Annotated in this window: 54 protein-coding genes, 4 tRNA genes and 1 pseudogene (1 of these 59 cut by a window edge); 30 read left to right on the top strand and 29 right to left on the bottom strand. The window is 68.1% G+C overall.

Annotation, left to right across the window (positions count from 1 at the left end):
• The 4 genes from ACWDKQ_RS00375 to ACWDKQ_RS00360 form a co-directional block, all read right to left on the bottom strand.
• Nucleotides 1-353, bottom strand: the 5' portion of a protein-coding gene (locus ACWDKQ_RS00375) for a GtrA family protein (RefSeq protein WP_450136596.1). The gene continues 55 nt to the left of window position 1, outside the view; 353 of the gene's 408 nt are visible here — the first part of the coding sequence; its start codon is at nt 351-353; its stop codon lies off the left edge, out of view.
• Nucleotides 340-1350 carry a glycosyltransferase gene (locus tag ACWDKQ_RS00370; RefSeq protein WP_450136595.1) on the bottom strand — a complete coding sequence of 337 codons (1011 nt, stop codon included), beginning with the start codon at nt 1348-1350 and terminating at the stop codon, nt 340-342. Before ACWDKQ_RS00370 ends, ACWDKQ_RS00375 begins: the two co-directional genes overlap by 14 nt.
• 2 nt (nt 1351-1352) lie before the next feature.
• Complete coding sequence (locus ACWDKQ_RS00365; protein ID WP_450136594.1) at nt 1353-2150, bottom strand: hypothetical protein; 798 nt, start codon at nt 2148-2150, stop codon at nt 1353-1355.
• A gap of 231 nt (nt 2151-2381) precedes the next feature.
• The gene (locus tag ACWDKQ_RS00360; RefSeq protein ID WP_450136593.1) at nt 2382-5549 is read right to left on the bottom strand and encodes an arabinosyltransferase domain-containing protein; all 3168 of its coding nucleotides are present in this window, start codon (nt 5547-5549) and stop codon (nt 2382-2384) included.
• A gap of 183 nt (nt 5550-5732) precedes the next feature.
• On the opposite strand from ACWDKQ_RS00360, the gene ACWDKQ_RS00355 reads away from it, so the two are divergent.
• Nucleotides 5733-7214, top strand: coding sequence for a hypothetical protein (locus ACWDKQ_RS00355; protein WP_450136592.1), 1482 nt, complete (start codon nt 5733-5735; stop codon nt 7212-7214).
• Nucleotides 7215-8112: 898 nt separating this feature from the next.
• Here the strand turns inward: ACWDKQ_RS00355 and ACWDKQ_RS00350 are convergent.
• Genes ACWDKQ_RS00350 through ACWDKQ_RS00340 form a run of 3 tightly spaced genes read right to left on the bottom strand, consistent with a single transcriptional unit; the run spans nt 8113 to nt 11599 of the window.
• A complete protein-coding gene (locus tag ACWDKQ_RS00350; protein ID WP_450136591.1) occupies nt 8113-8874 on the bottom strand; it encodes a decaprenylphospho-beta-D-erythro-pentofuranosid-2-ulose 2-reductase in 762 nt (253 codons plus the stop codon).
• On the bottom strand, nt 8871-10235 hold the full coding sequence (locus tag ACWDKQ_RS00345; RefSeq protein ID WP_450136590.1) for an FAD-binding protein: 1365 nt from the start codon (nt 10233-10235) through the stop codon (nt 8871-8873). The genes ACWDKQ_RS00350 and ACWDKQ_RS00345 overlap by 4 nt, the downstream gene beginning before the upstream one ends.
• Nucleotides 10235-11599 carry an FAD-binding protein gene (locus tag ACWDKQ_RS00340; protein WP_450136589.1) on the bottom strand — a complete coding sequence of 455 codons (1365 nt, stop codon included), beginning with the start codon at nt 11597-11599 and terminating at the stop codon, nt 10235-10237. The genes ACWDKQ_RS00345 and ACWDKQ_RS00340 overlap by 1 nt, the downstream gene beginning before the upstream one ends.
• Before the next feature lie 184 nt (nt 11600-11783).
• Between ACWDKQ_RS00340 and ACWDKQ_RS00335 the strand changes: the two genes are divergently transcribed.
• Nucleotides 11784-12224, top strand: coding sequence for a GtrA family protein (locus ACWDKQ_RS00335; RefSeq protein WP_450136588.1), 441 nt, complete (start codon nt 11784-11786; stop codon nt 12222-12224).
• A gap of 66 nt (nt 12225-12290) precedes the next feature.
• On the opposite strand, the gene ACWDKQ_RS00330 is transcribed toward ACWDKQ_RS00335, so the two are convergent.
• The 6 genes from ACWDKQ_RS00330 to ACWDKQ_RS00305 form a co-directional block, all read right to left on the bottom strand.
• On the bottom strand, nt 12291-12557 hold the full coding sequence (locus ACWDKQ_RS00330) for a hypothetical protein (RefSeq protein WP_450136587.1): 267 nt from the start codon (nt 12555-12557) through the stop codon (nt 12291-12293).
• Between the two features lie 201 nt (nt 12558-12758).
• A complete protein-coding gene (locus ACWDKQ_RS00325; protein ID WP_450136586.1) occupies nt 12759-16061 on the bottom strand; it encodes an arabinosyltransferase domain-containing protein in 3303 nt (1100 codons plus the stop codon).
• A 356-nt stretch (nt 16062-16417) separates the two neighbouring features.
• Nucleotides 16418-17332, bottom strand: coding sequence for a galactofuranosyltransferase GlfT1 (gene glfT1, locus ACWDKQ_RS00320; protein WP_450136585.1), 915 nt, complete (start codon nt 17330-17332; stop codon nt 16418-16420).
• Nucleotides 17329-18147: a galactan export ABC transporter ATP-binding subunit Wzt/RfbE gene (gene wzt / locus ACWDKQ_RS00315; protein ID WP_450136584.1), complete on the bottom strand. Its 819-nt coding sequence runs from the start codon at nt 18145-18147 to the stop codon at nt 17329-17331. The genes glfT1 and wzt overlap by 4 nt, the downstream gene beginning before the upstream one ends.
• Before the next feature lie 16 nt (nt 18148-18163).
• Nucleotides 18164-19027, bottom strand: a complete 864-nt coding sequence (gene wzm, locus ACWDKQ_RS00310; RefSeq protein ID WP_450136583.1) for a galactan export ABC transporter permease subunit Wzm/RfbD — start codon at nt 19025-19027, stop codon at nt 18164-18166.
• A 100-nt stretch (nt 19028-19127) separates the two neighbouring features.
• On the bottom strand, nt 19128-19658 hold the full coding sequence (locus ACWDKQ_RS00305) for a bacterial proteasome activator family protein (protein WP_450136582.1): 531 nt from the start codon (nt 19656-19658) through the stop codon (nt 19128-19130).
• Nucleotides 19659-19895: 237 nt separating this feature from the next.
• Here ACWDKQ_RS00305 and ACWDKQ_RS00300 point away from each other — a divergent pair, with 237 nt between their 5' ends.
• Nucleotides 19896-21095 (top strand): cysteine desulfurase-like protein, encoded by a 1200-nt coding sequence (locus tag ACWDKQ_RS00300; RefSeq protein WP_450136581.1) that lies wholly within the window; start codon nt 19896-19898, stop codon nt 21093-21095.
• A 184-nt stretch (nt 21096-21279) separates the two neighbouring features.
• Here ACWDKQ_RS00300 and ACWDKQ_RS00295 read toward each other — a convergent pair whose 3' ends face one another.
• Nucleotides 21280-22257: an NAD(P)H-quinone oxidoreductase gene (locus tag ACWDKQ_RS00295; RefSeq protein ID WP_450136580.1), complete on the bottom strand. Its 978-nt coding sequence runs from the start codon at nt 22255-22257 to the stop codon at nt 21280-21282.
• 187 nt (nt 22258-22444) lie between these two features.
• Here ACWDKQ_RS00295 and ACWDKQ_RS00290 point away from each other — a divergent pair, with 187 nt between their 5' ends.
• The 3 genes and pseudogenes from ACWDKQ_RS00290 (at nt 22445) to ACWDKQ_RS00280 (ending at nt 26248) form a co-directional block, all read left to right on the top strand.
• The gene (locus ACWDKQ_RS00290; RefSeq protein ID WP_450136579.1) at nt 22445-23965 is read left to right on the top strand and encodes a M28 family peptidase; all 1521 of its coding nucleotides are present in this window, start codon (nt 22445-22447) and stop codon (nt 23963-23965) included.
• 117 nt (nt 23966-24082) lie between these two features.
• A pseudogene (locus ACWDKQ_RS00285) lies at nt 24083-24916 on the top strand (endonuclease/exonuclease/phosphatase family protein); the annotation flags it as partial.
• Between the two features lie 237 nt (nt 24917-25153).
• A complete protein-coding gene (locus ACWDKQ_RS00280; protein ID WP_450136578.1) occupies nt 25154-26248 on the top strand; it encodes an excalibur calcium-binding domain-containing protein in 1095 nt (364 codons plus the stop codon).
• A gap of 90 nt (nt 26249-26338) precedes the next feature.
• Here ACWDKQ_RS00280 and ACWDKQ_RS00275 read toward each other — a convergent pair whose 3' ends face one another.
• Nucleotides 26339-26599: a hypothetical protein gene (locus ACWDKQ_RS00275; protein WP_450136577.1), complete on the bottom strand. Its 261-nt coding sequence runs from the start codon at nt 26597-26599 to the stop codon at nt 26339-26341.
• Here ACWDKQ_RS00275 and ACWDKQ_RS00270 point away from each other — a divergent pair.
• Nucleotides 26589-26711 (top strand): hypothetical protein, encoded by a 123-nt coding sequence (locus ACWDKQ_RS00270; RefSeq protein WP_450136576.1) that lies wholly within the window; start codon nt 26589-26591, stop codon nt 26709-26711. The two genes, ACWDKQ_RS00275 and ACWDKQ_RS00270, sit on opposite strands and share 11 nt — an antisense overlap.
• A 246-nt stretch (nt 26712-26957) precedes the next feature.
• Here the strand turns inward: ACWDKQ_RS00270 and ACWDKQ_RS00265 are convergent.
• Both ACWDKQ_RS00265 and ACWDKQ_RS00260 read right to left on the bottom strand, forming a co-directional pair.
• Nucleotides 26958-27045, bottom strand: a tRNA-Ser gene (locus ACWDKQ_RS00265).
• Between the two features lie 48 nt (nt 27046-27093).
• The gene (locus tag ACWDKQ_RS00260) at nt 27094-27570 is read right to left on the bottom strand and encodes a MarR family winged helix-turn-helix transcriptional regulator (RefSeq protein WP_450136770.1); all 477 of its coding nucleotides are present in this window, start codon (nt 27568-27570) and stop codon (nt 27094-27096) included.
• A 107-nt stretch (nt 27571-27677) separates the two neighbouring features.
• Between ACWDKQ_RS00260 and ACWDKQ_RS00255 the strand changes: the two genes are divergently transcribed.
• The 7 genes from ACWDKQ_RS00255 to ACWDKQ_RS00225 all read left to right on the top strand — a co-directional run bounded on the left by ACWDKQ_RS00255 (nt 27678) and on the right by ACWDKQ_RS00225 (nt 33334).
• Nucleotides 27678-28151 carry a MarR family winged helix-turn-helix transcriptional regulator gene (locus ACWDKQ_RS00255; protein WP_450136575.1) on the top strand — a complete coding sequence of 158 codons (474 nt, stop codon included), beginning with the start codon at nt 27678-27680 and terminating at the stop codon, nt 28149-28151.
• Nucleotides 28135-29118 carry an ABC transporter ATP-binding protein gene (locus tag ACWDKQ_RS00250; RefSeq protein WP_450136574.1) on the top strand — a complete coding sequence of 328 codons (984 nt, stop codon included), beginning with the start codon at nt 28135-28137 and terminating at the stop codon, nt 29116-29118. Before ACWDKQ_RS00255 ends, ACWDKQ_RS00250 begins: the two co-directional genes overlap by 17 nt.
• Nucleotides 29115-29885, top strand: coding sequence for an ABC transporter permease (locus tag ACWDKQ_RS00245; protein WP_450136573.1), 771 nt, complete (start codon nt 29115-29117; stop codon nt 29883-29885). Before ACWDKQ_RS00250 ends, ACWDKQ_RS00245 begins: the two co-directional genes overlap by 4 nt.
• A 277-nt stretch (nt 29886-30162) precedes the next feature.
• Complete coding sequence (locus ACWDKQ_RS00240) at nt 30163-30861, top strand: N-acetyltransferase family protein (RefSeq protein ID WP_450136572.1); 699 nt, start codon at nt 30163-30165, stop codon at nt 30859-30861.
• Between the two features lie 170 nt (nt 30862-31031).
• Nucleotides 31032-31589: a DUF4352 domain-containing protein gene (locus tag ACWDKQ_RS00235; protein ID WP_450136571.1), complete on the top strand. Its 558-nt coding sequence runs from the start codon at nt 31032-31034 to the stop codon at nt 31587-31589.
• 330 nt (nt 31590-31919) lie between these two features.
• Nucleotides 31920-32732: a L,D-transpeptidase gene (locus ACWDKQ_RS00230; protein ID WP_450136570.1), complete on the top strand. Its 813-nt coding sequence runs from the start codon at nt 31920-31922 to the stop codon at nt 32730-32732.
• A gap of 50 nt (nt 32733-32782) precedes the next feature.
• A complete protein-coding gene (locus ACWDKQ_RS00225; RefSeq protein WP_450136569.1) occupies nt 32783-33334 on the top strand; it encodes a hypothetical protein in 552 nt (183 codons plus the stop codon).
• Nucleotides 33335-33537: 203 nt separating this feature from the next.
• Here the strand turns inward: ACWDKQ_RS00225 and ACWDKQ_RS00220 are convergent, their stop codons facing one another.
• The 3 genes from ACWDKQ_RS00220 to hisC all read right to left on the bottom strand — a co-directional run bounded on the left by ACWDKQ_RS00220 (nt 33538) and on the right by hisC (nt 35359).
• Complete coding sequence (locus ACWDKQ_RS00220; protein WP_450136568.1) at nt 33538-33702, bottom strand: hypothetical protein; 165 nt, start codon at nt 33700-33702, stop codon at nt 33538-33540.
• 61 nt (nt 33703-33763) lie between these two features.
• On the bottom strand, nt 33764-34132 hold the full coding sequence (locus ACWDKQ_RS00215; RefSeq protein WP_450136567.1) for a hypothetical protein: 369 nt from the start codon (nt 34130-34132) through the stop codon (nt 33764-33766).
• 165 nt (nt 34133-34297) lie between these two features.
• The gene (gene hisC / locus ACWDKQ_RS00210) at nt 34298-35359 is read right to left on the bottom strand and encodes a histidinol-phosphate transaminase (RefSeq protein WP_450136566.1); all 1062 of its coding nucleotides are present in this window, start codon (nt 35357-35359) and stop codon (nt 34298-34300) included.
• A gap of 256 nt (nt 35360-35615) precedes the next feature.
• Here hisC and ACWDKQ_RS00205 point away from each other — a divergent pair, with 256 nt between their 5' ends.
• The 6 genes from ACWDKQ_RS00205 to ACWDKQ_RS00180 all read left to right on the top strand — a co-directional run bounded on the left by ACWDKQ_RS00205 (nt 35616) and on the right by ACWDKQ_RS00180 (nt 41241).
• Nucleotides 35616-36317 (top strand): dienelactone hydrolase family protein, encoded by a 702-nt coding sequence (locus tag ACWDKQ_RS00205; RefSeq protein ID WP_450136565.1) that lies wholly within the window; start codon nt 35616-35618, stop codon nt 36315-36317.
• Between the two features lie 81 nt (nt 36318-36398).
• The gene (locus tag ACWDKQ_RS00200; protein WP_450136564.1) at nt 36399-38393 is read left to right on the top strand and encodes an acetoacetate--CoA ligase; all 1995 of its coding nucleotides are present in this window, start codon (nt 36399-36401) and stop codon (nt 38391-38393) included.
• Between the two features lie 112 nt (nt 38394-38505).
• Nucleotides 38506-38595: transfer RNA gene (locus ACWDKQ_RS00195), tRNA-Ser, on the top strand.
• A 42-nt stretch (nt 38596-38637) separates the two neighbouring features.
• Nucleotides 38638-38710, top strand: a tRNA-Arg gene (locus tag ACWDKQ_RS00190).
• A gap of 1461 nt (nt 38711-40171) precedes the next feature.
• Complete coding sequence (locus tag ACWDKQ_RS00185) at nt 40172-40825, top strand: YeeE/YedE family protein (protein WP_450136563.1); 654 nt, start codon at nt 40172-40174, stop codon at nt 40823-40825.
• The gene (locus tag ACWDKQ_RS00180; protein ID WP_450136562.1) at nt 40825-41241 is read left to right on the top strand and encodes a YeeE/YedE thiosulfate transporter family protein; all 417 of its coding nucleotides are present in this window, start codon (nt 40825-40827) and stop codon (nt 41239-41241) included. The genes ACWDKQ_RS00185 and ACWDKQ_RS00180 overlap by 1 nt, the downstream gene beginning before the upstream one ends.
• Before the next feature lie 239 nt (nt 41242-41480).
• Here ACWDKQ_RS00180 and ACWDKQ_RS00175 read toward each other — a convergent pair whose 3' ends face one another.
• Nucleotides 41481-41720: a hypothetical protein gene (locus tag ACWDKQ_RS00175; RefSeq protein ID WP_450136561.1), complete on the bottom strand. Its 240-nt coding sequence runs from the start codon at nt 41718-41720 to the stop codon at nt 41481-41483.
• 65 nt (nt 41721-41785) lie between these two features.
• Nucleotides 41786-42382, bottom strand: coding sequence for a DUF1707 SHOCT-like domain-containing protein (locus ACWDKQ_RS00170; RefSeq protein WP_450136560.1), 597 nt, complete (start codon nt 42380-42382; stop codon nt 41786-41788).
• 115 nt (nt 42383-42497) lie between these two features.
• On the opposite strand from ACWDKQ_RS00170, the gene ACWDKQ_RS00165 reads away from it, so the two are divergent.
• From ACWDKQ_RS00165 to ACWDKQ_RS00150, 4 genes are all read left to right on the top strand, one after another.
• Nucleotides 42498-42698 (top strand): hypothetical protein, encoded by a 201-nt coding sequence (locus ACWDKQ_RS00165; RefSeq protein WP_450136559.1) that lies wholly within the window; start codon nt 42498-42500, stop codon nt 42696-42698.
• A gap of 107 nt (nt 42699-42805) precedes the next feature.
• Nucleotides 42806-43435: an ATPase gene (locus ACWDKQ_RS00160; protein WP_450136558.1), complete on the top strand. Its 630-nt coding sequence runs from the start codon at nt 42806-42808 to the stop codon at nt 43433-43435.
• Nucleotides 43436-44109: 674 nt separating this feature from the next.
• Nucleotides 44110-44820 carry an O-methyltransferase gene (locus tag ACWDKQ_RS00155; protein ID WP_450136557.1) on the top strand — a complete coding sequence of 237 codons (711 nt, stop codon included), beginning with the start codon at nt 44110-44112 and terminating at the stop codon, nt 44818-44820.
• 22 nt (nt 44821-44842) lie between these two features.
• Nucleotides 44843-45628, top strand: a complete 786-nt coding sequence (locus ACWDKQ_RS00150; protein ID WP_450136556.1) for an SDR family NAD(P)-dependent oxidoreductase — start codon at nt 44843-44845, stop codon at nt 45626-45628.
• A gap of 130 nt (nt 45629-45758) precedes the next feature.
• Here the strand turns inward: ACWDKQ_RS00150 and ACWDKQ_RS00145 are convergent, their stop codons facing one another.
• From ACWDKQ_RS00145 to ACWDKQ_RS00135, 3 genes are all read right to left on the bottom strand, one after another.
• The gene (locus tag ACWDKQ_RS00145; RefSeq protein WP_450136555.1) at nt 45759-46229 is read right to left on the bottom strand and encodes a YbaK/EbsC family protein; all 471 of its coding nucleotides are present in this window, start codon (nt 46227-46229) and stop codon (nt 45759-45761) included.
• A 334-nt stretch (nt 46230-46563) separates the two neighbouring features.
• A complete protein-coding gene (locus ACWDKQ_RS00140) occupies nt 46564-47742 on the bottom strand; it encodes a cytochrome P450 (RefSeq protein ID WP_450136554.1) in 1179 nt (392 codons plus the stop codon).
• Nucleotides 47743-47775: 33 nt separating this feature from the next.
• Entirely contained in the window at nt 47776-48468 is a 693-nt protein-coding gene (locus tag ACWDKQ_RS00135) for a TetR/AcrR family transcriptional regulator (protein ID WP_450136553.1), read from the bottom strand.
• Nucleotides 48469-48675: 207 nt separating this feature from the next.
• Between ACWDKQ_RS00135 and ACWDKQ_RS00130 the strand changes: the two genes are divergently transcribed.
• Nucleotides 48676-48954 carry an antitoxin gene (locus ACWDKQ_RS00130; protein ID WP_450136769.1) on the top strand — a complete coding sequence of 93 codons (279 nt, stop codon included), beginning with the start codon at nt 48676-48678 and terminating at the stop codon, nt 48952-48954.
• Nucleotides 48955-49162: 208 nt separating this feature from the next.
• Here the strand turns inward: ACWDKQ_RS00130 and ACWDKQ_RS00125 are convergent, their stop codons facing one another.
• A complete protein-coding gene (locus ACWDKQ_RS00125; RefSeq protein WP_450136552.1) occupies nt 49163-50131 on the bottom strand; it encodes a prephenate dehydrogenase in 969 nt (322 codons plus the stop codon).
• A 122-nt stretch (nt 50132-50253) separates the two neighbouring features.
• Here ACWDKQ_RS00125 and ACWDKQ_RS00120 point away from each other — a divergent pair, with 122 nt between their 5' ends.
• Both ACWDKQ_RS00120 and ACWDKQ_RS00115 read left to right on the top strand, forming a co-directional pair.
• On the top strand, nt 50254-50742 hold the full coding sequence (locus ACWDKQ_RS00120) for a tRNA adenosine deaminase-associated protein (protein ID WP_450136551.1): 489 nt from the start codon (nt 50254-50256) through the stop codon (nt 50740-50742).
• Nucleotides 50739-51215: a nucleoside deaminase gene (locus ACWDKQ_RS00115; RefSeq protein ID WP_450136550.1), complete on the top strand. Its 477-nt coding sequence runs from the start codon at nt 50739-50741 to the stop codon at nt 51213-51215. The genes ACWDKQ_RS00120 and ACWDKQ_RS00115 overlap by 4 nt, the downstream gene beginning before the upstream one ends.
• A gap of 9 nt (nt 51216-51224) precedes the next feature.
• Here ACWDKQ_RS00115 and ACWDKQ_RS00110 read toward each other — a convergent pair whose 3' ends face one another.
• Entirely contained in the window at nt 51225-51416 is a 192-nt protein-coding gene (locus ACWDKQ_RS00110; protein WP_450136549.1) for a hypothetical protein, read from the bottom strand.
• A gap of 539 nt (nt 51417-51955) precedes the next feature.
• Entirely contained in the window at nt 51956-52126 is a 171-nt protein-coding gene (locus tag ACWDKQ_RS00105; RefSeq protein ID WP_450136548.1) for a hypothetical protein, read from the bottom strand.
• Between the two features lie 228 nt (nt 52127-52354).
• On the opposite strand from ACWDKQ_RS00105, the gene ACWDKQ_RS00100 reads away from it, so the two are divergent.
• A complete protein-coding gene (locus tag ACWDKQ_RS00100) occupies nt 52355-52915 on the top strand; it encodes an RNA polymerase sigma factor (RefSeq protein WP_450136547.1) in 561 nt (186 codons plus the stop codon).
• Nucleotides 52916-52963: 48 nt separating this feature from the next.
• Nucleotides 52964-53049, top strand: a tRNA-Ser gene (locus ACWDKQ_RS00095).
• Nucleotides 53050-53249: 200 nt separating this feature from the next.
• On the opposite strand, the gene ACWDKQ_RS00090 is transcribed toward ACWDKQ_RS00095, so the two are convergent.
• Nucleotides 53250-53780, bottom strand: a complete 531-nt coding sequence (locus tag ACWDKQ_RS00090) for a hypothetical protein (protein ID WP_450136546.1) — start codon at nt 53778-53780, stop codon at nt 53250-53252.
• Between the two features lie 384 nt (nt 53781-54164).
• Between ACWDKQ_RS00090 and ACWDKQ_RS00085 the strand changes: the two genes are divergently transcribed.
• Nucleotides 54165-55904: an endonuclease/exonuclease/phosphatase family protein gene (locus tag ACWDKQ_RS00085; RefSeq protein WP_450136768.1), complete on the top strand. Its 1740-nt coding sequence runs from the start codon at nt 54165-54167 to the stop codon at nt 55902-55904.
• Nucleotides 55905-56170 lie beyond the last annotated feature (266 nt).

Raw genomic sequence — 56170 nt, 5'->3', positions numbered from 1 at the left:
AGCGAACCCGCCTTGACTAGGTTCGGGTCGATGCCCAGCCAGCCGGAGAACACCTGCAGCGCCACGTTCGCCCACGCGATTCCGGCCACACCGATGGCGTAGAACCGCAGGAACCGCAACAGGATCCGGTCCCGCTTGCGGAAGTTGAACAGCGTGTTGAGCACGAAGTTGTTGGTGATCCCGGCCGTCGTGCTGATCGCGTTCGCGAGCTGCTCGTGCAGCCCGACCGCGTTGAACAGCAGCAGGAACAGCAGGTAGTCCAGCAGCACGCCGCTGGCGCCGATCACCGCGTAGCGCAGCAGCGACCGGCTGAGCAGCCGCTCGCTGCCGCCGATCGGTTCAGTCTTGGTCATGCGAGATCACGTTCCGCACTATGTAGAGGGGGCGCTGCTGCACCTCGTGGTAGATCCGGCCGACGTAGCTGCCGATGACCCCCAGCGACAGCATCTGCAGCCCGCCGAGGAACAGCATCGCGACCATCAGCATGGTCCACCCGGAGACCGTGATCGAGGGGAAGAACAGCCGCAGCGTCACCGCATAGATGATGCCGAGCATCGCCAGGCCCAACGTGATGAACCCGATCCGGGTGATCAGCTTCAGCGGCACGGTGGAGAAGCTGGTGACCCCGTCGGCGGCCAGTCGCATCATCTTTCGCAGCGGGTACTTGGTCTCGCCGGCCATCCGCTCGTCGCGGTCGAAGAGCACCTCGCGCTGCTCGAACCCCATCGAGGCGACCATGCCCCGGATGAACCGGCTGCGTTCCCGGAATCCCCGCAGTTCCTCGGCGGCGCGCCGGTCGAGCAGTCGGAAGTCGCCGGTGTCCACCGGGATGTCCACCTCGGCGCAGCGCCGCAGGACCCGGTAGTAGGTGTGCGCGGTGGCGCGCTTGAACGGGGTGTCGCGGCGGGTGCGCCGCCGAGCGGACACGATCTCCGCACCGGAGAGCCAAGTGTCGATCAGCTCCAGGCTGACCCGCGGCGGATCCTGCAGGTCGGTGTCCATCACGATCACCGCGTCGCCCTGCGCGTGGTCAAGGCCGGCGGTGATGGCGATCTGGTGGCCGAAGTTGCGGGCGAAGTCCACCACCCGCACGCGCGGGTCGTTGTTGGCCAGGTCCTGCAGGACGTTCAGCGATCCGTCCGCGGAGCCGTCGTTGACGTAGATGAACTCGTAGTCGAATTCGGGGCGGGTAGCCGTGGTCTCGACGAGCTCCTCGTGGAATCGGCGGATGCCCGCCACCTCGTTGTAGACCGGCAGCACGTAGGAGATCACCGGCGGCGCGCCCTCGCGGGTGGCCTGCTGTTGACGCGGCACCGGAATCCGGACCTGTCGGCGGATCGTGTCGGCCATGGTCACTCCCCTCGCCATCCCCACCGTGGAACAGGAACGCTCCGCACGCCCCAGCCGTTGCCCGGCATCGGGTAATCCACCACGATCAGGTGGCGCCGCTCGGTGTAGTCGGGGGTTTTCCCGGCCCCCACCAGTCGCGTGGATATCGCCTCCCAAGTGCCGGTCTCGCGTGCTCCGCCGATGCTCGGCTCGTAGGCGGCGGTCCCGCCGAATCCAAGGCCCGCAGGCGGGTTGACCAGATATGTGGGCGGTTCCGCCAGGTATCTGGTCGTCGGCGACGTAACAGGGGTGTTGACCACGTGGTCGGCGATGCCGCAGCTGCCGTCTTCGGCGGCGGCGAGGTTCTGAGCTCCGATGGAGTAGCCGCCAACCTGCCGGATCGGCGCGGCGGTGAGCGAGGAGAGCAAGATCGCCACCGTCACCCCCACTGCTGTTTCGCTGATCGCGGCCGGCAGCCGGACGAGCAGCCGCCGCAGGCGATTCCGTCGGAGCGTCCAGGAAGGACGGGCGCGACCAGGGCACCCCACCGCCAACCACCACGCAGGGTTGTTCAGCGGCCACACCGGCTGCTCTCCCCGAGGCGCCCGTACTGCGAGTGCAGGAATTGTGCTTTCCAGCGAAGGTCTGCACGCTGCGAACACGGCCAGCGCGGTGCACAGCAATCCGACCACCACGGTCCGGTCGGAGGCTGGCCGGCGTGCACGGACAGCGATCAACACCACACCCGCAGTCAGGGTAGCGGCTCCGGCCCCGATCAGTGCGCCGAATTTGTGCGTCCATTCGGAGGGTGTCGCGATCACCAGGGTGCTCCGCCGGCGCGCTGGGCATCCGCATGGCGAGCGGGTTGTGTTCCATCCGACGACCCGGGCAGGCATCCCCGGCTAGGACTTGCCGTTGCCTGGTAAATGTTCTTGAGCGCTTTGAGGCCCTTTAAAGCCCTTTAGAAGCTGATCGTCCGAAGCGCGGTAGGACGGGCTTTTGTCTTTGAAGCGGCGAAAGCCGCTTAGCCCACCCCCAGGTGAAACCTGCGGTCAGTGCTCCTCGAACGGGTAGGCGGGGTCGCCGTCGGCGCCGCCGATGCGCTCGCGGTGCCGCGCCGTCGCGTAGGCGTCGCGTTCGATCGGGTAGCGGACGTAGTAGAGGTGGCCCCAGGTGTTGCCGGGGGCGTGGCGCAGGCGGGTGGGGAGCTCGAGCCGCTGGGACAGCATCGGCACCCCGGCGAACACGCCGCCCATGTCGGGCCCGAACGCCATCGAGCCCTCGCCGGCGGGCGGTGTGATCAGCATCCGGGGGCTGGTCGCGACGCCGTGCGACACCTGCGGGTAGTTGAAGAGGCAGGGAAAGACGAAGCTCATCGGCCAGTCGATCAGCGCCGGTTCCCGCTCTTCGAGCGCCTGCCGCAGCGGCACCACGTCCCGCACGGCTGGGCCGCTGACGGTCAGCCACCCCTGGTCGTCGCTGGTGCGATCCTCGGCACGCACCCGTACCCGCTCGGCCCCGGCCGGGATCTCGTCGGGCTCGACCGTGAGCAGCCGCCAACCGCGGAAATTCCGCCAGTCGATCGGTCGGCCGTGACGCGGGTCGTCGAACGGCAGATCCGTCGGGGGTGGATCGCGCAGCTCGCGCGTCGCCACCTGCCCTCCGCCGGCCGTGCCGAACTCCAGCGCCAGCGAATTGCCCTGCTCGGGCCGACCCGAGACCCACAGCGACAGCGTCTGGTCGTCGGCGAGGCCGGGCAGCCCGAACCAGGCGGAAGTCAGCGAGCCGGTCGTCTGCGGTCCGCCCGTCGTGCTGGTCCAGGCGAACTGGCTCGCCGACGTCGACGCCACCTCGCCCTCGGGTGCCTTCGGGTCGTCGGGTTTCTTCGCCTGCAAAGGCTCGCCCGAGCGCTCTTCGCGCAGGTCGGGCTCCTGCGGCGGCGCGTCGCCCGCGGTGAAGCCGTCGAGTTCGGCGGTCCCGGCCACCGGCTTCAGCCGCTCGGCGATCGGCAGCGCCTCGATCTCGCTCTCCAACCCGCAGCTGTTGGCCCGGATGCTCTGCCAGTTCATCCGGGCGATGGAGAAGCGGTCGCCCATCATTTGCGGCGCGGCGATGAAAGAACCGATCAGCACCGCCACCGACGCCAGCGCCGCCAACCCCAGCACCGACGACGGCATGACCGTCCACACGAGACCGCCGGGGCCGGGCTTGTTCGACAGCTTCGCGCGGACCCGGACGAAGCCGAAGGTGAGCACGCCGACCGCCGCACCCGTCGCGAGCCACAGCGCCGGGTTGTCCAGCGGCAGGTCGGGCCGGACGGGCGTGTCGGACCACGGCATCGCCAGGTTCGACTGCGACGGCCACGCGTTCGGTCCCGTGAACGCCAGGCCCGCCGCCACCGACGCGGCGATCCCACCGAACACGCTGACCAGCCGCGTTTCCCGCTTGGCGCGGTCGAGCCGGCCGACCCGCCCCAGCAGCACGACCGTCACCGCGAGCAGCGCGGAGCCGACCCCGGCAAGCGACCCGAAGTGGTGCGTCCACTTCGACGGCGTCAACCACATCGCCACCAAGACAGCGGCTACGGCACCGAGCAGCATCGGCAGGTCAGTCAGCCCGGTCCACCGGTGCACCTGCCGCATCGCGCACGCCGCGGCGATCAGCACGGCCGTCACGACGAGGAACACCACCATCCGCTTGCCGGAGGCGCCCCACATGCCCGTGCCAAGCAGGTTCGCGTACCGGTCGAACTCCTGGTACCAGCCGAGGCTGGGCCCGAACTCGTCGTGGATCGCGGTCGCCTGCCGGACCCCGCCCAGCGTCGAGTCGGCGAACATCGCCACCACGCCGACCGATCCCACGCAGCCGAGCAGCACGACGCGCATGGGCACGCTGATCCAACGCGGCAGCGCGCCGCGCTCCACCAGCACCCGGCCGATTCGCGGCGCGAACACGATCACGGTGATCAGCACGCTGACGCCGGTCGGCGTGACCGCCACCGTCAGCCCGGCGATCAGCGCGGCGATGCCGAGCCAGAACTGCGATGCCCGCGTCCGAGACATCTTCAGCAGAGCCGCGACCAGCGCGGACGTGCCGAGCGCGACGAACGGCTCCGGTCGGATGCCCAACCCGAACGGCAGCCAGCAGGCCAGGAAGAACACCGCCGCGAGCAGGTGCAGCGGCAGGCGCCGGGTGCCCCGGCACGCCGGCGCGACGATGCCGCGGCTGACGATGATCCAGGTCAGCAGCCCGGCGATCGTGCTGGGCACGCGCAGCCAGGCGGGCGCGAGGCTGTCCGCCGAAACCCATCGCATCAGGTGCTGGACCAGTGTGAACGGGGTTTCGGACGCGTTGAACCAGCGGTAGTAGTTGCCGACGTCGCCAGCCTCGTCGTAGTTGCGGACGGTCATCATCGCGAAGCCGTCGTCGTCCGTGAGCGGCCCAATGACCAGCCATCCCGCCAGCACCGCGGCGACCACGGCATCGACCGGCAGGAGCAGCGGCCGCAGGCGGATCGCGCCGAATGCCGGTGGGGCGTGGATGAACAGCAGGACCAGCGCCACGAGCGCGAGCACCAGCGCGGTCGTGATCAGGTTGCTCTTGATGTCGGTCGGCGAGGTGTCGAACCAGGAGAAGGTGCGGGCGGTCACCGACATTCCGGCCAGCTGCGCGGGTTCGAGATCGGTGGCGAAGGTGAATATCTCCGGCGCGGCCACCCCGGGCAGCACGATCGGCGGTCGGCCGCCCGGGGTCACCACGGATTGCCCGGAGTCCGCGTGGATCGCCAGGTCGCAGGTGCCCGGCGGCAGCGGCACCTGGTGCTGGTCGAGCACGAGCTCGGGTTTCCCGTCGCGGGTGGCCAGGACCAGGCCTTCGCGGGCGCTGCCCGGAGGCAGTGTGGTCAGGACCGTGGTCCGCTCCGGCCGGTCGAGGGCGGCCAGCAGCACCGGGCACGGCACGGACGCATCGAAGGAAGCTGGTCGGTAGGGCGCGAAGAACGCGGTCGTGGACTCGGCACCTGTCCAGCTGACCTCGGTGCGGTCGACCCAGACCGGTGCCAGCGGAAGGGCGAGCGCGCAGCCGAGCCCGGCGATGCCGACGCAGCACGCCAGCACGTGCACCAGCCATTGGCCGAGCCGGGACCGCTTGGGGCGGTCGGCTTCGACCGGCTGCGGTTCGGCCGGGGGATCGAGTTGCGCTGAGCTGCTCCAGTACTTCACCGCGCTCCTCGGAGATCGGAAATGCTTGCCGGTCATCCTGACCAAGCTGTGCGCGCCCACCGGTGGCGGCGCGCCGAATTCGTCCAGCCGATTGACGATCTGCGTCCCGCGCAGGTTGCCTGCGCGTGGGCAACGCTGCGCGCCGGTTCGGCGTTCATATGTCGAGCAGACGGGAGCAGACAGGTGGACGTTGCCGAGATCGCGGTGGAACGGTCGGCGCGGGCGCGGGCGCGGGTGGGGGTGCCGGTCTGGCCGTTGGTGGTCGGCGTCCTTTCGGGCGCGGTGTTCTGGGTCGTCCACGGTGCTCTGATCGACGACAGCTACATAACCCTGAGCTATGCCCGGAACCTGGCGCTGCACGGCCATTGGGGTCTGATCGGCGCCGAGGTCTCGAACTCCGCGACCGCCCCGCTGAACGTCCTAATTCTCGCCACGGCCATCGCGGTGGTGCGGGAGCCGGTGGTCGCGCTGGGCGTGGTGTTCGTGCTGGCCAACATCGCGCTCTCGGCATTCCTCGGCAGCGCGGCGCGGAACAGCGGATTCCCCGGCTGGATCGGGGCGTTTGGAGCGCTGCTGGTCGCGGCGAACCCGCTGGTGCTGTCGACGGTGGGGCTGGAGATGACGCTGGCCTCGGCCCTGCTCGGCTTGCTGCTGCTGGCGGCGGTACGGCGCCAACCGGTGCTGTTCGGCCTCGCCGCCGGGTTGCTGGCGCTGACGCGGCTGGACCTCGGCGTGTTCGTGCTGGTGGTGCTGATCGGTCGGCCGAGCCTGTGGCGCGGCTGGTGGCGCTGGCTGCTGACGGCCGTCGCGGTCACGTTGCCGTGGTTCACCTTCAGCTGGTTCTACTTCGGATCAGCGGTCCCGGACACCCTGGTGATCAAGCAGCTGCAGAAGTCCTGGGGTGATTGGGACTTCAGCAATGGGCTGGAGCTCTACCACGAGGCTTTCCCGACAGCGTTGGCGATTTCCCTGATCCCGGCGGTGCTCGGCCTCGTGTGCCTGCCGGTCGTGTGCGTGCTGCGGGTGTTCCGCCGCGCCGCACTGCTTTGGCCTTGGGAGCTGATCGGTCTCGGCGCAGTCGCGCACTACTACGTCTACACGCTGCTCGGGGTTCCGCCGTACCACTGGTATTACGCGCCGAGCCTGATCGGCCTGTCGTTGCTGCTCATCGGCGTTCTCGGCGCGGCCCGATGGCCCTTCGCAGCAGTGGTGGGGTGTGCGGTGTTCGCTGCGCAGGTCTGGTTCACCGGGCAGCAGGGGCTGCCGTGGCGTGAAGCGGCCATCACGACGAACTGGGCGACCCCGGCCGACTACGCGCGCATCGGCACCGAACTCGGACGGATCGTCGGCGACCGCACCGTTTCCAGCCCGGGCGAAATCGGCGCGCTCGCGTACTACTGCGATTGCGCGATCGTCGACGGGTTCTCGGACCGCGGCTACCTAGCGCCCCAGGTCGAGCAGCGCCTGGCCGGCGCGTCCCCGTTCGTCCGCGCGTTGCTGGAGTTCAACTACCGCCACTTCACCGCGCCCGAACCGCGCCCGATCGACGTCGTCCTCCGGCGCGAACCCGGCCCCGGCCCGGACCCGCTGTGGAACATCGCCTCGACCTGGGCAGAACCCGCCCACCTGGTCCTGGAACCCGTTCCGGCCGGTCGAGTCCCATGACCGGTTTCGGTTGCCATCGCTTTCGAAAACGTGCACCGGCAGCCTACCTGCGGCGGGCGATGGCCATGATGTGCGGGCTGGCGCCGAGCAACTCCGGGCGCTGCGGGCGCCGATGTGGTTGGTTCGACGGGTGCTGACGTGGTCGGTTCGCTCGGCACCTCTGCGGACGTGCTCGGCGCCGACGTGGTTGGTTCGGTTTGCGCGACTGCCGGCGATGTGTCAGCCAGCCCGATGATCGCTGCGGTGGCGGCCGCTGCCGCCACGAGTCGTTTGACGTTCACTCGCAACCCTTTCGGTCAGCTCACCTGGTGATCGCCGAAAGACCGCAGGTTGCCCGGCCTCGCGATCCTTGCCGCGAAAGGACCACTCGCGGGCCTGGCGCGATGAGCGAGTGCCAGCCGAAGGCAGCGGAGATCCGCAGAGCCCAGCTCCGGGCTGCCAACTGCACGGGGTACCGGGAGTTCGTCGAGTTCCTGCGCGGACTCGTCGGGAACGATCGCGCGAGTGCCCCGGGTCGACGGCCCCCACAGCTCCGAACCGGCTGCGGGTGAACTTTCCGTGGGTCCTCCGGCGATTCAGGCAGGTTGGAGGACCCACGGACACGGGCGCCCGGTAAACCCCACTTCGCCAGGCGTCCGCGCTTCCTCTGCGCACAGCGCGTCGGGAAGTCGCATATTCCGGACGGAACGCCTTCACCGCCGGCGTCACCACGATGATCGCCGGAAGGGGGCGAAACGTTGCCTGCGGAGCCGAAATTCCTCCAACTCCCCGGCGAGGTAGGCCCGCGAGTGCTTTCAGGCGGTACGCACCCAGCACTGACCACGGGCCTCGACCTGCGGAGACGTGGGAAAGCAGCGGGGCCGCCGGAGGTGGTTCCGGCGGCCCCTCCGAAAGGAAATCAGATCGGCAGGCGGCGGAAGATGGCGCGCGGCACGTGCCGCAGGATCGACATCACGAACCGGAACTGCGCGGGGGCGTACACCAGCGGACTGCCCTTGCGGACGCCGTCCACGATCACCTTGGCGACGCCTTCCGGGGTGTTCGCCATCGGCGCTGCCTTCATGCCCTCGGTCAGCTTGGTGTGGGTGAAGTTCGGCCGCACGACAGTCACCTTGACGCCGTGCTCCTCCAGCGCGTAGGTCAGGCCGGTGAAGAACACGTCCAGGCCCGCCTTCGAGGAGCCGTAGACGAAGTTCGACCGCCGCGCGCGCTCACCGGCGGGGGAGGACATCACCGCGACGTTGCCGTGGCCCTGCTTGCGCAGCTTCGCGGCCAGCAGCACGCCCAGCGACACCGGGGCCACGTAGTTGATGTCGGCCACCGCGCGGGCCGCCTCGACGTCCGTCCAGCCCTTCTCGTTGTCGCCCTGGATGCCGAAGGCGATCAGCGTGACGTCGACGTCGCCGTCGGCGAACGCCTTGTCGATCACCTCGGCATGCGTCTCGGGCTTGCGGGCGTCGAACGTCAGGATCGACACCGTGCTGCCAGTCTTGCGCAGCGTCTCGGCGGCCTCGTTCAAGCGCTCCGACTCTTCGGGGCGATCCGCGAGGATGATCCGCAGCGGGCGGGCTTCGGCGTACTGCTTCGCCGTCGCCAGCGCGATGTCGGAGGTGCCGCCGAGCACCAACAGGGATTGGGGGTTTCCAACGGCGTCGATCACAGCTCAAGCCTCCGGCTCATGTCTGAGGCGAAAATGCCTTCGGGGTCTACGGATTGGCGGATCTTGCGGAACTCGTCCACGCGCGGGTACATCCGGTGGAACGTCTTCGCCGTGGCCCGCGAGTCCTTCGCGGTGTACAACCGGCCACCGATCTCGAGCACCATCTCGTCGAGATCGGTGCACAGCTGGGAAAGGCCCGATTTGATCGGGAAGTCGACGCAGACCATCCAGCCGGGGTGCGGGAACGACAGCGGTGCTCGGTTGCCCTCACCCATCTGCTTGAAGACGTTGAGGAACGAGTAGTGCCCGGAGTGCGCGATCTTCAGCAGGATCCGGCGCAGATCCTCGTGCGCGTTCAGCGGCGTGCTGAACTGGTACTGGAGGAATCCCCTGGAACCGTACGCTCGGTTCCACTCGCCGAACATGTCCAGCGGGTGGTAGAAGGCGGTCAGGTTTTCCACCACACCGAGCTTGCGCTTGGGTGACTTGCGGAACCACGCCTCACCGAGAGCGCTGAAGGTCAGCTTGTTGGCCAGCCCGTTGGGGAACACGTCGGGCAGCGTCGCCAGCTTGGGCGCGTCGAATTTCAGCGGGTTCGCGCGCAGCTTCGGAGGCAGGTCGTCGAGTTTGGCCAGCGAGCCGCGGCTGAACGCGGCGCGGCCCAGCTTGGAACCGGTGGAGATGGCGTCGAACCACCCCGAGGAGTACGTGTAGTTGTCCTCGGAGCCGTTGCTGACCAGTTCGAGCGTCTCGTCGAGGTTGTCGGTGCGCTCCAGGTCGGCCACGAAGTAGGCGGTCTCGGTCCGGGTCATCCTGATCTTGGCCCGGACGATGATGCCGGTGAGGCCGATGCCCGCGACGGTCGCCCAGAACAGCTCCGATTCGGGGCCCTCAGGTGTCACCGTCCGGACTTGCCCGTCCGCGGTGATCAGGTCCATCGACACTACGTGGTTGCCGAAACTGCCTGCGCTGTGATGGTTCTTGCCGTGGATGTCGTTGGCGATCGCGCCGCCGATGGTCACCTGGCGGGTGCCCGGCAGCACTGGGACCCACAGGCCGTAGGGCAGCGCGGCCTTCATCAGCTGGTCCAGGCTGACGCCCGCATCGACGTCCACGATCGCGGTGTCTGGGTCGATGTCGTGGATTCGGTCCAGCGGGGTCATGTCGATGACCACACCACCAGCGTTCTGCGCGACATCGCCGTAGCTGCGGCCCAGCCCGCGGGCGAGGACGCCGCGCTCGTCGGCGGTGCGCACCGCCTCGGCGATCTTCTCGACGTCAGCGGTGCTCAGCACGCGTGCCCGCGTCGGCGCCGTGCGACCCCAGCCGTAGAGTTCCTTGGTTTCCAACGCGGCAGTCATCAGAGGCTCAGCCTCCGGGAGAGGTCGGAGTGGAAGATGCCCTCCGGGTCGACCGCGGCGCGGACCTTGCGCCACTCCTCGATCCGCGGGTACATCTGTTCGATCATCTCGGCGGAGGTGCGGGACTCCTTGGCCAGGTACAGCCGGCCGCCCGCGTTGCGCACCATCTCGTCGAGTTCCTGGCACAGCCGGTCCAGGCCCGGGGTGATCGGGATGTCGACGGTCAGCGTCCAGCCCTTGCGGGGGAACGACATCGGCGCCTGGTTGCCCTCACCGAAGGTCTTGAGCACGTTCAGGAACGACACGTGGCCCGACGCGCTGATCTTGTCGATCGAGCGGCGGAACATCGCCTCCTGCCCGAACGGCACCATGAACTGGTACTGCAGGAAGCCGTTGGAGCCGTAGACCCGGTTCCACTCGCCGACCAGGTCGAGCGGGTGGAAGAACTGGGTGATGTTCTGCACCATGCCGAACTTCGTCGGCGCCTTGCGGTACCAGACTTCGTTGAACGCGGTGATGGTGAACTTGTTGACCAGGCCGTTGGGGAAGATCGGCGGGGCGGTCATCAACTGCGGCGCGTTGAACTTCAGCGGGTCCTTGCGCAGCTTCTTCGGCAGGTCTTCGACGCGGGCCGAGTTGCCGCGGGTGAGCAGCGCGCGGCCCAGCTTGTCGCCGCGGGCCAGTGAGTCGAACCAGGCGACGGAGTAGACGTAGTTGTCGTCAGAGCCGTCGGTGAAGTGCTCGATCAGCTCGTCGAGGTTCTTCGTCTGCACGTTGTCGACCAGGAAGTACGCGGTCTCGACGCGCTTGAGCTTGATCGTCGCGCTGATGATGATGCCGGTCAGCCCCATGCCGCCGACCGTGGCCCAGAACAACTCGCAGCCCTCGCCGTCCGGGGTCAGCGTGCGGACCTCGCCGTCGGCGGTGAGCAGGTCCAGCGACAGCACGTGGCTGCCGAACGAGCCCTGCGAGTGGTGGTTCTTGCCGTGGATGTCCGAACCGATCGCGCCACCGATGGTGACCTGCCGGGTGCCCGGCAGCACCGGGATCCACAGTCCGAAGGGCAGCAGCCGGCGCATCAGCGTGTCCAGCGACACGCCCGCGTCCACGACCACCGTCGCGTTGTCCACGTCGATCTGGTGCACCCGGTCGAGGGCGGTCATGTCGATGACGGTGCCGCCCGCGTTCTGCGACGGGTCGCCGTAGCTGCGGCCCAGACCGCGGGCGATGACGCCTCGTTCACCGGCCTCGCGGACGGCCTTGGCGATCGCCTCGACGTCCGGGGTGCTGACGACGTGCGCCCTGGTCGGCGCGGTGCGCCCCCAGCCGGTCAGCGTCTGAAGCTCGTCCTTTACCGATCCCACCCAGCCGAGTCTATCCGCGCTGACGTGGCAGATACCGGCGGGTACATCCGGTCCCCGGCGATGTGCGATGTGTCATCGCTACACTCGCTTGGGACGTTCGCGGAGTTCGATCTCCCGCGTCTTCGGCGTCTAGCCGGGTGCCCCAGGTGCCGAATGCCCTGTCGTCGGATCCCGAGGTGAACCAGTGGCCGTGGCCGAACCCGCAGCCCAGACCGAACCGAAGCGGCTAGGCGTCTTGAACCAGCTGTTCCGCTTCATCGTCATCGGCGGCGGCTGCGCGATCATCGACTTCGGCACCTACTCGCTGATGTTGGGCGTGTTCGGTTGGCCGGTGTGGCTGTCCAGGGGGATCAGCTTCGTCCTCGGAACTTCCGCGTCATACGTGATCAACCGGAAGCTCACCTTCCACGGTGCGAGCACCGGGAACACGAGGGCGAAGGCCGGTGCCTTCGCCCTCGTCTACATCGTCACGTTCTTCGTGAACTGGGGCACCAACCAGCTGCTGGTCATGCTCACGGGCGCCGAAGGAACCCCGTGGATGATCACAGTCTGCTGGATCGCCGGGCAGGGCCTGGGCACGCTGATCAACTTCGTGATGCTCAAGTGGGTCGTCTTCCGCGAATGACCCACAAGGGTCCCAGTCGCCGCCCGGCTCCCCGTGGAGAGAAACCGGTGCCCCGCCGAGGTGGCGTCAGTTGCGGAAGCCGGTGCCTCGGGCCGGGGCACCGTAGGCGTTGGCGTCGGAGCGGGTCGTCTCGACGTGCGCCGTGGCCACGTGCGCGAAGTTCACCGCGAAGCGGCCGCCGTCGGCGGTCGCGAGCGACTTCGTCTGGCCGTTGGACATCAGGTCGGCGAGCACGTCGCCGAGCGCATCGGCCTCGGCCGGGGCCAGCGCGATGTGCAGCGGCTGGCTGACGCCGGCGAGGTGCAGCACGAGTCCGGGTCGCGTTTCGGGCATCGGATCTCCCAATCGCAGGGTGACGGGTTCCTTGCGCCGCAAGGACTTCTCTGCCCAGCGCAGCACGTACCGGCCGTCCCGGCACCGGATTTCACCCTCAGCGGACCCCGTAACCCCCGCCCACCGGCCGTTTTCGCTCAAGGCGTACCCCAGCACCTCCCGGCGGCGATCCGAGAACGACGAGGGGCGTCCGCGACCAGATCACTGCTCGGGTTCTTCCTCCGGCGGTTCGAAGGCCTTGACGTCGTTGCGGTCGTCGCTGTTGGGGACGTCGCCCGGCAGGTGCACCGTCTTCGACAGCGGACCCGGCGTCCAAGTGCCCCAGTGCGTCTCATCGTGCACGTCCATCGCCGCCTGTGCGGGCAGCGCGTCCGGCTCGTACGGGTCGACCGCGTACAGCGAGCCCCAATCCCGGTGGATGTTGTTCTTCAGGTAGGTCGGCAGCTCCCGCATGCTGGTTGCCACGTTGAGCCAGCCGAACGGCCCGCCCGCGTCCGGCGACGACCAGCCCTGCCCGATGTCGCGCGCCTCGGCGCCGGCCGCCACCCGGAACTTCGGGATCTCAGCGATGCCGTGGTGCACGCTCGGCAGCTGCAGGCACGGGTTCACCAGGGCGGCGGTCCACTCCACGAACGTCGGCTGGTCCCCGACGAAGTCGGTCATGTTCACCAGCTGCGGCGCCCGCGGCGCGCTCACCGCGACCCAGCCGTTTGGCCCCAGCGAGTTGTCGGTGGCCACTACCCGCATCTTGGTGGCGCCTTCGGACTTGCCGCCGAGGGTGAACCGGAAGTCCCGCCACGCCGGACCCGGCTGCTGCACCACGTACTTGCGCTCGGTGATCAGGAAGCCGTTGTCGGTGTCGTGGCCGAACTCCAGCGCCACCGAGTTCGCGCCCAGCTCCGCGCCGGCCAGCGATAGCACCACCGGCACCTCGCCGGTCTTCGCCCGATCCGGCAGGTCGTACCACTGGGTGCGCAGCTCACCGGTGCCGACGCCGGCCGCGTCGTAGCTGCCCCACACCGGCGCGTTGTCGTTGCCGAACTGGTGCGGCGGCTTCCAGTTGGGTTCCTGCATGTCGGAGCCGTCGCCGGGCGGCAGTCCGGGTCGGTTGAAGCCGACCATCTTGGCCCGCAGGTACTGGTCGGCGTCTTCCTTGCCCTCCAGGCGCTTCGGCGGGACGCCGATGTCCTTGTCCTCCGACAGCGCCGCCTTGCCCGGCTGGCCGCCGGACACCCGCAGCATGCCGGACTGCGGGTTCGTCTCCACGTAGACGTAGTCGGACAGCCCGCAGCTGGAGCCGACGATCTGCTTGATGTTGTCCGCGCCGAGGCTGTAGCTGCCCCACTGCTTCTGGATGACCTTGCCGAAGTTGGCGAGCTCGAACAGCACCAGCAGCGCGCACAGGATCGACAGCGGCGCGGTGCCAAGCCGCAGCGCGCGGCTGCGCTTCTCCTCGCGGCCGAAGCGCTCGTCGACGACCTTCGGGTTGTTCTCGTCGATGCGCAGGTGCTCGATGAACGCGACGATCAGCGCGATCCCGGCGATGCCCAGGAAGACCGTGCTCAGTTCGTGGCCGCTGATCTGCGGCGGCATGTTGAACCAGGGCACACCCCACCCCGAGACGTACCACCAGGCGTTGGGTCCGGTGGCCGCGAACGCCAGGATCACCATGAGCATCGCGACGAACGCCGCGCGGTTGCGCTTGGACCGCAGCACGGTGCTGCTCGTGGCCAGCGCCGTCAGCGCGGCCAGCGCGCCGCCGAACGCGGCGAAAATGCCGAAGTGGTGCGACCACTTGGTGGGGGTCAGGACCAGCACCACGAAGGACAGCGCGGTGACCGCGAGCAGCCGTCGGCTCGGGCCGAGCGCCGCGCCCCGGATGCGGCCCCGCCGCAGCAGCACCACGGCGCAGGTCGTCAGGCACAGCATGACCAGCAGCACCGGGAACCGGCGGGTCATCGAGCCGTCTGGCGTCTGGCTGAACAGCAGGTTGTAGCGGCTGAGCTCCTCGTACCAGCTCTGGCTCGGGCCGAGTTCGGTGCGCAGTGCGGTGGCGTCCACGACCGACTGCCAGGTCTGGTCGGAAAACACCAATGTCAGGATCACGAACCCGGAGGCCGTGATCGGGGCCAGCACCGGCACCCAGCCGAACTCCTGCGCCCGCTTGCGCACCAGCCGGAACAGCGGCTTCAGCGCCGCCACGAACGGCAGCACGGACACCATGCCGTGCGGGTTCGCGCCGACCGACAGCGCCGCGACGACCAGCCCCAGCGCGGCGGGCATCAGCCGCCCGGTGGCCACCGAGCGCTCGACCGCGCAGAGCGCCAGCAGCGAGAACAGCACCACGACCGGCTCGGGCCGCAGGCCGTTGTCATAGGGCAGCCAGAACGCCAGGAACACCGCGGCGGCGGCCCAGCCGGCGGCGTTGCTGCGCCGCACCTGCTGGCCGAGCCGCGGCAGCACCTCGCGGCTGATCAGTAGCCAGCTCACGATGCCCATCAGCAGCGCGGGCAACCGCACCCACGGTGTCGCCGTCGACACCTGCACCCACAGCGCGTACAGCTCGTAGAACCAGCCGAACGGCGCCTCGGGCACGCCGAACCAGCGGAAGTAGTTGCTGATGTAACCGAAGCTCTCGCGCGCCCGCGCGATGGTCAGGATGTAGCCGTCGTCCGAGGTCATCGCACCGATGACCCACCAGACGGCCAGTGCGCCGATCACCGAAACGTCGCGGAACGTCGGCTTCCACCAGCCGGCCGGGGCCCACTTCGGCGGGCGGCGACCGGCCCGCACGTCCAGCCGCCGCAGGCAGATCAGCGAGCCGACGAACGCCAGCACCGCGAGCGCGATCACCGAGAGCTTGAGCGTGGTCGCCTGGCTCTCGTAGCGGTTGTCGACGCGAGCCTCGAAGGACACGCCGCGCACGTCGTCGATGCCGTCGTTGAGGCCGGAGTAGATGCCGGTCAGCTGCGGGCGCTGGTCGCCGCGGAGATTCGCCAGCGGCTCGGTGCCGACGCTGGCCGTGGTGCCGAAGGCGTCGGAGTGCAGCGAGAACGAGCAGTCGCCCGCGGGCAGCGGCACCGTGCCCACCTGCTGACCCTTGGTCAGCATCGTCAGGTGGCCGTTGTCGACCTGCAGCGTGAGGCCGGTCAGCTTGCCGTAGTCCGACGACGGCGGGTTCGTGCTCAGCAGCGTGGCCGGGCCGTCGGTGCGGGCGTCCAGGCTGCGCACGGCCGTGCAGGGGAACTCGGCGTCCAGCCACACCGGGGAATAGCTGACCAACGGTGCCGACACCGACTTGGTGCCTTCCGCCGTCGGCCACTTCAGGGTCGTGATGTTGTAGTTGACCGGAAGGAACGGCACGGCCAATGCGAGCACCGTGCCGAGCAGCCCGAAGACCGTCGCGAACAGCTTCAACCGCTTGGCCGACGGTTGTCGGCGATTCGTCTCGGTATCCGCCGAAGCATCGTCCGTTCGGCGGCTTTCCTCCTGGCCACTGAGCACGGGCCGAGGATAGTAGTTGCTGGTCCGTGCCCTTTCGCGGCATTCGACGGGTGTGCAAATGAACACTTCATGCAACGCCGTGAGCTGCGATCTCAGGAAGCTCTCAGGCCGTTCTCAGCGTCCCGTGACAACGCGGTGACCAATTCGGCCGGGCCCAAAAGCTATCCGGCCGCGCTGGCGCGTCAGGCAAGCGGCGAAGGCGGCTTTCTCTTTTGCACCGCCGCGGGCTCTCAGCGGTCGTCTCGCGAGGACAGCCCCGATGCCGCGTATTGGAAGTCTGGGATCTCGCATGCGAGACGACCGCTGAGGTTCCGCTACCCGCACCGCCACGCAAAACGAGTTGATCCATGCTTTCGTCAGCGGCGGTAGAACTTTTCCTGTTGGCCTTGGCGGAGCAGGCGCAGCCATTCCTTGAATGCCTTCAGGTCGCGCTTCTGCCCCACGAAGTACAGGCCGAAGCGGAGCACTTCCAGCGCACCGATCTTGCGCATCCCCGGCTGCGACAGCAGGTAACCGCGGTTGCGGTAGGTGTAGTAGCGCTTCGCCGCGTCCGACGGGTCCTGGGCGTGGAACCGACCGCCCAGCATCGGCTTGAACTCCGCCGAACCGTCCGGGTGCAGGAACCGGGTGCGCAGTGTGGTGCCGAACGGCAGCCCGGAGCGCACCACCCGGCGGTGCACCTCCACCTCGTCGCCGCGGAAGAACAGCCGGTAGTCCGGCACTCCCACCACGTCCAGCGTCGAGGCGCGGAACAGCGCGCCGTTGAACAGCGACGCGATGCCCGGCAGGAAGTCGCCGTCGCCGAGCTCGCTGACCCGGCGCTTCCAGGTCAGGCCGCGGCGCAGCGGGAACGCCAGCTTGTCCGGGGTGTCGATGTTGACCACCACCGGCGACACCGCGGCCAGCCGCCGCTGCTTGGCGACCTCCAGCAGCGTCGCGAGCGCGTGCTCGTCGGCGGGGCGGCCGTCATCGTCGCCCAGCCACACCCACTCCGCACCCAGCGACAGAGCGTGCAGCATGCCGAGCGCGAAGCCGCCGGCGCCGCCGAGGTTGCGCTGCGAGACCAGGTAGGTCGACGGGATCGGGCAGTCCGCCACCACGTCCTGCGCGGGCTGGTCCGGACCGTTGTCGACCACCACCAGGTGATCGGGCAGCCTCGTCTGGCTCCCGATGACTTTCAGGGACTCGGCCAGCAGCTCGCGACGGTGCCTGGTGACGATCACCGCGACTACGGACCCGGCCGGCAGCTGCTGTGCGGAGTCGGTGCTCATGAGCCTTCTTTGCTCCCGATCGTGGCCGCGGATTCGCCGATCCGAGCCAGGGTTTCCTCACTGAGGTGCTCGAAGGGGTCGTATCCCTTGTAGTGCGTCAGCACTTCGCGCAGCGATCCCTGCTCCCGCATCCCGCCCTTGTCCATCCAGATGGCGGTGCTGCACAGCTCGATCAGGAACTCGTCGGAGTGCGAGGCGAAGACCAGGATGCCCGATCGCTTGACGAGGTTGTTGAGCCGGTCCCGCGCCTTCTCCAGGAACTCGGCGTCAACTGCGCCGATGCCCTCGTCGAGGATCAGGATCTCTGGGTCGATCGAGGTCACGACGCCCAGCGCCAGCCGCACCCGCATACCGGTGGAGTAGGTGCGCAGCGGCATCGCCAGGTAGTCGCCGAGCTCGGTGAACTCGGCGATCTCGTCGATTCGCTTCTCCATCTCCTTACGGCTCATGCCGAGGAAGAGGCCGCGGATGATGATGTTCTCGTATCCGGAGATCTCCGGGTCCATGCCGACACCAAGATCGAACACCGGTGCGACCTTGCCGATCACCCGCGCGCTGCCGCGGGTGGGTTCGTAGATGCCGCTGAGCAGGCGCAGCAGCGTCGACTTGCCCGCCCCGTTGTGTCCGACGAGGGCGACCCGGTCGCCGTGCCGCAGCGATAGGTCGATGTCGTGCAGCGCTTCGATGATCGGTACCCGGCTGTCGGTGCCGATCTTGCCGCCCGCCTTGCCGAGCACGGCCTTCTTCAGCGAGCGAGACTTCGCGTCGAAGATCGGGAAGTCGACCGCTGCATTCCAGACGTCAATGCTGACCACGGTTGTTCGGCCTCACTCAGACCCAGTAGGAGACACGGGCACGGTAATTGCGCAGCACAATCAGGGCCAACGCCCAGCCCACAACGGTGATCACGCCGACCACCAGCCAGTGGTGCCACGCGATGGGGGAGCCGAGCATCGGCTGCCGGATGATCTCCAGGAAGTGCATGAACGGGTTGATCTCGGCCAGTTGGGCGCGTTCCGCGATCGCGGGGTTCGGGTTCGTCTTGAACTCGTCGTAGTTCCACACGATCGGCGTCATGAAGAACATCAGCTGGACGACGCTCTGCGTCACCGGCGGGATGTCCCGGAAGCGGGTCGAGATCGTGCCCACCACGAGGATCACCCAGGCGCCGTTGAGCGCCAGCACGGCGAACGCCGGGATCGCCAGCAGCGAGACCAGCGTGAGCGGCTTCGGGAAGATCAGCAGCAGCACGAAGTAGACGACGAGGTTGTGCGCGAAGAAGAGCACCTGTCGCCACAACAACCGGAGCACGTGGATCGTGACCGGGGCGGGCAACTGCTTGATCAGGCCCTCGTTCGAGATGAAGACCTCGGAGCCTTCGTTGATGCAGTTGCCGATGAAGCCCCAGATGATGAAACCCACGGCTAGGTACGGCAAGTGCACCGAGAGTTGCTGGTTGAACAGCTGCGAGTACAGCAAACCGAGTGCGGTGCACGTCACAGCCATGCTGATGGTTATCCACAGCGGGCCGATGACGGAGCGTCGGTAGCGCTGCTTGATGTCCTGCCAGCCGAGGTGTGCCCACAGCTGTCGCTGCCCGAAGGCATCGCCGATGTCCTTGAAGGCTTTACGCCAGGTCTGCGACGAAGTCTCGGGAGGGGCTTCAGGTCGGTCTAGCGTGCTCGTGGACTGCACAGTGCGTCAGAGTACCGACCACGAGTGTGCCCCCCGGGTGAGGGCATCACTCGACGGCGTCGCGCCCGTCTGACGTAGGGCGCGACGCCTCCACGGAGCGTCACAGGTATTGACCGATGTCCCGGTTGTGGCCGGTTTCGGCTTCGCCGCTGCTGCCCACGGGCAGGCCTCGGCGCATCTGCTCCAGCTGGGCCCGGGCCGCCATCTGCTGGGCGAACAGCGCCGTCTGCAGGCCGTGGAACAGGCCCTCCAGCCAGCCGACTAGCTGGGCCTGCGCGATCCGCAGCTCGGACTCGGACGGCGTCGTCTCCTGGGCGAACGGCAGCGACAGCCGCTCCAGCTCCTCGATGAGCTCCGGGGCGAGGCCCTGCTCCAGCTCGCGGATCGAGGACTGGTGGATCTCCTTGAGGCGGCTGCGGCTGGCCTCGTCCAGAGGTGCCGCCCGGACCTCCTCCAGCAACTGCTTGATCATGGTGCCGATGCGCATCACCTTGGCCGGCTGTTCGACCAGGTCGTTGATGTCCTCGCCGCGCTCCGGCTGGTCGTCGGCGTTCATGGCGGCACCGATCGGCTTGCCGTCCTCGCCGACGACGAACACCTGCGGCCTGCCCTCACTCGGATCGTGGGTCATGTCTCCATCCTGGCTTGTCGCTACAAGATTCGAAATCCCGGGGCAGCGCTGCGGCCCGCGGGTCCAGACCCTGAGATCTGACCTTGCGCGAATTAGGGTGCCGGGGTCCGGGCGGCGGCTGAGGTTCGGCCAACCGCGCCGCTACGCAGGGTGAGCTTGCAAGCGTCTTCGCGCGAGTGATGCGATATCTGCCACCCGGGGGCGAGTTCGGGTGGCCCCATACGTAACGTGTGCCCCATGGCGTTCGACGTCGCGGCGGTTCGCGGGCTCTTCCCCGCGCTCGGCGACGGGTGGGTGCACCTGGACGCCCCGGCAGGCATGCAGGTTCCTGAACAAGTGGCGACCGCGGCGTCGACTGCGCTGCGGGCCCCGGTATCCGGTCCGGGCGGGATATTCCCCGCATCGCAGCGCGCCGAGGCGATCGTGGAAGCCGCCCGTCGCGCTATTGCTGACCTCATCGGCGCGAACCCGGCCGGGGTGGTGCTCGGGCCGAACTCCGCCGTGCTGCTGCAGCGGCTCGCCGATGCGCTCGGTGACGGCTGGATGATCGGTGACGACGTTGTCGTCTCCCGGTTGGACCACCCGGCCAACGTCGCGCCGTGGCAGCGGGCGGCACAGCGCTCCGGAACCACGGTGCGGTGGGCCGAGGTCGACATCGAGACCTGCGAGCTGCCCACCTGGCAGTACCAGGAGCTGGTCACCCCGCGGACGAAGGTCGTCGCGATCACCGCCGCGTCCGGGGCGGTGGGCACTCGGCCGGACGTGCGGCAGGCGGCGGACGCCGCGGCGGAGCACGGTGCGCTGGTGGTCGTGGACGCCGCAGCCGCGGCGCCGTTCGTGCCGCTTGACATCACAGCGATGGGCGCCGACGTGGTGGTGGTGAACGCGTCGGCGTGGGGCGGGCCGCCGGTGGGTGCGCTCGTGTTCAAGAACCCGGCGATGCTCGACCAGTTGCCGTCGGTGGCCCTGGAGTCCGGCGCGCGCGGACCGCAGCGGTTGGAACTCGGCCCGCACGCGTACCCGCTGCTGGCCGGGTTGGTGGCGTCGGTGGACTACCTGGCGGGGCTCGACGATGCGGCGGTCGGGCCGCGCCGGGAGCGCCTGCTGACTTCGCTGGGCTCGGTGAAGTCGTACCAAGCGGGGTTGCTGGCGAACCTGACCAACGGGCTGCGGAAGATGCGGCACGTGATGGTGATCGGCGACGCGATGCGCCGGGTCCCGTCGACGGCGTTCACGGTCAATGGCGTCAAGGCGGAGGAAGCGGTCGAGCACCTCGCGGAGCGCGGGGTGTGCGCGTTCGAGGATCCGGGCATGCACGGGGTATTCGCGGTGCTCGGCGTCGGCGAGGTCGGCGGCGCGGTTCGCGTCGGACTGGCCCACTACACCAACGCCTCCGAGGTTGACCAGCTCGTCCGGGCGGTCGCCGAACTCGGCTGAAGTACGAAATCCCGGCGCATCCGCATCGCGGTACCGGTTGCGAGGGTGGAGCGAACGGCCTACTAGCCGCCTCTACCGGCGCAAACGGTCCGTTCGCTCCAACTCGAAGCATGCGCTGTGTTTCCTCGGGCCGCTACGGCGACGCAACACACTCATGAGCCGGTGAACAGCGGAAATTTTGCTTTCAGCGGACGAGGAGGATCTTGCCGCGGACGTCGCCCGCTTCCAGCGTCGCGTGCGCTCGCGCCGCCTCCGACAGCGGCACCCGCTCGTGCACCAGCGTCCGCACTTCGCCCGCCTCGACGTGCGGCCACAGCCGCTCCCGCACGTCGGCGACGATCGCAGCCTTGCCCTGCGGGCCCCCGACTGGCCGACCGCGGAGCCCGAGCACCGACAGCCGCAGCCGTTTGACCAGCATCTTCCCCAGGTCGAGTTCGGCCTTCCGGCCGCCCTGCATGCCGATGACGGCCAAATGCCCGTCGGGCGCCAGCGCGGACAGGTTCCGGTCCAAATAGGACGCGCCCATGTTGTCAAGGATGACATCCGCCCCGCCGAGTTCCTTGACGATCGCGACGAAGTCCTCGTCCCGGTAGTTGATGACCGGGTCCGCGCCCAGGTCCGCGCACAGCTGGCGGCTCTCGGCCGATCCGGCGGTCGCCGCCACGCGCGCGCCGAGTGCCTTGGCGATCTGGATCGCGCAGGTCCCGATGCCGCCGGCCCCACCGTGCACCAGCAGCAACTGTCCACTCCGGAGCCCGGCCTCCATCACCACGTTGGCCCACACGGTGCAGGTGACCTCGGGCAACCCGGCGGCCTCGACGAGGTCCACCCCGGCGGGCTTGGGCAGCACCTGCGCGGCGGGCACCGCGACGCGCTCGGCGTAGCCCCCACCCGCGAGCAGCGCGCACACCTCGTCGCCGACCTGCCAACCGGTCACGCCATCGCCGATTTCGGCGATGGTGCCTGAACATTCCAGCCCCAGGATGGTGCTGGCGCCCTTCGGCGGCGGGTAGTTGCCCTCCCGCTGGCTCAGGTCCGCGCGGTTGACCGCGCTCGCGGCGACGTCGATGAGCACGTCGCCCGGACCCGGCTGCGGGTCGGGTTGCTCAGTCCACTCCAGCACATCCGGTTCGCCCGGCTCACGAATCGAGATCGCGTACATGCCCTGGACGGTAGTCCGCCCGGAACGCTTCGCAGCGCGTGGTCCGGCGGGGTGATAGAAGATCGGTCAACGCGGTAAAAATGGGAATTTGTCCCTGCTTTTCAATTCTTCTTGGTGCAGGCTTGACTTCACGCAGTGATCATCTCAAGGCTTGCCAACACAAAGTCCACCCGAAGCGGGGAGCATGATGAGTTTGCGAACCATCACACCCAGGCGTTCTGCGGCAGCTCTCGCCGCGATGTGCGCGGTCGCGTTGTTGACCGTCACCCCGGCGAGCGCGGCACCGGCCGATCTCGGCTCGAGAATCAACGGCAATGCTGTGAACCGCCACCTGATCGCGTTGCAGCGGATCGCCGACCAGAACGGCGGGAACCGCGCGTCCGGTCTGCCGGGCTACGAGGCGAGCGTCGACTACGTGGCCGGCAAGCTCCGCGACGCGGACTTCGACGTCACCACGCCGGAGTTCACCTACCAGGCCTACTACCTGGACTCGTTCAACCTGGCGGTGGCCGGGCAGCCGGTCGAGGGTGACGCCCTAGAGTATTCCCCGGCAACCCCGCAGGGCGGCATCACCGCGCCGCTGGCGGTCGTCCCAGTCGACGACACGCCGGGCTGCGAAGCCACGGACTACGACGGCGCGGACATCACCGGCAAGGTCGTGCTGATCCGGCGCGGTGCCTGCACGTTCGCGCAGAAGGCGCAGGTGGCCGGCGAGCGCGGGGCCGCGGGCGCGATCATCTACAACAACGCGGACGGTCCGCTCAACGGCACGCTGGGCGACCCGGAAGCTGCGAAGATCCCGACCGCGGGCGTCACGAAGCAGGTCGGCGAGGCGCTCACCGGGCAGGCCGACGCCGAGGTGAAGCTGGATGTCCAGGCCCGCCTGGAGACTGTCACCACCCGCAACATCATCGCGCAGACCCGCACCGGTCGCGCCGACAACGTCGTGCTGGCGGGCGCGCACCTGGACAGCGTTGCGGAAGGCCCCGGCATCAACGACAACGGCACCGGCTCCGCGGGCATCCTGGAGACGGCGCTGCGGTTGGGCGGTAGCCCGAAGGTCAACAACGCCGTCCGTTTCGCCTTCTGGGGCGCGGAGGAGTCCGGCCTGGTCGGGTCCACGAAGTACGTGCAGAGCCTGAGCTTCGAGCAGCAGCTCGACATCGCCCTGTACCTGAACTTCGACATGATCGGCTCGCCGAACGCCGGCTACTTCGCCTACGACGGCGACGACTCCGACGGCGTCGGCGCCGGGCCGGGCCCGCAGGGCTCGGGGCAGATCGAGCAGGACCTCGTCAACGCGATGGCCGCGCAGGGCATCGAGGTCGAGGGCGATGACTTCGACGGTCGTTCGGACTACGGCGAGTTCATCGCGAGCGGCATCCCGGCCGGCGGCCTGAACACCGGCGTCGAGGAGCTGAAGTCCGAGGCGCAGGCGGCGAAGTGGGGCGGCACTGCGAATGTCGCCTTCGACCCGAACTACCACTCGGCGAAGGACAACCTGGCCAACGTGGATCGGGTCGCGCTGGCGCGCAACGTCACGGCCCTCGCGAACGTCGTCGAAGGCTACGCGCAGAGCACCGAGGCGGTGAACGGTATGCAAACCCGTGCCCAGCGAGCGCAGCTGCGCGCCGTGCAGGCCCCGATGCTGGCGCAGACCCACGCCGCCCCGGCGAAGACCAAGTCAGGCCACCACAACATCGCCTGACGGGCCGGAATCAGTGGAACGGGGCGCCCCGCCCCGTTCCCGGTGGTCCGCGATTTCAATGGAGATCAGAGGTCCGATTTCCATTGAAATCGCGGAAGGAGTCACCGGACGGGGTGGATGGCGGAGAGGATTGTGCAGGCGACCGAAGGAGATGTCGTGAAACGTGCCGTTCTCGCGGTCGCCGCCCCCACCGCCGACGCGGCGGAGCCGGTGCGCTTCGCGACGTTCAACGCTTCCCTCAACCGCGCCACCCAGGGCGAGCTGCTCGCAGATCTATCCACATCGGGCGATCCGCAGGCGGCTGAGGTCGCGGAGGTCGCGCAACGCATCCGCCCGGATGTCCTGCTGCTCAACGAGTTCGACTACGTCGAGGGCGGCGCAGCGGTCGGCGCCTTCCGGGCCAACTACCTGGCGCGGAGCCAGGGCGGTGCAGACCCGATCGACTACCCGTACGCCTACACCGCCCCGGTGAACACCGGCGCGCCTTCCCGGATGGACCTCGACAACGACGGCATCACCGGCGGTCCCGGTGACGCGTACGGTTTCGGCGCGTTCCCCGGCCAGTACGGGATGGTGGTGCTGTCGAAGTACCCGATCGGCGGGGCTCGCACGTTCCAGAGGTTCCGGTGGGCGGACATGCCGGGCGCGCGGCTGCCGGACGACCCGGCGACGCCGCAGCTCGCGGACTGGTATTCGCCGGAGGAGCTGGAATTCCAGCGGCTGTCGTCGAAAACGCACTGGGACCTGCCGATCGACGTCGGCGGGCGGACCGTGCACTTCCTGACCTCGCATCCGACGCCGCCGAGCTTCGACGGCCCCGAGGACCGAAACGGCCTGCGCAACCAGGACGAGATCCGCTTCTGGGCGGACTACGTCACGCCGGGCCGAGCCGACTACATCTACGACGACACGGGCGCATTCGGCGGACTCGCGCCGGGCGCCCGGTTCGTCAAATCCATCGGAGATCGGCCCCGCCGCCGATACAGCTGGTGCGGCGGACAGCGGCGATCTCGCGCCGCAGCGCGGTGATCTGGTCGAGCACAGTTGTCGGGCGGTGAACAAACATGATCTACCTTCCGGTTTCGGCCGTGCCACGAGCGATGGCGCCATAGGGCGATCAACAAATTTCTGGCAGTAACGAAATTCGGGAAGGTGCGATCTGTTGCTTGATGGCAATTACGAAAAAGGATGGTTTTGGTGATCGCGGGCATCATCATGCTGGTCGGGATGGCAGCAACCGTCGCTATGAGCATTATCTTGTGGCAGCAGAAAGCAGCGGGACGCACCATCTGGCCCTGGTTAGTGGTCGGATTGTTGACGATGTGCCTTTGGCCGATCTCGTTGTGGGTTGCGATCGGGCTGTGGTGGTACTGGCGGGCTACACCCGTACCGCCTGCTGCGGGCCGTTACCCGCAAGTCATTCCGGCGCAGGCGCCACCGGTCCGTCGAGGAGCTCGGGGGCCCTTGATCTCCGTGGCGTGCGTTCTCGGGTCGCTGATCACTATCGTGCTGTTCAGCGCACTCCTCCCGCCAGTACCAGCGCAAACGAACCAGGCGACGCCCGCCAACAGCACGGTGCCGCCTTCTACATCGCAACTGCCTCCATCGGCATCGCAGACCCCACGTGTGCAGCTTCCGCCGGAAGCGGTCGTGCGCGGAGTTCTCGATGCTGACCGAGTCAGTGTCCAGATCGCAGGGCAAGCAGCTCAGCAAATTCGGATCGCCGGAGTTGACAGCCCGACCACGGGTGCTGACCCCGAATGCTGGGGCACGGAAGCGGAAGCCTTTACTGAGAAGACGCTCTTGGGGCAGACCGTGCGGGTCCAGCTCGACTCGGCGTGGCAACCTGGCGCGCCGGATGAGCAAGCTGCGGCAATCTTCCTTTCTGACGGAGCGAACTACTCGCGTCTCGCGCTGGAACAGGGCTTCGCCCGCTTGTCCGTGAATGCGCCTGCCGCGCTGATCGGCGAGCTTTCCCAAGCGGAAACGAACGCGCGGAATGCGCAGGTGGGGTTGTGGGGAGCCCCGTGTTTCGGGGCGCTTCGACTGGCACCGCCACCTCCGCCGCTGGCACCCGAGCCGCAACCGCAACTGCGGTCGGAGCCGGAGCCGGAGCCGGAGCCGGAGCCTTCGCCGGAGGGCGACAGTGGGCAGTCCCCGGTGGCCTACTACCCGAGCTGCAAGGCCGCGAAAGCTGCAGGTGTGGCACCGCTGCATCGGGGTGATCCCGGTTATTCGTCGAAGCTGGACCGAGACGGCGACGGGGTCGCGTGCGAATCCTGACCAGCCGCTAAGCGATGTCGAGGAGCCCGGCGAGGGTGGTGGCGGTTTTCTCCGTGTCTGTGTCTTCGTCGGGTTCGACGACGAGGTCGATCAGCCGCATTCGAGTATCGATGCCGTGCCGGTCGAATTCGTCGAGCGGCAGCACGACGCGAACGTCGTCGCCGACGTCGAACCGGGGTCGGTGTCGCCGCGCAGCACGATCTCGGGCAGAACCACCGTGCGCCGTTCGGCGGTCTGGTCGGCGTTGGCGTGGGCCTGCAACACGTTCGGGTCGGCGGAGTTGTAACCGGTATCGGCTTTCAGCAAGGGCCAGCCGCCGAAGAGTCGGTCGCGATCCTCGGTGACCGCCAATGCCGATATCGCCGTTGGCATGCTGCTGGGCGAGCGCGACCAGGCGGTGGGCGATCTCTTTCTGCTCGGCCGACCACTGCACCGACTGTCGTGCGACGTGGTTGGCCGGTGAATTCCCTGCGATACCGGTGCGACTTTGCGGTGGTCGAAGTAGCTCCACCGTCGGCTTCAAGGGGAACGGCGGTACTCCCGCATCAACGTTCCCCACTCGGCCGGGCGCGTACTTGTCTTGGCCTTTCATGATCTCCATCCTGGTGTCGAAATGTCACCAGGCGAGCGTTCTGCGAGCGCCGTGCTTGCTCAGCTCAGTACTCACAAGATCGCCCCTGGCCTACGTTGTTGCAGGTCAGGGGCGGTATGGCGGAAGCGGGGGGATTCGAACCCCCGGTCGCTCTCGCGACGCTCGCTTTCAAGGCGAGTGCATTCGGCCGCTCTGCCACGCTTCCATGCCGCAGCGTAGCCAACCCGCGAAGATCCGCCTACAGCCGGTCGGGTCAGTCCAAGCCACGCAGACGGGTCGTCAGCCGCTCGAAAACTGCGCCCAAGACTTTCATCTCGTCGGGTTCCAGCAGGTTGATCATGTGCGCTCGGACGCCCGCGACGTGCGTGGGCGCGGCTTCGCGCAGCTTCGCCAGCCCCTCGTCGGTGAGCACCGCGAGCACGCCTCGGCCGTCGCTGGGGCATTCGTTCCGGCGGACCAGCCCGGCCGATTCCAGGCGGCGGATCTGGTGCGAGATCCGGCTCTTGGAGTGCGCGATCTGGCTGGCCAGTTCGCTCATCCGCATCCGCTGGCCGGGTTGTTCGGACAGGCTGACCAGGATTTCGTAGTCCGCGATCGAGAGTCCGTGGGCGAGCTGCAGTTCGCGGTTGAGCCGGTACTCCAGCAGCGCGCTGCCGACGATGTAAGCGCGCCAGGATGCCATTTCGCGCTCGCCCAGCCACTTGGTTCGCTGCTCGGTCACCTCGGTCACCTCGGTCACGCGGCCAGGTTACCGGCAGGTTGACGGTACTGGTGCAGGTTCGGGCGTACGGAAAAACAATTTGCCTCCTAACCATTCAATTCGAGTACGATCGGGTCGTGTCCGGTTTCCTGGAACGAGACCCGCAGCGCATGCCGCTGAACCGGTTGGTGGGGCTGACCGGTCGGCGGCTGTCGCAGTACTGGGAGCAAGCGGTGGCGCGAAGCACCGCCCTGAGCCAGACGGCGCTGCTGGCGCTCACGGCGATCGACGAACGGGAGGGCCGAACGCACCGCGAGGTGGCCGAGAGCTGCTGGGTGCGCCCGGCGACGCTGACCCCGGTCATCGATGCCCTGGAGGCCGACGGGTTGCTGACCAGGCAGCGCGACACCGTCGACCGGCGCGTGGTCCGGCTGCGCATCACCTCGGCGGGGCGGTCGGCGCTGGGCGACGCGTGGCGGGGGGTTCGCGCGGAGTTCCGGCGGATCGACCCCGGCGCCAGTCCGGCCGAAGACGCCCTGATCCGTAAGTACCTGCTCGCGATCCTGAGCGGTCTGAACGAGAAAGAAGGCGGATGTGACCACAGCGGTTGAAGTGACCGAGCTGGTCAAGCGCTACCCGAAGGCCAAGAACAACGCGGTGGACGGGCTCAGCTTCGAGGTGAAAGCGGGGGAGATCTTCGGGCTGCTCGGCCCGAACGGCGCCGGCAAGACCACCACCGTCGGCATCCTGACCACCAGGGTCCTGCTGACAAGCGGAACCGCCCGTGTCGCGGGGGTCGACGTGGTGGCCGATCCGGTCGCGGCCCGGAGCAAGGTGGCGGTCGTTCCGCAACGGGTCAACCTTGACCGATCGTTGAACGCCCGCCAGAACCTCATCTGGCACGCCGCCTACCACGGCGTCGCCCGCAGCGAGCGGCAGCGGCTCGCCGATGAGCTGCTCGACCGGATGGGCTTGGGGGAGAAGGCGAAAGCCCGCGTCGACGACCTCTCCGGCGGGCAGGCGCAGCGGCTGATGATCGCCCGCGCGCTGATCCACAAGCCCGAGGTGCTGTTCCTGGACGAGCCGTCCACCGGGCTCGACCCGCAGGCCCGGCTGTTCGTCCACGACCGCATCAACGACCTGCGATCCGAGGGCGTGACGGTCATGCTCACCACCCACGACATGGACGAGGCGGAGAAGCTGTCCGACCGGGTCGGCGTCGTCGACCACGGCAAGCTGCTGACGCTGGACACACCCGAGGCGCTGATCAAGTCGCTGCCGGGCAGCGGCACGGTGGACGCCACGCTGCGGACCAACGGCTACGACCCGGCCAGGGTCGCCGAGTTCTTAGCCGATGTGGACGGTGTGCAGCGGGTCGAGCAGATCGGTACCAGCACCAACCAGGCAGGGGAAGCCGAGCTGCGCCTGCGCCTGTACGTGGGCGAGGAGCCTGCCGCGCTGCTCGGTCCGGTCGCGCAAACGCTGCACGAGCAACGGGTTTCGGTCCGCGACCTGTCGCTGGGATCGGCGACGCTGGAAGACGTCTTCATCGACCTGACCGGGAGGGAACTGCGATGAGTCCTGTCCGTGCATTCACCGCGGTGCTGGGCCGCGACGTGTTCGTGACCGGTCGGGAGCTCCCGAGCTTCCTGGCGCAGGTGCTGGTGCAGCCGGTGGCGCTGCTGTTCATTTTCGGCAAGGTGCTCAGCGAGCTCGGCTACGCCCAGTCCGGCTACGCGCAGATCCTGCTGCCGGGCGTGATCGCGCTCAACGCGTTCGTGGTGTCGCTGCAGAACACTTCGTTCCCTCTGGTGCTGGACTTCTCGTTCTCCCGGGAGATCGAGGACCGGCTGCTGGCACCGCTGCCGATCAGCTGGGTGGCGGTGGAGAAGATGCTGTTCGGCGCGCTGCGGGGGCTGCTGGCGGCGGTGCTGATGGTGCCGATCGGGGTGGTGATGCTGGGGGACATCAACTGGAACCTCGGCGGCCTGGCGTTCGCGCTGCTGTGCATGGTCCTGGGCTCGCTGTCTGGCGCGGCGGTCGGCCTGACGGTGGGTGCGGCGGTGCCGCCACGGCGCATCAACATCATGTTCGCGGTGATCCTGGCGCCGCTGATGTTCACCGGGGCGACCCAGTTTCCGTGGGCGCAGCTGGAACACCTCCGCTGGTTCCAGGTGCTCTGCGCGATCAACCCGCTGACCTACGTCAGCGAAGGCATGCGCGGAGCGCTCCTGCCGGACGTCCCGCACATGCCGCCCTGGATCTGCGTCCTGGCCCTGCTGACGGCCACGGTGATCTTCGGAGCCCTCGGAATCAAGTTCTTCCTCCGCCGAGCCCTCGACTGACGCCTGGGTGCTGTGCCCCGGCATGGCAGGAGCGTTGCGCGACCCGATCTTGGCGCAGTTGCACCGGATCGGTGTGGGTTCCGGCTGCTGGGGCGCGGCACGCGAGTTTGGACGCTTGGCCGGACGGGGCGCTGGCGTATCCGAGCGGGACCGGTGTGCAGACCTTGTGCGGGCAGCGGCTCACGGCCACAACTCGGAATTGGCTTGGTTGTGGGAAACCTGTGGCGGATGCGACGCCGAAGCGCGGCGGTCTCCGGCGCGCCCCTCTGGTGTCGCGATGAGCGGGCGCACCAGGGGGCTCGCGACGTTGGTCCGACGGGCCCAGTGGATGTTGGACGACCTGGCTTTCCGAATCGGCGCAGGCGTTCTCGACGCCGACCACCTCAACGCAGCCGCCTCCGCCGTGGACGAGACGGCGCGACTGCTGCACGAAACCGCGAATTTTCACTATCGAGAAATAGGGTCTGTGATGACAAAGGTGCGGCGAGCTGTCGACGGGGATCTGGGCGCGGTGGCCGAGATCTTCGCCCACTACGTCGAAGGCAGCACCGCGACGTTCGAGACCATCCCGCCGGATGTCGGGCAATGGCGGCTGAAGCTCGACGCGCTGGCCGACCGGGGGCTACCGTTCCTGGTCGCCGAGATCGGCGCGGAGGTGGTCGGCTTCGGCTACGCCGGGCCGTGGCGCCCCAAGCCCGCCTACCGGCACACTGTCGAGGACACCGTCTACCTCGCGCCGGGGTGGACCGGGCGGGGCCTCGGGAAGTCCTTGCTCAACACTCTGATGGCCGATAGCGCTCGGGCCGGGTCGACGCAGATGATCGCGGTCATAACCGACGACGGCGACGACTCCTCGGTCGCGCTGCACCGCGCATGCGGCTTCCAGGAGGTCGGGCGGCTGCATGAGGTAGGCCACAAGTTCGGCCGCTGGATCGGTACCGCGCTGCTGCAGCGAAAATTGGATCCGGTGCCGTAAACCCTTGTCATGGCAAGGTTTTCGCGAGGTTTTCGCGCTCGGTGCGTTCTTCATCCGGAGTTCGGATCAGGCACTCCCTAGGACATTTGCGAATTCGGTTGTTCCGTCTGGGGGCTTGTGGGAAGGTTCGCGCGTCGTATTGGACCCGAACATGTTTCGTGCGAGGAAAATTGAAGAGGCTGATTGCGCCGTTAGCCGCGGCGCTGTTGATCATCCTGGCCGGATGCGGCGTCGGCGCTAAGCCGCAGTCCTCCGGCGGCGGGGACTCCAAGTCCAGCAGCGAGACCAGCCAGAGCAGCGGCGAGTCCGAGTCCACCGGATCGCAGAGCGTCGCCTTCGGCCAGTCGGTCACGGTCAATACGGACCGGGGCGCCAAGCTGAAGCTGACCATCGGCGCCCCGACGGACTTCACCGAGGAGACGGACTTCGATCCCGAGAAGGGCAAGTACATCGTCGTTGACGCGGAGGCCGCATTGGTTGCTGGTGTCGCTGGCAACGTCAGCGAGGACGAGTTCACCCTCATCGACGGCAAGGGCAAGCGGTATGAGCCGGCCATCGCCTCGATGGAGATCTCCGGATCGTTCATCGAGCTGCTGACCGACAAGGACAAGCCGGTCGCCGGGAAGATCATCTACGACGTGCCGAAGGACGCCTCCGGCCTGGCGGTCGAGTACTCGCCGACCGGCTTCAACAGCAAGCCGTTGGGTCTACTCGCCAGCTGGAAGTGAAGCCGCACGGCCCCTGGGCCGGGTTGTCCTAGTTGCCCCTCGACGCGGACACCCCGGCCTTTTGTGGCTCATTAGAAGTAAAAACGGCACACGATCGAGCGATAACCTTTTGTGTAACACTCCAAACTCGCGGTTTCCCTGGCCCGTTTTCCCTGATCAAGCGGCAGATGCGGGTGATCGGGACCCGGTCGGTCCGCGTCAGTGGCCGCGGAGTGCGCGTTAGCGTCCCGGCGGCACTTGATCTCGCAAATCAGGCTGCCCGCTGCAGGTGCTTCCCGGCCTTCGCCGGAGCTGCCGACGACAGGTACGCCAACGGGCCAGGAGCTGATCATGAAGCCTCGCACAACGAGTACCAGACGCCCCGACCACGCCGGTCGCCGCGTCCGGATGGCGGCTGCCGCCGTGCTCGGTGCGCTCTGCCTGGGCATCAGCGGATGCTCGGGCGCATCGCCGATCGAGCCGGCCCACGCGATAGCGCAAGCCGACCTCGGCATGCAAGCCTCCGCGACCACCTTCGCGAACTTCCCCAAGGCGCCGCAGGATCCGGCGCCGAATGCGGAAACCAGCGGGGTCGTGCTGCACATCAAGCGGGATGTCGCAGTGCACCAGGCACCCGGCGGCGCCGTGTTCGCCAAGCTCCCCGCCACCCAGCTGGAGAACCCCACCTGGGTTCCGGTGATCGCGGAACACGGCCCGTGGGCGCAGGTGCTGCTCCCGTCGCGCCCCAATGGTGCGACCGGTTGGGTCCGCACCGGCGATCAAGTCGAGCGGGCGAGGTCTCCCTACGTCGTGGACGTCGACATCGATGCGCGTCGGCTCGTGGTGCGCGAGGGCGGCTCGGCGATCGGGGAGTGGGTCGTCGGGGTCGGCGCACCGGGTTCGCCGACGCCGCGCGGCCGCACCTTCATCATGGCGGCGATCGAGGAGACCGTCACCAAGTTCAGCCCGATCATCCTGCCGCTCGGCGCGCACTCCGACACCTTCAGCACCTACGGCGGTGGCCCGGGCACGGTCGCGCTGCACGGATGGCCCGACGCCGCGGTGTTCGGCCAGGCGAGCAGCGACGGGTGCGTTCGCGTACCCGACGACGCGCTTCGCCTGCTGTCCACCCTGCCATTGGGCACCCTCGTCCACCTGCGGTGATCGCCGTGGATGGTAAGTACCCGAAGTACACCGAAAAGGAAGTGCTACGAATGCGCAAGACTGCTTGCCTCGCCGGAGTTTTCGCCGCAGGCACCGGACTGCTGGCTGGCGCCGCGCCAGCGTTCGCGGACAGTGCGGACAACGATGGCATCAACATCGGCAACGACAACAACCTGAGCGTGTTGCCGATCCAGCTGTGCGGCAACAACATCGGGGTGCTCGGGGCGGTGGTGCCGATCCTCTCGCCGCAGGCCAACGACTGCACCAACGCGCCGATCGTGGACCACCCAACCGTCCCCGGGAAGCCAGGCACCGACGGGCCCTGCGAATCGGGCGAATCGGGCAAGCCAAGTGGGCCCGGCTGGCAGGGCGGATCCGGCTGGCACGGCGGGCAGGGCTGGCAGGGTGGACCGGGCTGGCAGGGTGGGCCCGGCGGGCAGGGCTGGCAGGGCGGACCGGAGCGCGACCAGTGCGCGCCCGGCGTCCCCGGCGGGCCGAGCGACCCCGTCCAGACCCCGCCGAGGCAGGTGTCGGCCACCAAGCCGCTGCCCACCGCGCCAGCACCGGTCGCGGTTCGCGGACACCACCCGGTGACCGGCTGACCCTCCGACCGATTGGTCTATTTCACTCGAACGAGTGCATGCCTAAGTCGCTGGCTGGCTCGCACCGTTTGATCACCACTAGATTCCGATGCTGCGTAGATCATTACGCACTCCGTGTGGTCGTTCCGGCTCGAACGAACCACACCCCCGGTGGTGGTGCCCGGCGAAGTACTCCCCCTCTCTTCGCAGGGCACCACCACTGTTTACGGGGCCATCCCGTGAAAACCGGTCAGCCGCTGATGCGGTCGGAGCACCTGGGTCAACGCCGTCGTCCGCTTGGCGGCCGTGATCCAGGTCGTCTTCTCCGGCTCCAGAGTGAACAGGACGGTGATCTTCTCGTCGTCGCCGAAGGCGCCCGTGACGTGCATGGCCGGCCGCTTCAGGTCGATGTCGTCGGCCGCCCGGGTCGTCGGCCCTCGCCCGGTGCGATCAACCGGGGCCCGGTGTCGTCCAGACCGATCGCGTCGGCCATCCGGTCCACGATGGCCTTCTGCACGCCGCGTACCAGAGCGCGCTGGCCGCGTCGTCGTTGCTGGAGCGCAGCATCGGCTCCAGCAGCTTCTTGTCTTCGGCCGTTGCCTTGCCATCCAAGGTTTTCAGGTAGTCGATCGCGACGAGCAGCTTCACCACCGACGCCGACCGGAACTTCTCGTGCTCGCCTGCGTTGCAGCGCGGTTTCGCCGGAATCGGCGTCCACCACGATGTATCCCGCGGTACATCGGCTGGCGGTGCCGGTGCCGCGTGGCCAGGGGGCGTGCCGCGCAGCAGTCCAGCAGCAGCCGCTGCGAAAGGCGGCATCCTTCGAGTAGTTCACTTGTAGCCCCACAGATCTCACTGCATTCGGTGGGATGCGGGGAGCTCATAGCGCGAACAATGGCAAATGAGCACGTTTTGCGGAAATACGCTGCAGCATTCCGCGATTCGATGCACCCGAGAGTCCGGGCGCACCGAATCGCCGCAAGATCACTGCGTGGCTGGGCCGAACGAGCGGGCTGCGGCCAGGAAAGCGTCGTTCTCCTCGGGCTGTCCGATCGTGACTCTCGCGCCTTCGCCGGCGAAAGCGCGGACCACGACCTTGTTCTGCAGGCAGTGCTCGTTGAACTCGGCGGTGCGCTCACCCAGCGGCAGCCAGACGAAGTTCGCCTGCGTCTCGGGAACCTCGTACCCGGCGGCCACGAGTTCGCGGTGCACCCGCTCCCGCTCGGCGACCACGTTGGCGCACCGCTTCCGCAACTCGTCTTGCGCTTCCAGCGAAGCGATCGCGGCGACCTGGGCGAGGGCGTTGACGCTGAAGGGGATGGCGACCTTGCGCAGCGCGGCGGCGACCTCAGGCGGGGCCACGGTGTAGCCGACGCGCAGTCCGGCGAGGCCGTAGGCCTTGGAGAAGGTCCGCATCGAGGCCACGTTGCCGCGTGTCCGCGCGATCTCGACGCCGTCCGGGCCGTCCGGGTCGGTGACGAACTCGAAGTACGCCTCGTCGAGCACCACCAGCACGTCCGAGGGCACCCGGTCCAGGAAGGCTTCGAGTTCGGCCCGCCGCAGCAGGGTGCCGGTCGGGTTGTTCGGCGTGCACACGAACATCAGCCGGGTGGCCGGGGTGATCGCCGCGAGCATCGCCTCCAGGTCCAGCGCGTGCTCGGCGGTCAGCGGCACGCGGACCTGCTTGGCGCCCACGACCTGCGCGATGATCGGATACGCCTCGAACGACCGCCACGGGAAGATGACCTCGTCGTCGGCGGTGCAGGTGGCCTGCACCAGCTGCTCGCACAGCGCAACCGACCCGCAGCCGATGGCGATCCACTCCGGCTCCACCCCGAACCGCGCCGCGAGCGCCTCGGTCAGCCGCCCGACGCCTATGTCCGGGTAGCGGTGCACCTCGCTGGCGGCCTGGTTGATCGCCGCGACCGCGCTGGGCAGCGGGCCTTCGGAAACCTCGTTGCTGGCCAGCTTGATCGAGCCGGGGATGGTCCGACCAGCGACGTAGGCGGGTAGCTGGTCGAGGTCGGCACGAGTGCGCACGGTCATTTACGACTCCTAGCTCTGATGGGTCACCTGGACGTTAGCTCGCCTGCTGGGGAAAGGGGGGCACGGGTCATTTTGCGAAGCGGGTGACGAACATCGCGTTGGAGCGGTGGGACGGGTGGGGCGTCGCCTGCCCGGCGGCAGGTGCGACGGACGGTTCCGTCTGATGGCTTGTCTTGGCGGCCATCCGTGTACTTCAGTCGTCCGACCGGTTGAATTCGTTGACTGGTGTTCACTTCGGCGTGATTACCTGCACGGCATGATCCAAACCCGGACCGAGACGCTTGCGCTCACCGATGGCACCCAGCTCCGGTTCACCGTCGCCGAACCGGACACGGTGGTGCGCGGTGGACTCGTCGTCCTACACGAGGCCCGCGGCGTCACGGAGCGGGTGCGCCAGCTGTGCAGCTCCCTGGCCGAAGAGGGCTGGCTCACCGTAGCGCCACATCTCTACCACCGCGACGGAACCGACGAGTTCCACGTCCACCAGCCGGACGAGCACGTGCATGATCAGGTGCAACGGTTGTCCGGAGACGCGATCCTCGCCGACACCGACGCGTCCTTCCTCTGGCTGTCCGACCAGGGCGTACCGGCCGACCGGCAGGGGGTCCTCGGCTTCGACATCGGCGGCTCGGCCGCGCTGGTGGTGGCGGCAAGCCGCACCGTGGGGGCCGCTGTGAGCATCGGCGGGCGCGGCATCCTGGAGCCGTTGTCCGCGGCGGTGCCGCCGCTGGTGCAGATCGCCGGAGAGCTGTCTTGCCCGTGGCTCGGGCTCTACGGCGACGACGACGAGATGGAGCCCGGCGAGGTCGAGAAGCTCCGGGAGGTCACCGACACCGCGCAGGCCGCGACCGACGTGATCCGCTACCCGGGAGCCGGGCACCGGTTCGACCGCGACGCGGACGCGGCGGCGGAGGCGTGGCAGCGAGCCCGCAACTGGCTGGACCTCCACCTGCGCTGACCGCGCGTCACCAGCGGAGAACCAGCAGCTCACCGTCACCGGAGCCTAGCGAACGGGGGTCTGGTGGGTTAGGAAGAGCCCATGACGTCGAGCACGAATCCAGAGCAGGTCCCCGAGCTGTTGTGGCAACCAAGCGCGCAGCGCGTGGCCGCGAGCCGGATGGCCGCGTTCCGAGACTGGTTGCGCATCGAGCGGGACATCGACCTGCCCGACTACTGGGCGTCGTGGCAGTGGTCGGTGTCGGAACTGAGCGGTTTCTGGTCTGCGGTGGCGGAATTCTTCGACGTCCGCTTCCACGACCGCGCCGAGCGGGTCCTGACCGCCGAGGTGATGCCGGGCGCGGAGTGGTTCCCCGGCGCCACCCTGAACTACGCCGAGCATGCGCTGCGCGACGGCGCGGGCAAGGGGGACGGAGACTTGGCGGTGATCTTCGCGCGGGAGGACGGCCGCAGCGAGGAGATCACCTACGGCGAACTGCGGGCCCGGGTGGCCGCCGCCCGAGCGGGCCTCAAGGAGCTCGGCGTGCGGGCGGGGGACCGGGTTGCGGCGCTAATGCCGAACAGGCCCGAGACGCTGGTGGCGTTCCTCGCCGCGGCGAGCCTCGGTGCGACCTGGTCGTCATGCTCGCCGGACTTCGGCGCGCGGGCGGTCGCGGACCGCTTCGCGCAGATCGAGCCGAAGGTGCTGATCGCGGTCGACGGCTACTTCTACGGCGGCCGCAGCTTCGACGTCCGGTCCACTGTGGATCACTTGCGCGACGCGATGCCCGGGTTGACGGGCACGGTGCTGGTCGACTACTTCGGTGAGGGCGCCGAGCTGGCGGATGCCATCGGCTGGGACGACCTGCTGGCGCAGCACGGCGGCGCGCTGCTGGAGTTCGACCCGGTGCCGTTCGACCACCCGCTGTGGGTGCTGTACTCCTCCGGCACCACCGGCCTGCCGAAGGGCATCGTGCACGGCCACGGCGGCGTGGTCCTGGAGCACCTCAAGACCATCGGCCTGCACTGCGACCTCGGCCCGGGCGACCGGTTCTTCTGGTTCACCACGACCGGCTGGATGATGTGGAACTTCCTGGTCGGAGGCCTCCTCACGGGCACGACCCTGGTGCTGTACGACGGCAGCCCCGGCTACCCGTCGCTGTTGGCGCTGTGGGAGCTTGCGGCGCAACACCAGGTGAACTACTTCGGTACGTCGGCGCCGTTCATCCAGAGCTGCCTCAAACGTGAGCTGCGCCCCAAGGACGCCCTCGACCTGTCCGCGCTGCGCACCGTCGGCTCGACCGGCGCGCCGCTGACCACCGATGGTTTCCGCTGGGTGGCCGACGCGGTCGGCGCGGACGTGCAGATCGCCAGCGTCTCCGGCGGCACCGACCTGTGCACCGCGTTCGTGGGCGCTGCGCCGGACGTGCCGGTGTGGTTGGGCGAGATCTCTTGTCCGATGCTCGGTGCGGCGGTCGCCTCCTACGACGAGTACGGCAGGGAACTGCATGACGAGGTCGGCGAGCTGGTGGTGACCAAGCCGATGCCGACGATGCCGGTGTACTTCTGGAACGACCCGGACGGCTCGCGGCTGCGAGAGGCGTACTTCGACACGTTCCCGGGCGTGTGGCGGCACGGCGACTGGGTGCGGGTCACCGACCGCGGCACCCTGGTGATCTACGGCCGCAGCGACTCGACCCTCAACCGCGGCGGCGTCCGAATGGGCACCGCGGAGTTCTACCGGGTGGTGGAGGGCTTCGAGGAGATCGTCGACTCGCTGGTGATCGACACGTCGGGCGCGGGCGAAATCGATGGCGACCTGCTGTGCTTCCTGGTGCTGGCGGAGGGCGCCGACCTGAACGAGGTCCAGCCGAAGCTCAGGGCGGCGCTGCGCACCGATCTGTCGCCGCGGCACGTGCCGAACCGGTTCATCGTCGTCGACGAGGTGCCGCGCACCCTCAACGGCAAGAAGCTGGAAGTGCCGGTGAAGAAGATCCTCGCTGGCACTCCGCCGGAGCGAGCGGTCAGCCGCGACGCCCTGCAGAACCCAACGTCCCTCGACCCATTCGTGCAGCTCAGCGCGGACCTGGCGACCTGATCGGCGGTGGGGAGGCCTGCCACCGCGGCCTTCCGACCGCAAAACTGGCCCCCCCGTGACGGCCGCTGGGAGGGTTGTGTAATCTTTTCTCCGGTGGCCGCGAGGGTTACCGGGAGGCTTCGCCTAGTCTGGTCTATGGCGCCGCACTGCTAATGCGGTTGGGGGTTACGCCCCCTCCCGGGTTCAAATCCCGGAGCCTCCGCTGTGGCTTCCGCCGGAAGGTGGAGACCACACAACTGGAAATGCGCCCGTAGCTCAACGGATAGAGCATCTGACTACGGATCAGAAGGTTAGGGGTTCGAATCCCTTCGGGCGCGCGTCTGGTCGAGACAGCGCGAACCCCCTCTTAAGAGGGGGTTCGCTGCTTTTCAGGGGGCCGAGCCTCCGGTTGCCGGCCATCCTAGGCGCTCAGTGTCGCCGGAGATCAGTGCACCGGCACTTGCTCGGGACTCCTGCCCGCAGTCTTAGTGGACCAGCGCCGTCGAGAAGCGCGGAGTGGCCGAGCACATCGGCCAACTGGCGCGGCTTCGTCCCGGCGTCATCGAGGATGAGCGACAGTCTTGCGGAATGTGCGGAAGGTCACCCGCTCGCCCGCACGCGCTTGGTGGTGTTCGATGCATCGAGAAAGCCGCCCTTCGCGTCCGGGAAGATCGGCTTGCTCGGGTCAGGCGCCCCGAGCTTGGCACCTTGCTTCCCCGGGGTTCAAGCCGTTGTCGAGCGCAACGGACGGGGATCGCGGCGTCCGCGACCGCCCATGCGGCCGAAGCGACGTCACCTGTCGATTTCGGGCACGGCGAACAAGATTCATCCACCATCCCATTGGGCACGCCATGCCATTGGGTAACTGCCGAGTGACCTACGGTTTGGCCCAATGTGCACTATATGGGCGGTGAAGAAAAGAGGGGTGTGTGCCGTGCGGGCCAGCATGCACCCGGCGACGACTTCACCAGGTCTCGCCTCTCGGCATGCGGCACGGGATAATTGCATGACCGCGCGATATGCAATAGGACCTATTTCACATTATCCGCCAACGATGCGAACACGCGCGCATCACGGTGCGATAACCATATCCGCTGGAATTTTGTTATTTGATCGTAATAATCCAGAAAAACGGCAGGTCAGCGTACTTTTATGATAAAAATTCGCATTTTTTTGGAACGGATAGCGGGAGTAACGGGCTGGGGCATTCGCGAGATTAATAAGCGGAGGGGGCTTGCGTCACGGTGTGTTGCGCTCCGCGACGCTCTGCGATCGCCGGTCGGGTTCTGCAACTATTAAAACGACAAGATCGCGCCATGCCGCCCGCCCCGACTAGGCGGTATGCGCCGGTCAGATCGGAGCGATATGGGCTGCTCCCACGCCAAGACCTGCCCTCTTTTTCCCCTGCTCAAAGCAAGCTTACGCGGCTGGCGTGATTCCTACTGCGACAGCGAACAACGTTGGCAAGAATGCGCCAGATTCAGGTTGGCGTCCAGAGGCCAGCTCGTGCCGATCTCGCTGCTGCCCAACGGTGCCGACGTGGGGCACATCCGACGCGCTGCCGAGCGGTCCGCGGCGGCCGAACCAACGCCGCCCGCGCCGCTCATTTCCGGGTCGTCAGGAACCGTGGCTTGGTTCGAGCCGGCCCCGGAACCAACACCGGCGCGGCCGCGTCAGCCTTCGGGGCCCCCGCGCGTTCCGCAGCAGCCCCCGGCGATCCCGCCGGAACGACCAGCTAAACCCCGCGGCTGGAAACGCCGCTGGTGGACTCGGCTCGCCGAGTGGATGAGAGGTCCCGCATGAGCAACTACTGGCCCTGGTGGGCGGGCGCTATCGGACTCGCCCTTGTCACCATCAACTACACCCTCATCACCGATCGGTCCTTCGGGGTGTCCTCGGCGTGGGATCGCGTCCTGCACTGGCGCGCCGAACGCCGAATCGAACGGCAGGAAGCCCAGTTCGCCGACGACGGAGCTCTTGCTGACGCTCTGGCCGCGGCGACCGCCGAGGAGTTCGGGACCCGCGGTGAAGCACCGACGTTGCCGAAGGCGGCGCGCGGCGCCGCGCACCCACAGGACACCTCCGGGGCGGCCGAGTCCCAGAATTCGACGTTAGCGACCCCCCGCCAGGTACCGCTGGTCACCCAGGCCGCGCTGCTGCTGTCGATCATGGTCGGCGGATGGGTCGCAGCGGTCACCTCCGGTCGGTTCGAGCTCCGCTTCGACATGGGCGATGCTTTCAGCCGACTCGTCACCGACAACCCGAACACCATGATCGGCGTGCTGTTCGCGGGGGGTGTGCTCGTCGGCTTCGGCACCCGCCTCGCCGGTGGCTGCAGTTCAGGCCACGGACTCAGCGGGTGCGGCCGGCTGCAGCCGGTCAGCATCGTTGCGACTGCCGTCTTCTTCGGCACCGCCGTCCTCGTGTCGTTCCTACTGTGGAAGGTGATCTGATGCGTACCCGAGGCGCGGTTCTCGTTGCCAACATCATCACCGGGTTGGCCCTCGGCTTCACCGTCACCAACATCGGGTTCGGCGACTACTCCGAGCTGAACCGCATGTTCACTTTCCAAGACCTACGGATGCTGTTCGCCTTCGCCGGTGCGGTCGCGATCATCGTGGTGGCCTTCGCGTTGGTGGGCGTTCGGCGCAGGCCGGGGCGCATCCACGGGGGCGTGATCCCCGGCGCAGTGCTCTTCGGCACCGGCTGGGCGATCTCGGGTGGCTGCCCGGCGATCCCGCTCATCCAGGTCGCCAGCGGATACCTGCCCGCTCTGGTCACGATCGCGGGTGTCATGGTCGGGATCTGGCTCTGCCGTTGGGCCAACGCCCACTTCTTCCAGCTCGACCGCGGATCTTGCGGGCTGTAGCGGAAGTTCACGAGGCCGATGCGAGACCAGAAGTCAGGTTCGGATCCCTTCGGTCGCGCGTCTGGTCGAGACAGTCGAAACCCCATCTAGTAGCTGGGGTTTCCTGCCTTTTCGGGGCTTGGGCGACCGGAGTCGTGCCGGCCGTCCAAGCCCCGGTTGCCAACAAGTCGCCAACTTTCCTGCCCGGGCTTTCCTGCCCGAAGGGCCTTTGGCGTGAACGAAGCCCATCGGGTAGCCGGTCAGTGAGCGGCGTCGAGCTCGATGAACAGGACACCGGCGATGATGAGACCGATGCCCACGCCCATCTCTACAATGCCCAAAATCACCCGCGGCCAATCCTGGCTCGGCGCTTCGAAACGCCGCTGGTCTGGTGTGTTCTCGAGTTCAGTGAGCGTTTTCATCCTTGCCGATCCGTCGCCGCGACGCTGGAAGTCCCACGGTCCGGGGCTGCCGCAAGCGGCATAGACGCCTTTGCCCACCCGCGTAGCTTGCACCGCTGAGGTTCCGCTACCCGCACCGCAAGGCAAGAAGAGGTTGGAAAACGCTAGTCGGACCAGAAGCGCTTTTTTCGCTTGGGGTGGCGGATGTCGTTGCCCCCCATGATCGAGAAGCTGCGGATGCGGATGAGCGGGGCGTTCGGCATTTCCGCTTCCTCGTCCACCTTGATCGTGTTGCCGCCCATGATGTCCGTGGAGTCGACCACCACCCGCACTCCGCGCGGCACGATCACGTCGCTGCCACCCATGATCGACACGAGCATGATCTCGATCTCATGGCCAGGCAGCGTCGCCTCGCACAGGTCGATCTTGGACCCGCCCATGAGCGCGAAGTACCCCGACTTCCGGGGCACCCGCCAGCGCCCCTTGTAGTCGGAACCGCCCATGATGGCCAGCTTCCACCGGCGTTTGATCCCGTCGGTGGGCTCGACAGGTCGTTCAGATGCCGTGGCCGGCAGGTCGGTCACCAGCGCGTCGAGTTCTCCACGCGTGACGGACTGGTAGGCGGCGCCCACGCGTTCGGTGAATTCGGCCAGGGTCAGCCGTCCATCGCCCACCGCGTCGGTCAGCCGTCGTGCGATCTCGGTGCGTTCGGCATCGGAGACACGGACGGATCGGTCTCCATTCCCGGCTGGGAAGCTCATGCTGGCAGTCTAGGACGCGCTGCCGAGTCGGAATCGGGATATTGCGGGCTTCTCGCACCTGGCCGCCTTCACGTGCGCGCACCGGGGTGCGTTGGCCCGGCGTCGGCCAGGTCCCGTGCTCGGTAGCGGTGTTGATCGGCGGAGCACCCGGTGGGACATCGACTCCGCCTCCGGGTTCGACCCGGTGTTCATCTCGGTTTCCCGCCCTGGCGGCCAGTGCCTGCTGGACGTCTCCGCGCTGCTGATCCACCCGCCGCGTCGACGTCGTCCGCTCCCGCGACCTGAGCAGGAGTGGCAGCTGACCCGGATCGGCTAGTTGCCCGCCCGCTGTGCGGTGGCGATGCGGATCAGCTGGTCACGGCGGCGAGCGCGCGGCGGGTCGAGGGCCGATGATGGCCCGTAGTCGGGACTGAGGGGAACCAGATGATCGACATCGCCAAGCAGGTAGCCGCCGTGCAGCGGGTGGTCAGCCAGCACTCGATCGACGGCGGTGGGCAGGTGAGCGTCCTGCTGCGCCGGAACTACGCCGCTGAGATCAGAGAGGTCTGGCGGGCGTTGACCGAACCGGACAGGTTGCGAGGTTGGCTCCTGCCGATCACCGGAGAGCTGTGGGAACGAGGTCGGCACTGGTTCGACGGCACCGCGGGCGGCCGGATCCTTCGGTGCACGGCGCCGCGCTTGCTGAAGACGATGTTCGACGAGGACAACAGCGTCGTTGAGCTGCGGCTTTCCGAGGGTGACGGGTCTGGCGGCGGGACCGGGGTCGAGGTCATGCACTCGGTTCCTCTTGATCCGATCAGCAGCGGTGCGGGCGCTTTGTTCGTCGGGCCCGCCTGGGACATCGGCCTGCTCGGGCTGGACGTGTACCTCAGGGGCGAGGACATCCCCGGATGGGAGAACTCCGCTGAGGCGCAGCAGTTCTCCCGGCAGGTCATCAGGGCGTGGGCCACCGCGACCGAGGACTCCGGCACCGCCGACGGCGACCAGATCGCCGAAGGGGTGGCCGCGGCGACCGCCCAGCTCACGCCGGACCTCGACCAGACGAGCGCCTGATCGTCCCCGTCCCGCTGAGCTGCCCAGCGGCAGGTCAGCGGGTTCAGCTGCTAGCTGCTGGACGTGCGCGTCCGATCAGCAGGAAAGGCCAAGCACGCCCCCACCGGCCGCGGCGATCCCTGGCTGGCAGGCACGCTCGGCGAAATCGTCGCGACCACCGGCAGAACCGCACCCTCCTCGGTGCCCGCTAGCGGCGCCTGGCCAAACGCCGAGGCAAGGAACACGCCATCGTTGCCTGTGATAACTCCGTACTCACCATCGTCTGGCACCTGCTGTCCCAACCCGATGCTCACCATCACGATCTCGGAGGGGACTTGTACGGTCCCGCATCAACCGTGACCGCCACCAACGCGCCACTCGTCCGGCAATGGGAACGCCTCACCGACAAGAAAGTCACCCTCGCCCCCCGACCCGAACAACAGCCCGCCGCCTGATCTGCCTCACAGCTCATGGCGAACCCGGCTCCGCTGCGGCTACGCCGGGTGCCTTCGCCTGCCCACTCACCAACCGTTTTCGAGTCAGCCGCTACAGCAACGAAAAAACGCTACGGCGGATCTGCCTTGAGCTTCGAACGCCTGGCGCGTTGGGCTGCGAAGGAGCAAGGTTGCGGCGAAATGCGGCGGATTGACCGCCGCAGGCTTGTCCGTGCAACGGGCGTCGACGAGGAGGTCGGCATGGCTGAACAGCAGCAGTGGGCTGCGGTGGACGACTACCTGGGCGCGCTGCTCACGCCGGAGGACCCGGTGCTGACCGCAGCCCTGCAGGCCAGCGACGAGGCCGGGCTGCCGCACATCAACGTGTCGGCTCTGCAGGGGAAGTTGCTGAACCTGCTCGCCCGGTCGGTGCAGGCGCGCAGCATCCTGGAGATCGGCACGCTCGCCGGCTACAGCACGATCTGGCTCGGCCGGGCGCTGCCCTTGGATGGTCGGCTGGTCACCCTGGAGGCGGAGCCGAAGCACGCCGAGGTCGCGCGCGCCAACCTGGCCCGCGCGGGCCTGGACGGCATCACCGACGTGCGGGTCGGCGCCGCCCTGGACACGCTGGCGGAGCTGGTCGAGGAGTCGTTCGACCTAGTCTTCATCGACGCGGACAAGCCGAACATCCCGGAGTATTTCCGCTGGGCGCTGGTGCTCACCAGGCCCGGCGGGCTGGTGATCGTGGACAACGTGATCCGCCGGGGTGCGGTGGCCGACGAGCACAGCAGCGATCCGGACGTGCAGGGTGCGCGGCGGTTCCACGAGATGCTCGCTGACGAGCCGCGGGCGTCGGCTACCACGATCCAGACGGTCGGCGCGAAGGGCCACGACGGCTTCACCCTGGCCGTCGTCCTGCAGCCTGGCGAACGATCTAGTGGTCAGATCAGTGCCGGGTCCGCGGTGGACTGATCTTCACCCGGGAGGACAGATCATGACGAATCTGCTCGCCAACCTATTCCGGCTCGACGGGCGAAAGGCGGTCGTCGTCGGCGGTGGCAGCGGTCTTGGCCGGTCCAGCGCGGTGGGGCTGGCCGAGTTCGGTGCGAAGGTGGTCGTCGCGGACGCCGACGTGGCCCGGGCCGAGGGGACCGCCAAGGCGATCGGGGAGCTCGGACACGAGGCGAGCTGTCGCGAGCTGGACGTGCGGGACGGCGAGCAGATCCAGCGGCTCGCGGAGGCCGAGGCGGACGCCGAGGTCCTGGTCGTCACGCCGGGCATCAACGTCCGCAAGCGGCTGGTCGACACCGTCGACGGGGAGTTCAACCGGGTCGTGGACGTCAACCTGAAGGGCACCTACCGGCTGGTGCGGGACTTCGGCGCCCGGATGGCTGAACGCGGCCGGGGCAGCATCGTCACCTTCGCCAGTTTCCGCGCCGTGGTCGTCGAACCGGGGCAGGGCATCTACGCCGCGACCAAGGCTGGCGTCGTGCAGCTCTCCCGCGCGCTCGCCGCGGAACTGGGACCGAAGGGCGTGCGGGTCAACGCGATCGCGCCGGGACCGTTCGAGACCCCGCTGACCGAGCAGATCAAGTCCGATCAGGGCTGGTACGGCGCGTACGCGGAGAAGACCGCGTTGAAGCGCTGGGCGAACGCCGACGAGATCGCCGGTGCCGTGGTGTACCTCGCCTCGGACGCCGCCTCGTACGTGACGGGCAGCCTCCATCTGGTGGAGGGCGGCTGGACGGCGATCGACGGCCGCTTCGAGCCGAACGTTTGATCCGCTTGCGCCGCAAGCAAGTACGAGGCCCCGTCCAAGGTCAGCGAGGCCTCGTTGCGCATCGCGGGTCGTGAGTGAGCGTTGCGGTGGGAACCGGCATGGCCCTCTTAATAGTTGGTCGGGGTGTCGCTCAGGGTTTCTCCACTTCGGCGGGCAAGCCGCCGGTGATCCGCACAAGCTCGTCGAACGTCGTCGGGAACATCGCGTGCTTGGAGCCCGCGCCCGCCCAGACCTCCGGGTGACTGGCCAGCATCCGATCCACCACGGTCCGGATCGGCCGCGGGTGCCCGACCGGACCGACACCACCCACCGGCTGCCCGGTCGCCTCCAGCACGAATTCCGGAGTGGCCCGCCGGATCTTGCGCGCCCCGAGCAACCGCCCGACGTGCTTGGTGTCCACGCGGTGCGCGCCGCTGGCGACGATCAGCAGTGGCTCGTCGTCGGCGGTGAAGATCAGGCTGTTCGCGATCGCGCCGAGCTCGCAGCCGAGCCGTTCGGCTGCCGCCGCTGCGGTCGGCACGTCGGTTTCGAACTCGACGACTGTCCCCGCGACGTCGAGATCGCGCAGGCAGGCGGCGAAGGTGTCCGTGGCATTGCTCATGCGGCGCAGAATCCCCCAAGCGGCGCCGTCGGAACAAGTTCTTTCACAGTCGGGTGGCGGGATCGCGGACGCCGCCTGAGAACCCGCGGCGGTGCAAGCTGGAGGGGTTGGCTGAGCGGCTGGCGGGCGTTTCAACGACGAAGCTGCCCGTTGTCGCCCTCCGCGCCGCAGCATCTTTGCTTCCTCGCCATGGCACCAAGCCAAGATGTGATCAAGCGACACATCACCCAGGACATGACCAAGGACACAACTCATCGGACTCAATAGGTGCCATGGCCCCAGGAGCACTCACAAACTTCCCCCTTCGTGCAGGTCGAGCCTGGACGCGCGTTTTCTACACCAGCAGGGGCAGCTTTCGGACTCCGGTCATGTTGGGGCTGGGGATGAACTCGGGGCCCTCCGCCGGGTCGGTCCGCAGGTTCGGGCACCGGTCCAGCAGGATGTTCAGCGCGACCCGCCCCTCCAGCCGGGCCAGCGGCGCGCCCAGGCAGAAGTGGATGCCCCGCCCGAACCCGATGTGCGGGTTCGGGTCCCGGCCGATGTCGAAGGCGTCCGGGGCGGTGAACTGGCGGGGGTCCCTGTTGGCCGCCGCGACCCACAGCAGCAGCAGTTCATCGGCCGGGATCCGCTGGCCACCAAGCTCGACCTCCCGGTTGGTCACCCGGGAAACCGCGGCGAACGGGCTGAAGAAGCGCAGCGATTCCTCGATCGCCGAGGGCACCAGCGACCGGTTCGCCCGCAACTTCGCGAACTGCTCGGGGTGCGCGTCCAGGCACAGCACCGTGTTGCCCAGCAGCATGGTCGTGGTGATATGCCCGGCGATCAGCAGCACCATGCCGAAGTTGACCACCTCGGCGTCTTTGAGCCGCGCACCGTCCACTTCGGCCAGGACGAGTTTGCTCAGCAGGTCCTCGCGCGGCGCGCGCCGGCGCTCCGCGACGTGCTCGCCCAGGTACTTGGTCAGTTCCTGGACCTGTTCCATGGCCTTCGCCATGTACTCCTCTTGCTCCTTCGAGCGGTCCTTGAGGGAGACCTGGTTGGAGGTCTCGAACATCGCGTCGACCCATTTCTTGAACAGGCCCCGGTCGCTGCTCGGCACGCCCAGCAGTTCCGCGATCACGATGACCGGCAGCGGATAGGCCAGGTCGCGGACCAGTTCGATCCGGTCGGACACGGCGTCGAGGAGTTCGTTGGTCAGCGCGGCGATCCGGGGTTCCAGGTTCGCGACGACCTTCGGGGTGAACGCGTGGCTCACCAGCTTGCGGAGCTTGTTGTGCTCCGGCGGGTCCATCTGCACGATGTTGCCCTCCCGGAACCCGGACGCCTCCGGCACCAGCCGCTGGGTGGCGGAGGAGAAGGTCGCCGGGTCGCTGAGGGCCTCCAGGACCTCGGGGTATCCGTAGACGTTCCAGATCCCGGCCGCCGAGTCGTTCGCCACCGGCTGTTCCGGTCGCACCCCCCGCAACCAGAACTGCGCTTCGTTTATCCCCCAGGCGTCGGCGAGGGTCGTCATGTGGTGCCCCTTCCTGTTGGTGAGCGCCACCGATCAGGTGCGCTCCATGTCCATCTGGGAGTCGTAGATCCACTTCCGGTAGTTCGCGTTGATCTCGTTGAACAGCGCGCTGATCTCGGCCGCGGCCGCGGTCAGCGAGGCGCGGTCCGGTCCTTGCCTGGGTTCGAAGGCGCGGCAGACGGTCAGCGCCAGCGCGTCCGCCTTGGCGCGGTCGTCCGGGCCCCGCAGCTGTGAATTGATGTTGTCCACCATGAAAAACCCGGTGACGGTGGCACTCATCGAGAAGATCAGGTGCGGCACGTCGTCGCGGACGAGGTCGTACTTAGTGATCAGCTCGAAGTAGCGGGCGGTGAACTCCTGCCCTCGGATCTGCGCCGAGGTCTGCTTGAGGTTGCCGAGCAGTTCCGCGTCACCGGTGACCAGCGCCCGCATCAGCGGCCTGCGCTGGGTGGCCAGGAACGAGTTCTGCAGGAACCGGTGCGGCCGGGCCTCGTCGGGGTCGCGGCGCACGGCGTCGATGAGCTCGGTGATCAGGTCCACCGATTCGCGCAGGAACAGCGATTCGAACAGCCGCTCCTTGGTACGCCAGTGCAGGTAGACGGTGCCCTTGCCGACGCCGGCCTGCTTGGCGATGTCCTCGATGGTCACCTTCCGGTAGCCCAGCCGAATCATCAGCTCGCCGGCCGCGTCAAGGATGCGGTCGGCACGTTCGGTGGGCTGCGGCATGGTGCGTCTCCTTGGTCCGGATAGGCGCTTGCGATGACGTGCTGACCAGGTTTGAAATCTGGTCAATCAGTCATCCGTCACGGTATCGCTAGCCGCAACGGCGGGCAATGGACCTCGGGCCCGCATTGACGCGGTCTTGACGCGGTCTTGACGCGTCACCCGGAAGCACCAACCGGCGGGCACTGCCGCCCGGGGCGGTTTTAGCTTCTGCAGACAGCCCCCATACCGAAAGGGCTTTCCCCGCCGCCCGGAAGGGAGCACCATGGGATTCGGCGAGTTCAAGGACCGCTTGCCGCACCTCGGCGAGGAACACGCGAGAAGATCGAGCAGGGCCTGGACAAGGCGGCCGACGCGGCCAAGGAGAAGTCCGGTCACGAGGAGCAGATCGACAAGGGCGTGGAGAAGGGCGAGGAGTTACTCGCCGATTCCGACCGGGATCCGGCGAGCAGCGGTAGCCGACGAACATCGCCGCCCGGCGCATGCTGACGAGCGGGACCAGGTGAGGGCCATCCTGCCCGGCAGTGGTCGGAGCGGATCATGGAGAGGCCGCCTCAACGCACAGGGCGGCCTCTCTTAATGTCTAGAATCCTTCGATTTCATCGAGCGTTTCCGGTCTCTTCTTGCGTTGCGGTGCGGGTGTCGGAAACCGCGCGGTTGAGATCAGAGCTCTGATTTCAATTGGAAATTGTGGTGGTCAGGCCACCGGGAGCTCCACGGCGGCGGCTTCCGCCGACAGCGCGACGACCCGTCCGCCGCGCTCACCGAGTTCCCGCAGGCGCTCCAGCCCGGTGCCGTTGAGCCGCACGGTCGCGCTCGCGCGCGCCGTGGTCGCGAGTTCGTCGAGCGTCTGCCGCGCGTCGTGGCCCGCATCCACTGTGGACTTCAGGCCTCCGGTTGAGGCGAGCGACCCGCGGGCCGCGCCGAGCCGGCCGAGGGCGTCATCCACGGCGTCGAGCAGCGCGATTCGGTTGCCTTCCGTCATGGCCCGCACCAGCTCCGGCGCGCTGCCCGCGACCCGGGTGCCGTCGCGGAACGAGCCGGCGGCCAGCGACAGCGCCAGCGGGCCGCCATCGGCCCCGACCGACGCGAGTACCGCAGCGAACACGTGCGGCAAGTGCGAGATGCGCGCGACCGCGAAGTCGTGCGAGGCGGCGGAGGTGGGCACCACCTGGGCGCCGCAGTCAAGCGCGAGCTGGGCGGCCTCCCGCCACGCGGCGAGCGTCGTGTCCTCCTCGACGGTCACCGCCCAGGCCGCCCCGGCGAACAGCTCGCCCGACCCGGCAGACCAGCCGGAACCCGACACCCCGGCCATCGGGTGGCCACCGGCGTACCGGGCACCGGGCAGCAGGCTGCGGACCTCGGCGGCGACCGGATCCTTGACGCTCACCACGTCGGTCAGCCAGGACTCGGGGGCGTGCTCGGCGATCTTCCGCAGCACCTCGCGCACGGCGGTCAGCGGCGTCGCGACGACCACGAGCGCCTCCTCCTCGGCGGCTCGGCGCAGGGCCGGCTCGATTTCGAGGACGTCGAAACCGTCGGCCCGCGCGGCGGCGGCGTCCGACTCCGACTTGGTGGTGCCCCAGGCGGGGCGCCCGGTGGCCTTGGCGGCTCGCAGTACCGAACCGCCGATGAGTCCCAGTCCGATCACGCACACGGCACGCATCGGTCTATCCTGCCCGACTTCCCTGTCGGCCACGCACCCGGTTGAGCGGCAAACAATGCCCGGAGGGTTACGAGCGCGCAATAGTGCTTTCGGGTGGCGTTCGTACGCTCTACGGTGTCCTCATGACGGTGCAGGAGCCGGTCGCTGGCTTCGCCGTCGCCGTGGTGCGGGAGGACGGGCGGTGGCGGTGCAGCGCGATGGACAAATCGGTGCTGACCGGGCTGGACGCCTCGATCACGGCGTTGCGCGAGCTGCGTTCCACCGGCGCGGTGTTCGGTATGTGCAATGTGGACGACGAGTTCTTCGTGCTGATCAGACCGGTGCCCGGAGGGGTGGACCTGCTGCTGTCGGACGCCGCCGCGGCGCTGGACTACGACATCGCGGCGGACGTCCTCGACCTGCTGCGCATCGACCCGCCCGATGAGGACGACGAAGAGGTGTGGCCGGAAGGTAACCTGGCCATCTTGTCCGATCTCGGGCTGCCCGAGGGCGAGCTGCTGGTGATCATCGAAGAGGTAGACCTCTACCCGGACGAGCAGCTGGAGATGATCGCCCAGCGCTGCGGCTTCGGGGACAACTTCGCGAAAGTGCTGGAGAAGCTGGACCAGTGAGCACATCCGGTGCCCGCGCCGGGGACACTGACCTGGTGCGGGCCGCGTTGCGAGTCGCCGCCGAAGCACCGTCCACTGGGGATGTTCCGATCGGCGCGGTCGTGGTCGACCAGGAGGGGCGGCTCCTCGCCAGCGCGCACAACCAGCGCGAGGCGCTGCAGGACCCCACGGCGCACGCGGAGATCCTCGCGTTGCGGGCCGCAGCCGCCGCGCACGGCGACGGTTGGCGGCTGGAGGGCTGCACGCTGGCGATCACGGTGGAGCCCTGCACGATGTGCGCAGGGGCATTGGTGCTGGCCAGAGTGGCCAGGGTGGTGTTCGGGGTGTGGGAACCCCGGACCGGCGCGGTGGGGTCGCTGTGGGACGTGGTGCGGGATCGTCGCCTGAACCACCGGCCGGAGGTGGTCGGCGGCGTGCTTGTCGACGAGTGCGCGGCGCTGCTCGAGGACTTCTTCTCCGACCACCGCGAGTAGGAACCCGCATCACCACGACCGGCCCGCACCCGGGCGGCTCCGTTTCAGCTGTCGTATTCGACCAAGAGGTACGTCGTCGTTGCCGTAGCGGGCGGTGGGAACCTTCTGGGCCCACGCGGTGGCGGAATTGATGTCGGCCGCATCGACGCCGTACAGCCCGGCGACGACCGCCCGGGCGGGCTGGGTGACGCCGTCATTCACGATCGCCGAGCCGCCGCGCACGCTTTACCGGGCGGGTGGGGTCGTGGAAACCAGCCCCGTAGACGAAAGCGCCAGCGTCTTGGACTTCCTTGACGTAGGCGATCCAGTCGGAGACCTCCCGCGATCACGTCGGGCACCAGCGGGTCGCGTACCAGCACGCCGCACGAGCCGGTTCACGAAATCCTCGGCCGTGTCGAAGCCGGGCAACCCCCACGCCTCGCCGCCCAAGGTGAGCTCCCTCGACGTGACGTGAGCAGTCACGACCGCCGTGTTGACCAGCCGCGGGATCGGCAGGTGCGGCATGGACGCACCGTGCGCGAAGACGAACCCGGATGGCGGGGCCTCGGCTGTGACTTCCACCGTGCTCGGCGACGTCTCCGGCCCCGGACCGCGACATGCACGCGCCCATGGTCCTCCCAGACCACCAACTCCCAGTTCGCGTACGTGATGAAGTGCATTCGGGTGCCGCCGAAGCGCCGCTGCTGCTCCACACCCGCTCGGCGTACGGCGAGTCGGACGGGCGGTGGTCGATCTCTCGATCACCACAGCTTTGTTCTCACCGCCTTGCGCGCCAGATGCACGATAGGCGGCTGCAGTGCGGGAAAGCCGCAGTGCACGGAGGTTTCTGAGTTTATCCGTGCCCACATCCTCGCCGGATGGCCAGAGTGGACGGTGTCCGCACCGCCCATGAACTGCTCGAACAGCTCCACTCGGCACCACCACCACCACAGTCCGCGCGAAACCGCCGGGACTCGCGAGGTGATCAATTTTGTGAAGGTCGACCGCGCCGATCGAACCCAAGGCGGGAGGGAGAGTGGATCTGGCAGGTTCCACCGGTTCGGGCGGCCTGTCCGCATCGCGATCGGTGCTCCGGCCTGTGACGATGAGCCCGTCCGCTTGCGACGGGCGGACTGATCGCGTTGCAAGGGAAGTGTGACGTGGAGCCGACTGATGCAGTCCTGGCCACGCGCATCGCGACCGGCGACACCGGTGCCTTCGAGCTGGTGGTGCGCCGGTATTCCGACGGGATCTTCGGCATGGCGATGCGGATGCTCGGCGACCGGGCCGAGGCGGAGGACGTGGTGCAGGACGCGTTCATCGCGATGTGGCGGCGGGTCGGCGATCTCGCCGAACCGGCCGCCCTGCGGACCTGGTTGTTCAAGGTCGCCCACCGGCACTGCCTGATCGTGCTGCGCCGCCGGCGGACGCGCCGAACCGCTCCCGTCGGCGTGATCCCCGAGCACCGGAGGGCGGTAGGGGCCGCGGCGCTGATCGCCGATCCGCAGCGGGTCGCGGAGGCGGAGGAGGGTGTGCTGGCGTTGCGGCGCGCGCTCGCGGTCCTGCCGAGCCGGCAGCGCGATGTCTGGCTGCTCGCGGAGGTCGACGGCCTGTCCTACATCGAGATCGGCCAGCGCGTCGGGGCCGGTGAGCAGGCGGTGCGAGGTCGTCTTTCGCGGGCCAGGACCAGCCTCGCCAGCATGATGCGGGCCTGGCGCTGACCCACCCCCGCTGTTGAGCGCTGTCGGGCGACCGGTAGCCTAGCTGGCGGTAGCGTGTCCGAGCGGCCGAAGGAGCGCGCCTCGAAAGCGCGTGTGGTTAACAGCCACCGTGGGTTCGAATCCCACCGCTACCGCTCGCAAGGGCCGGTTCTCGTCAGCGACGGGAACCGGCCCTGTTCGTGCGGTCTCGTTTGGTCTTGTTAGGCGGGCATCAGAACACCGGTCGTACCCCGGTCTGCTTGCGTGTTGCCATTCAGGTAGATCACATGTGCTCCCCGGCCGGGCCAGCTCTGCCTGCACGACACACGGCGGCACGAATTCCCGGTGGGTCTGGTCAGGGTTGGTACCGTGCGGCGATCTTGGTGACCTGGCTGTTTTCATCGAGCCAGATCTTGGCCGACTGGTTGCCCTGCTGAGTGAAGTCGTCCAAGGTGATCGGAATTACACCAAGTCCCTCCGAGCCGATCTGGGGTGAGTCGGTCGGCGTGGCGCCTTCGAAAGGGCTGAGCAACTGGACATCCGGAGCAAGCGCGGCGACCTGACGCGGTCCGCCGGTGCTAACCGGGTGCGGCGCCGCCATGGAGGAGTCATCCATCCTGCCTTCGACCCAGGAGACCATCCAATGCCCGTTGTTCTTGGCGAACTCCAGATCGACGGCCACGTCGACGGCGTGGATGTTCGAAGCCACGGCGCCTGCCCCGGTGTTCGTCTCGGGGTTGGCAACGCTCGCGGCGCCTGCCGCCGATCCAGGCGGGGTCGGCGACGATGTCGCCTGTCCGGCTAGGGAGGTGCACCCGGTCACGAACACCGCTGCGGCCAGCAGCCCGCCGGGGATCAGAACGGCCATGCGGCTGATCTTGCGCATTTGTTTCTCCTACAACCGGGTTGTTTCCGACTCTTCGATCAGGTAGACGTGCCGGGGCCGTGGCGGTTGTCAACGGTTGGGCAAAAATCGATCAACAAGCGGTTCCACTGCCTGAACGGGCTTCACGGTGCCTAGATGGCCAGGATCGTGCGGAACAGTTGGCGGGCCATGAGCCGCATAGCTGCAAGATGATCCCCTGGTTCGGAAAGAGCCTTAGTAGCGCAACGGCAGGTTGAGATTCTGGCGTGCTCACGTGATCGTGTTTTCCCGCTCGCTGCGCGGCGGTAGCTTCACGTCGATCAGGTCGCCTGGCGAGGGGAAGCCGAAGTGCGCATCACATCGTTGCTGACCGCCATCGCAGCGGCGCTGCTGGTGGTGCCGACCATGGCGGCTACGGCGCCGCCGCAGCAGGCCCGCATCCACGACATCCAGGGGACCACGCGGGTTTCGCCGCTGGTCGGCCAGCGGGTGGCCGGGGCGCCGGGAGTGGTCACCGGCGTGCGCGGTTTCGGCTCGTCCCGCGGGTTCTGGTTCCAGGACGGAGAACCCGACGCGGACCCGCGCACCAGCGAAGGGCTCTTCGTGTTCACCGGGAAGCAGACCCCGGCGGTGGCGGTCGGCGACGCGGTCGCGGTCTCAGGGCTGGTCGCGGAGTACCACCCGACGGCAGAGGGCGAGACGCCGGAGACCACGCCGAACCAGTCGGTCACCGAGCTCACCGAGGCGACCTGGAAGGCCACTGGCAGGGGCAGCGTCCCGGCCGAGGTGCTCAGGGCGGACACCGTCCCTGCCGAGTTCGCACCGCTGGAAGGCAACATCGACAAGCGCGAGTTGGAGCCGCAGCGATTCGCGCTGGACTACTACGCCTCGCGCGAGGGGATGCTGCTACGCGTCGACGACGCGCGGGTCGTCGGGCCGACCGACGCCTACCGGGCGCTGTGGATCACCAGCAAGCCCGTGCAGAACGCGAACGGCCGCGGCGGCACCACCTACACCGGCTACGCCGAAGCCAACGCCGGGCGACTGAAGATCGAGTCGCTGTCGGACACGCAGTTCCCCGCCGCGAACGTCGGAGACCGGCTCCACGGAAGCACCGAAGGACCGCTGGACTACTCGCGCTTCGGTGGGTACGTGCTGGAGGCCGAGAGGCTGGGTGAGCACGTGCCGGGCGGCCTGCAGCCGGAGACGACGCGGTCGCAGGGACGCGACGAGCTCGCCGTCGCCACGTACAACGTCGAGAACCTCGCCCCGAGCGCCGACCAGGCCAAGTTCGACCGGTTCGCCGAGGGCGTCGTCGACCGACTCGCCGAGCCGGACATCGTTGCGCTGGAAGAAATCCAGGACAACTCCGGGCCGATCGACGACGGCGTGGTGGCCGCGGAGCAAACGCTGCAGCGGTTCACCGACGCGATCGTTGCGGCGGGCGGGCCGCGCTACCAGTGGCGGCAGATCGACCCGCAGAACAACGCCGACGGTGGGCAGCCCGGCGGCAACATCCGGGTGGCCTTCCTGTTCAACCCGGACCGGGTGTCCTTTGTGGATCGTACAGGTGGCGACGCGACCACGCCGGTGCATCCGGTGGCCCACGGCCCGCGCATCGCGCTGAGCGCCTCGCCGGGGCGCATCGACCCAGCCAACGAGGCGTGGCGGGACAGCCGCAAGCCGCTCGCGGGCGAGTTCCTGTTTCGCGGTAGGCCGGTGATCGTGGTGGCCAACCACTTCAACTCCAAGGACGGTGACCAGCCGCTGCACGGCCGCCTCCAGCCCCCGGCGAGGTCGTCTGAGGAGCAGCGGAAGCGACAGGCCCAGGCGGTTCGCGCCTTCGTCGACGAGGCGCGGGCGGTCAACGACGAGGCCGCGGTCGTGGTGCTCGGCGACCTCAACGACTACGGCTTCTCCCCGGCACTCGCGCCGCTGACCACCGGGGGAGCACTGGTGCCGCTGGCCGGCTCGGTACCGCCCGCCGAGCGCTACAGCTACGTCTACGAGGGCAATTCCCAGCAGCTGGACCACATCCTGGCCACCCCGTCGATCACTGCGGAGTACGACGTCGTTCACATCAACGCGGAGTTCGCCGACCAGGCCAGCGACCACGACCCGCAGATCGCCTGCCTCCGGTTCTAGCCTGTTTCCAGGCTCATTCCTGCCGGGCGGTTCCGGTGGCCGCCGCAGTGGGAGTGGCCTGGTTCTGCCTCGCCAAGCGGTGTGGAGCGAACGGACTGTTCACTTCAATAGGCGAGGCGAACGGTCCGTTCGCTCTGTTCCTCTGATGTGGGCGCTGGGCTGTTGGTGTGAAGCGAACGGACTGTTCACTTCAATAGGCGAGGCGAACGGTCCGTTCGCTCTGTTCCTCTGATGTGGGCGCTGGGCTGTTGGTGTGAAGCGAACGG

It is taken from the genome of Saccharopolyspora sp. NPDC000995 (assembly GCF_053599315.1).
Note: the sequence above shows the minus strand (reverse complement) of the source record. Positions and strands in the feature narration are given on the sequence as shown.

Coding starts and splice junctions, on each gene's coding strand:
- ACWDKQ_RS00140 (WP_450136554.1), bottom strand. CDS start 47,742: ATGACGACCCTCGCCGACGCCTGGGGGATAAACGAAGCGCAGTTCTGG.
- ACWDKQ_RS00145 (WP_450136555.1), bottom strand. CDS start 46,229: ATGAGCAATGCCACGGACACCTTCGCCGCCTGCCTGCGCGATCTCGAC.
- ACWDKQ_RS00240 (WP_450136572.1), top strand. CDS start 30,163: ATGAGCGGGCGCACCAGGGGGCTCGCGACGTTGGTCCGACGGGCCCAG.
- ACWDKQ_RS00205 (WP_450136565.1), top strand. CDS start 35,616: ATGATCCAAACCCGGACCGAGACGCTTGCGCTCACCGATGGCACCCAG.
- ACWDKQ_RS00135 (WP_450136553.1), bottom strand. CDS start 48,468: ATGCCGCAGCCCACCGAACGTGCCGACCGCATCCTTGACGCGGCCGGC.
- glfT1 (WP_450136585.1), bottom strand. CDS start 17,332: ATGAGCACCGACTCCGCACAGCAGCTGCCGGCCGGGTCCGTAGTCGCG.
- ACWDKQ_RS00295 (WP_450136580.1), bottom strand. CDS start 22,257: ATGTACGCGATCTCGATTCGTGAGCCGGGCGAACCGGATGTGCTGGAG.
- ACWDKQ_RS00290 (WP_450136579.1), top strand. CDS start 22,445: ATGAGTTTGCGAACCATCACACCCAGGCGTTCTGCGGCAGCTCTCGCC.
- ACWDKQ_RS00090 (WP_450136546.1), bottom strand. CDS start 53,780: ATGCGCAAGATCAGCCGCATGGCCGTTCTGATCCCCGGCGGGCTGCTG.
- ACWDKQ_RS00370 (WP_450136595.1), bottom strand. CDS start 1,350: ATGGCCGACACGATCCGCCGACAGGTCCGGATTCCGGTGCCGCGTCAA.
- ACWDKQ_RS00305 (WP_450136582.1), bottom strand. CDS start 19,658: ATGACCCACGATCCGAGTGAGGGCAGGCCGCAGGTGTTCGTCGTCGGC.
- ACWDKQ_RS00245 (WP_450136573.1), top strand. CDS start 29,115: ATGAGTCCTGTCCGTGCATTCACCGCGGTGCTGGGCCGCGACGTGTTC.
- ACWDKQ_RS00225 (WP_450136569.1), top strand. CDS start 32,783: ATGCGCAAGACTGCTTGCCTCGCCGGAGTTTTCGCCGCAGGCACCGGA.
- ACWDKQ_RS00280 (WP_450136578.1), top strand. CDS start 25,154: ATGGTTTTGGTGATCGCGGGCATCATCATGCTGGTCGGGATGGCAGCA.
- ACWDKQ_RS00180 (WP_450136562.1), top strand. CDS start 40,825: ATGCGTACCCGAGGCGCGGTTCTCGTTGCCAACATCATCACCGGGTTG.
- ACWDKQ_RS00160 (WP_450136558.1), top strand. CDS start 42,806: ATGATCGACATCGCCAAGCAGGTAGCCGCCGTGCAGCGGGTGGTCAGC.
- ACWDKQ_RS00200 (WP_450136564.1), top strand. CDS start 36,399: ATGACGTCGAGCACGAATCCAGAGCAGGTCCCCGAGCTGTTGTGGCAA.
- ACWDKQ_RS00185 (WP_450136563.1), top strand. CDS start 40,172: ATGAGCAACTACTGGCCCTGGTGGGCGGGCGCTATCGGACTCGCCCTT.
- ACWDKQ_RS00215 (WP_450136567.1), bottom strand. CDS start 34,132: ATGCCGCCTTTCGCAGCGGCTGCTGCTGGACTGCTGCGCGGCACGCCC.
- ACWDKQ_RS00120 (WP_450136551.1), top strand. CDS start 50,254: ATGACGGTGCAGGAGCCGGTCGCTGGCTTCGCCGTCGCCGTGGTGCGG.
- ACWDKQ_RS00300 (WP_450136581.1), top strand. CDS start 19,896: ATGGCGTTCGACGTCGCGGCGGTTCGCGGGCTCTTCCCCGCGCTCGGC.
- ACWDKQ_RS00345 (WP_450136590.1), bottom strand. CDS start 10,235: ATGACTGCCGCGTTGGAAACCAAGGAACTCTACGGCTGGGGTCGCACG.
- hisC (WP_450136566.1), bottom strand. CDS start 35,359: ATGACCGTGCGCACTCGTGCCGACCTCGACCAGCTACCCGCCTACGTC.
- ACWDKQ_RS00085 (WP_450136768.1), top strand. CDS start 54,165: ATGGCGGCTACGGCGCCGCCGCAGCAGGCCCGCATCCACGACATCCAG.
- ACWDKQ_RS00170 (WP_450136560.1), bottom strand. CDS start 42,382: ATGAGCTTCCCAGCCGGGAATGGAGACCGATCCGTCCGTGTCTCCGAT.
- ACWDKQ_RS00155 (WP_450136557.1), top strand. CDS start 44,110: ATGGCTGAACAGCAGCAGTGGGCTGCGGTGGACGACTACCTGGGCGCG.
- ACWDKQ_RS00330 (WP_450136587.1), bottom strand. CDS start 12,557: ATGCCCGAAACGCGACCCGGACTCGTGCTGCACCTCGCCGGCGTCAGC.
- ACWDKQ_RS00125 (WP_450136552.1), bottom strand. CDS start 50,131: ATGCGTGCCGTGTGCGTGATCGGACTGGGACTCATCGGCGGTTCGGTA.
- ACWDKQ_RS00150 (WP_450136556.1), top strand. CDS start 44,843: ATGACGAATCTGCTCGCCAACCTATTCCGGCTCGACGGGCGAAAGGCG.
- ACWDKQ_RS00230 (WP_450136570.1), top strand. CDS start 31,920: ATGAAGCCTCGCACAACGAGTACCAGACGCCCCGACCACGCCGGTCGC.
- ACWDKQ_RS00220 (WP_450136568.1), bottom strand. CDS start 33,702: ATGCACGTCACGGGCGCCTTCGGCGACGACGAGAAGATCACCGTCCTG.